Origin of the sequence: Massilia sp. DJPM01, from assembly GCF_030348125.1 — a bacterium.
Lineage (GTDB): Bacteria > Pseudomonadota > Gammaproteobacteria > Burkholderiales > Burkholderiaceae_D > Telluria_A > Telluria_A frigida.
This window is the reverse complement of the sequence record NZ_JAQOZV010000018.1, coordinates 1-53,874: the sequence shown is the minus strand read 5'-3', so window position 1 is coordinate 53,874 and position 53,874 is coordinate 1. Positions and strand designations below refer to the sequence as shown.

Genomic DNA, 53,874 nt, shown 5'->3' with positions numbered 1-53,874 from the left:
CAGCTCCAACCCGGCGCCGTGGTGCGCCTGTCCAAGGGCGACATCATCAACCGCCTGATCCGCCAGTGCGGCTTCAAGTCCTTTTTGGAGTACAACACGTTCGACGGCGTCAGCTTTTACGGCGACATCGTGTGCGACAGCAAGGCCATCGCTTACCAGCCGGAAAACCTGCACTTCGACGCCATGCGCGCGCGCCACCTGCTGCGGGTCACGGCCGGGGCCGACCTGGGCCAGCTGCTGCCCCTGGCAGCGCTGCTGGAGCGCCATGCCGGCCAGCGCTTCGACATCATCTTCTACGATCCGACCCACGAACGGCCCGAGGTCGACCTGAGCTTGCGCGCGCTGTGCGCGCTGCTCACTCCCGGCGGCGTGCTGGTGGTGCACGACTGCAATCCGGAACGCGAAGAACTGACCGTGGTCAAGCGCCGCCACGGCGCCTGGGTCGGCGAAACCTACAAGGCCTTCGCCCTGCTGCGCCAGCATAACCGCGCCAGCACGGTGACCGTGTCCGAGGATTACGGCGTCGGCCTGGTGTGGAACAAGGATCTGGTGCTCGATTACCCGATCGGGGCCGATATCAGCTATGCCCAGTTCGCGGCCCGGCGCGAAGCCTACAATGGCTTGATCAGTTACCAGCAATTCCTGGAACGCAGCGAGCGCGGCGATCTGCCCACCCTGTTCGCCCAGCCGGCGGCGGCGGCGCCGCTGCGCTTCCAGCCCAGGCCGGCGCCACCGGCCAGCCTTGAATGCCAGTTATTCTGGCGCAGGCCGGGCGCCGATTTTTCGGAGGATGACGCGCTCACCCTGGCCCTGCCCGCCGATGGCAGCGTGCAGGCGCTGCACTTCACCTTGCCGCCAGGCGCGGCGCCCGTCGAGCGCCTGCGCTTCGACATGGCCGACGCCGTCGTGGCGGTGCGCATCGAGGCCATCGAGCTGCGCAATCCGGCCGACGCGCTGATGTGGACCTGGGATCCGGCCGCGCATGCGGGCCAGGACTGGCGCAATGTGCGCTTCCACGACACGGGTGCCGAGGGCCTGTTCCAGCTCGCCACCAGCGCCGATCCGCAGTTTTATCCGGCCCTGCCGGCGACCATCCTGGGCCAGCTCGGGCCGGGCTGGCAAGTGCTGGTGGTGATGGCCGCGCAGCCGCCTCTGGTCAGCGCGCTGCTGGCGGCGCTGGCCGGCGCGCCGCCGCGCCAGCGCGATGCCACGCGGGCCTGCGCATGAAAGCCATCCTCGTCATCGGCCACAGCCACATGAATGCCCTGCGCGCCGTGCCGGAGGCGCAGCAGGCCTGCGACTTCATGTCCTTCACCGAGGCCGGGGGCGCCTACCAGCAGCGCGATCCGGCCGAGTTCAAGGCCCTGGCGGCGGGCCCGGCCGACACGGTGGTGTTCATGATGGGCGGCGAAGCCCATATCACCCTGGGCATGCTCAATCCGCCCGAACCCTTCGATTTCTATCTTCCCGAACACACCGGCCTGCCGATGAACCCGGCGGCGCGCCTGCTGCCGGTGGACCTGGTACGCCTGCTCCTGACGCGCCACCTGAAGCCGGACCTCGCCTATCTGGGCCAGCTGAGCGCCGTGTTCAAGGGCCGCCGCCAGCTGCACATCGAGTCGCCGCCGCCGCTGCCAAGCGCGTATATCGAGCGGCATCCGTCCGGATTCGCCGAGCGGGTGCGCGAACGCGGCGTGGCCCCGGTCGCCTTTCGCCACAAGTTCTGGCTCCTGCATTCGGCCATCCTGCGCGACCATTGCAGCGCGCTGGGGATCACTTTCGTCGCACGCCCGGCGGGCACCCAGGACGCCGATGGCTGCCTGGCCACGCCTTACCTGCGCGCAGACCCCACCCATGCGAACGAGGCCTATGGCGCCCTGCTGCTCGCGCAAATCCTCAGCCTGCGCGAAGGCGCGCCATCCCCATGAAAAACACGCCCTACCAAGCCCTGCCCGAGCACTGCTTCTGGCAACGCGCCGTGGCCGGCGTGGCGCGCGAGCAGGTCGATGCGCTGGTGACGGCGCCATTCATGATCGCGCCCGGCGAGCGCATCGTCACCGCCGGCAGCTGTTTCGCGCAACACATCGGACGCCACCTGCGCGCCGCCGGCCTGTCGGTCCTGCAAACCGAAGCGGCCCACGACTGGCTGCACGAAAGCGAGGCGGCCAGCTATGGCTACGGCATCTACAGCGCGCGCTACGGCAATATCTACACCGCGCGCCAGTTGCTGCAGCTATTCCAGCGCGCCCATGGACAGTTCCAGCCCGCCGAGCGGCTGTGGGAGCAAGGCGCGCGCTGCATCGATCCGTTCCGCCCGCGCATCCAGCCCGACGGCTTCGCCACGCGCGAGGAATTCGAGGCCGACCAGCGCCAGCACTTTGGCGCCGTGCGCAGCGCCTTCGCCCAGCTGGACGTGCTCATTTTCACCCTCGGCCTGACCCAGGCGTGGGAAGCGATCGACGACGGCGCCGTGTTCCCGCTCTGCCCCGGCGTGGCGGGCGGCAGCTTCGATGCGCTGCGCCACCGGACCCACAACTTCAGCGTGGCCGAGGTGACCGGCGACATGCTGGCCTTGATCGACCTGCTGCGCGCCGTCAATCCCGGCGCGCGCCTGATCCTGACGCTGTCGCCGGTGCCGCTGGCGGCCGGCGCCGCCGCGGACGAGCACGTGTTAACTGCCAACACCTGGTCGAAATCGGTCTTGCGGGTCGCTTGCGCCGAGATCGTGGCCAGGTGCGAGCGGGTCGCCTACATGCCGTCGTACGAACTGATCACCGGGGCGCATGCGCGCGGCGCCTATTTCGCGGACGATCTGCGCAGCGTGACTGAGGCCGGGGTCAGCCATGTCATGCGGGTGTTTTTCCGCCATTTTATCGGCACCGCCGGCGCACCCGTGGCGCCAGCCGCCCCGGCCGCAGCCGGCGACCTGGAACAGATGGCGCAACTGGTCGCGCTCAATTGCGACGAAGATGCACTCAAGCTGGGCCCTGCGGCGCCCTTGCTCGCGCCGCTGTGCAATCTGTGCGGCGGCGCGGCGTTCGGGCCGGGGCCGGGCGGGCGTCTCGGCAAAGACCAGCTCGGCCCGCACTGCCTGGCCTGCGGTTCGCTGGAGCGGCAGCGGGTCGCCGCGCAGGTGCTGCTTGAACTGGGCCGCGAGCAGCTGGCCGGGCGCCGCGCCCTGCTGGTGGGGACGGAACGGGGCGCCGATGCGCGCTGGTTCGGCCACTGCGATGTGGCGCAGGCGAGCGCGCCCGGGGTGCTGCCGGCGGCCCTGGCCGACTATGCCGACGCCAGCTACGACCTGATCGTGCTGGTGCACGTGCTGGAATACCTCGACGACGACCGCGCCGGCTTCGACCAGCTGCGGCGCCTGCTCTCGCCCACGGGCGTGATGCTGGTGTGCTTCGTCGATCCGCGCGGGCGTCCGTGGACCAGCCTGCATGTGGGCGTGGCCGGCAGCGCGCGCCGCTGGTACGGGCGCGATCTGGCCCAGCACTTTCGCTGCAAGCCGAAAAAACTCAGCGTGACCATGCACGAAGTCGCCGATCCCGGCACCGGCGCGGTGCTGCCGGTGCACCTGTTTGCCGCCGCCACGTCCCCGAAAGCGCCACCCCCATGCTGACACCGGAACAACTGGCCACCACCAAAGACTACATCCTGCGCCGGACCAAGGGTCTGGACCAGGCCCTGCTGCCGCTGGGCGACCCGGCCGGCAAGGACGTGCTGGTCTTTGGCTGCGGCCTGGGCAACGAAATCCTGTGGTGCGCGCGGCGCCAGGCGCGCTCGGCGCTCGGCATCGATCTTGGCAAACCCAGGCAGGAAGCGCTGAACGCCGTCATGGCCGACGAGGGGTATGCCGACTTCCCTTACGCCGTCCATGAGTGCAATGTGCACGACCTGGCGCTCGACCATCCGGGCCGCTACGACCTGATCGTCTCGAACGGCGTGTTCGAACATGTCTCGGACCTCAAGGGCGTGCTCAACGCCATGCGCACCCTGCTGCGCCCGGGCGGGCGGATCGCCATCTATGCCGACGGGCTGTGGTTCTCGGCGATCGGCGGGCATCTGGGCAAATACAACTGGGAGCATTTGTGGATGACGCCCCAGGCCATCAAGGAACAGTTCCCCGAGCGCTGGCACGCCTACATGAATAACCTGAACCGCATGACCGCAGTCGATTTCCTGCAGGCGCTGCGCGATGTCGGCGCCCTGGTGCTGCAATTGCATGCGCGCAGCGATCCCTATCTGCCCAAGCTGGCGCCGCTGATGGCGCTGATCCAGGCGCGCCAGCAAGTCTCGCCGACCGATCTGTCGATCACCTCGATCGGCTGCGAGCTGTGCTTCCTGGAGCATCTCTGAACGCCGGCTTGCGGTACCGGCGGCTTTTCCATCACATCGTGATGCCACTTCCACGCGCAACGGACACGCAATGATACTAGTCACCGGTGGGGCCGGATTTATCGGATCGAATTTCATTCTCGACTGGCTGGCGCACAGCGACGAGGCCATCGTCAATCTCGACCAGCTCACGTATGCGGGCAACCTGAACAACCTGGCCGCGCTCAGGGGCGATCCGCGCCACCTGTTCGTGCGCGGCGCTATCGGCGACCAGTCCCTGCTGGCAGCCTTGCTGGCCCGGCACCGCCCGCGCGCGCTGGTCCATTTTGCCGCCGAAAGCCATGTCGACCGCTCGATCGCGGCCCCTGGCCAGTTCATCGCCACCAATATCGGCGGCACCTTCGCGCTGCTGGAAGCGGCGCGCGCCTACTGGCACTGCCTGCCGGAACCGGAGCGCGCCGGGTTCCGCTTCCTGCATGTGTCCACCGATGAAGTGTATGGTTCGCTCGCGCCGGACGAGGCGGCATTCACCGAGCGTTCGGCGTATGCGCCGAACAGCCCGTATGCTGCCTCCAAGGCCGCTTCCGACCATCTGGTGCGGGCCAGCTTTCACACCTATGGCTTGCCGACCCTGACCAGCAATTGCTCGAACAATTACGGCCCGTACCAGTTCCCCGAAAAGCTGATCCCGCTGATGATCGCCACGGCGCTGGCCGGGCGCGCGCTGCCGGTGTACGGCGACGGCATGCAGGTACGCGACTGGCTGTACGTGGGCGACCATTGCGCGGCGCTGCGGCGCATCCTGGCGGCCGGTCGTCCTGGAGAGGTTTATAACGTGGGAGGAGAGAACGAAATGACCAATATCGACGTGGTGCGCACCCTGTGCGACTTGCTCGACGTGGCGGCGCCGGCGCGCGCCAGTTATCGCCAGCAGATTACCCATGTGGCCGACCGCGCCGGCCACGACCGCCGCTACGCGGTTGACGCCGGCAAGCTGCGGCGCGAACTGGGCTGGACGCCGGCCGAGCATTTCGCCAGCGGCATTGCGCGCACCGTGCACTGGTATCTGGCGCAGCGCGCCTGGGCCGACGAGATCGCCTCAGGCGCCTACCGCGACGCCCACTGGCCCGCCGGCGGTGCCGCATGATGGCCGCGCTGGCACGCAAGGGGATCATCCTGGCGGGCGGCTCCGGCTCGCGCCTGTATCCGGTCACCACCAGCACTTCCAAGCAATTGCTGCCGGTGTACGACAAGCCGATGATCTATTATCCGCTCACCACCCTGATGCTGGCGGGGATCCGCGATATCCTGATTATCTCGACCCCGCAGGACACCCCGCGTTTTCACGACTTGCTGGGCGATGGCAGTGCATGGGGCATCAACCTGCGCTACGCGGTGCAGCCGTCGCCGGATGGCCTGGCGCAAGCGTTCATTATCGGGCGCGCGTTTGTCGGCCAGCACCCGTCGGCGCTGATCCTGGGCGACAACATCTATTATGGCCACGAACTCGATGCCAAATTGGCCAAGGCGCATGCCCACGGCCACGGCGCCACCGTGTTCGCGTACCACGTGCTCGACCCGGAACGCTATGGCGTGGTCGAATTCGGCCCGGACCAGAACGCGCTGTCGATCGAGGAAAAGCCGGCCCGGCCGAAATCGCATTACGCCGTCACCGGCCTGTATTTTTACGACAAGCAGGTGTGCGATATCGCCGCCGCGATCACGCCATCGGCGCGCGGCGAGCTTGAAATCACCGACGTCAACCGCGCTTACCTGGCGGCCGGCCAGTTGCGCGTGGAAGTGATGGGACGCGGCATGGCATGGCTCGACACGGGTACCCATGAATCCTTGCTGGAAGCCTCGCAATTCATCGCCACCATCGAAAAACGCCAGGGCCTGAAGGTCGCGGTGCCGGAAGAAGTGGCCTATCGCAAGGGGTATATCGATGCCGATGCGCTCGCAGCACTGGCCCGGCCGATCAAGGACAATGCCTACGGCCGCTATTTGCTGCACGTCTTGCACGAACAGGTGTTCTGAGGGCGGCCAGGCATGCAGATCGTGCGCGCCGCTGCCCGGCCGGACCGGCGGGCGGCGCGCGCCAATCCGGGTTAGCATGAGGCCTTGCCAACTTGCCGCTCCCGCGATGCCCAAATTCTGCGCCAACCTCAGCCTGATGTTTACCGAAGTGAGCTTCCTCGACCGTTTCGGCGCCGCCCGCGCCAACGGCTTCGATGGCGTCGAGTTCCTGTTCCCGTATGCGTTCGACGCGCACCAGATCGGCGAGCGCCTGGCGCGCCACGGCCTGCAACTGGTGCTGCACAACCTGCCCGCGGGCGACTGGGAGGCCGGCGAGCGCGGCCTGGCCTGCGATCCGGGCCGCATCGGCCAGTTCCAGGACAGCGTGGCGCTGGCCCGCGATTACGCCATCGCGCTCGGCGTGGGCCGCCTGCACTGCCTGGCTGGCAAGCTGCCTCCCGCCGTTACCCGCGAACGCGCGCACGATACCTACATCGCCAACCTGCGCTTCGCCGCCGCCCAGCTGGCCGCGCACGGCATCGACCTCTTGATCGAACCGATCAACACGCTCGACATGCCCGGCTACTTCCTCACCGGGAGCGCCCAGGCCGCCGCCGTGATCGCGGAATGCGGCGCGCCGAATCTGTTCATGCAGTACGACATTTATCACATGCAGCGCATGGAAGGCGAGCTGGCCAATACCCTGCGCGCCCGCCTGCCCCTGATCCGCCACATCCAGGCAGCCGACAATCCCGGACGCCACGAACCGGGCACGGGCGAAATCAATTACCGCTACCTGTTCGCCCTGCTCGACGAACTCGGCTATGACGGCTGGGTCGGCTGCGAATACCATCCGCGCGGCGGCACCGTCGCCGGCCTGGATTGGCGTGGCGCATTATCCTAATCCATGGCAAAATAGACAAGATGATCAAATGCAAACTTCGCCTGTGGAAACATGAGCGCAGTTTGACTTTAAGCAAACTGTATTGACATCATCGGCGCAAGAATGGGCACTTCTGGCAAGCCCTTCCGTGCCCGCCTGAAAGGACTTTATGAACTCGCTTCGCACCTTGAGTACCTCCGCCCTCCTTGCCGCCAGCCTGTTGCTGGGCGGCTGCGTCAGCAACCGGGTCAACCTGGAAGAGGTGCGCGAATTCGCCAACGCCTCGGCCCGGCTGGGCGCCTACACCGAACTGTCCACGCACTACCGCGACACCTATCTGCGCGAGCAAGCCTACCTGCCGCCCGCGGCCGACAAGGTGGCCAGGGATAACGATACCAGGCGGCAAGCCGCCTACAACGATTTCGTGACCATCCAGAAAGCCGTGGTGCTGTACATGGAGACCCTGGCCGCGCTGGCCGGCCAGGCGCGCTACGACTTCACGCCCCAGCTCAGCACCATGGGCAGCGGCCTGTCCGGGCTGGCCAAGACCACCCTGGGCCAGAAGCAGGTGAGCGCTTACACCGGCCTGACGCGCCTGCTGACGCGCGCCGTCACCTCGCACTTGCAGAAAGAAAGCGTGGAAACCATGGTGCGCGAAGGCGACGCCGATGTGCGCGTGCTGCTCGACGCGATGATCAGCCTGACCGAGGTGTACGCGGCGGCCAACGAGAATGAAAAGAAAACCGTGCTCGGCTTTTTCGAAGTGGCCCTGCCGCTGGCCGACCGGCCCCAGGACCGCTTGCTGTACACCCTGGCGCGCGCCCATGTGCAGGGCAAGACCAGCGAGTACCGCCTGATCGACCGGCGCTTCGAGCTGGCGCGCGAGGGCTTGTCCAAGGTCGCGCTCGGTCACCAGAAGCTGCGCGAGAACCTCGCCACGATCTCCTCGTCCGAGATGCGCCATGCGCTGTACGAGTACGTGCGCGACCTGAACATGATCCGTGTCGGCCTGGCGGCCCACTAAACCGAACCGAGGTGTGCCATGAACACAAACAAGACAGATCACGACGGCCTGGCCAGCGTGGAAGACATCATGGCGCTGGCCGCGCACTTGTCGGCCTGCGCCGGCGCCATGCATGAGCGCGCGCTGGTCGCCATCCGCACCCCGCCCGACGCCCAACTGAGCCAGGAAGAACGCGACCATGCCTTCGCCCTGCTCGACGAGGAACTGGTGCTGCGCCAGCACGTCCATGCGCTCTACCTGGACGCCGCCCGCGCCACGGTCAAGGGCCTGGGCCAGCCGCAGGAACACGTGCTCAAGCTGACCGCCGACGCGGCCGAAAAAATCCGCAAGATCGCGGTCATCGCCAACGTCACCGGACTGGTGGCGGCGCTGGTCGGGCTGGCCGGCGCGGCGGCCAGCGGCGTGCCCGGCACGGTCTCGCTCGCGCTCAAGGATGTGCGCGAGCGCTTCAAGGCGATCAAGGCCCAGTAAACCCGTACGCGTTCGTGCGCGGCTATCCAGCGCCGCGCGAACGCGCTACACTCGGCATCAGCGCCTCCACCCGGAGTGACGCGGCCTTGCCAACATTTACTTTCCCGAGCGTCATCATGAACGGACTGGAAGCAGGACAGCTCGCGCTCCTCAAAGCCGTCCTCGAACAGCACCTGGCCGAGCTGGCGCGCCACGACGAGGCCGAGCTGCTGTCCGGTCCGCGCGACCTGGCGGTGCAAGAGGTCGAAACCTCGCCCGCCGACAAGGCCACCGTGCGCCTGCTCAACGACCTGGCGCTGGAAGCGGCCGGCCACCACGTGGCGCAACTGCGCACCTTGCGCCAGGCGCTGGCGCGCATCGACGAGGGCAGCTATGGCGAGTGCGAGGAATGCGGCAATCCGATCGGCTTTTCGCGCCTGCAGGCGCGCCCGGAAGCGCGGCTCTGCATTGCCTGCCAGACCCGCGCCGAGAAACGCTGACGCGCATTGAGCGCGCCGGCGCCTTCAGCTCATGTGCTGGCCGCCATTGATGGCGATGTTGGCGCCCGTCACGAAGGCGGCCTCGTCCGACGACAGATAGGCCACCAGGCCCGCCACTTCTTCCGGTTCGCCCAGCCTGCCGACAGGAATTTGCGGCAGGATGCGGCCCGTCATCACCTCGTCCGGCACCGCCATGACCATCCTGGTGCGCAGGTAGCCCGGCGAGACGGTGTTGACGGTCACGCCGTGGCGCGCCATTTCCAGCGCCAGCGCCTTGGTGAAACCGTGCATGGCGGCCTTGGCGGCGGCATAATTGGTCTGGCCGAACGCGCCCTTTTGCCCGTTGACCGAAGAAATATTGATGATCCGTCCGCCTCCCTGGGCGATCATCGGCTCGATCGCCTGCTTGGACAGGTTGAACACACTGTCGAGATTGGTGCGCATGACCTCGACCCAGTCGTCGTGCTGCATCTTGGCCAGGCTGCGGTCGCGCGTGATGCCGGCGTTATTGACCAGCACATCCAGGCGCCCCTGTTCGGACAAGAGCTTTTGCACCATCCATTCGCTGTCGGCAAAATCGCCCACATCGACCTTGTACGCCGTGAAGCGATAGCCTTCATCGCGCTGCGCCGCCAGCCAGCCCTCGGGCGAACTGTTGTGCGGCGAATAGGTCGCCGCCACGCGGAAGCCGGCGCGCTGCAAGCGCTGGCAAATCGCCGTCCCCAAACCTCCCATGCCCCCGGTTACAAGTGCTACTTTTTTGATTTCCATCATGCTTTCCTGTCATCGTGGTGAAGTCCGAAGCCAAGTCTAGGGTGCTTACCGTGCGCAACATTGAGCAATATCAAAGCTTGGGGAAAGATGGTTTAAGATGATGCATATCCCCTCCATCGAAACAGGAGCACGCATGGCTTATCAGACCGTCCTCGTCCACGTGGACGACAGTCCGTCCGCGTCCGCCCGCATCGGCGTGGCGATCGCGCTGGCCAGCAGTTGCGGCGGCCACCTGACGGGCGTGGCCCCGACCGGGGTCGCGCGCACCCTGCTGCCCACCCTGCCGCCCGGCCAGAGCGACCCCACCCTGTCGCTGCATCTTGGTTTCCTGCGCGAGCAGGCCCAGGCGGCGCTGGCCGGCTTCACGCGGCGCTGCGAAGCGGCCGCCCTGGCCTCGCACGAGGCGCATGTGATCGACGATGACGCCGGCGCCGGCCTGTGCCTGCATGGACGGGTGGCCGACGTGATCGTGCTCAGCCAGTCCGACCCGGACCACGGCGGCACGCGCCTGCTGGCCGACTTGCCGGCGTATGTGGTGCTGCACGCCGGCAAACCGGTGTTGATGGTGCCGTTCGCGGGCGAGCGCGCCAGCGTCGGGCAGCGCGTGCTGGTGTCGTGGGATGCCAGCCGCGAAGCCGCGTGCGCGCTGCAACTGGCGCTGCCGCTGCTGCGCCAGGCCGGCACGGTCGAGCTGGCGGTGTTCGATACCGGTCCGGGCAGCCAGACCGTGGCCGACGCGCGCGCGGCCGATCCGCGTCCCTGGCTGGCCCGGCATGGCATCGACGCCCAGTTCGCGCTGCACGCGCTGGCGCACAAGCGCCAGCCGGTGGGCGAGGCCTTGCTGGCGCTGGCGGCCCAAAAGAATGCCGACTTGCTGGTGATGGGCGCCTATGGCCACTCGCGCATGCGCGAAACCATGCTGGGCGGCGTCACGCGCACCTTGCTCGAATCGATGAGCATGCCGGTGCTGATGGCGCACTAAGCCAGGTCAGTGCCAGTCGAGTTCGCGGATGCGCGAGACCTGGCGGCGCGCCATGAGCGACCACAATTGCTGCGCCAGGTTCAGGTCGGCGCTCATGCTGCGCGGCGGCGCCAGCGCCAGTTCGCAATCGCGGTCGGACCATTCCTCGAAACGGATGGCGCCCCCGCGGCTCACTTCGATCACATACATCAAGCCATCGTCGTAGCCGAAGCGCAGGGCCGCGCTGGCCGCTTCGGGAGCGCTTGCCGGCGGACCTTTGCCCTTGGCTCCCGCCTTGGGCTTGCGCAGCGGCGCGTACAGTTCGGCCAGCGCGGCCGTCAACTGCGCCTCGGTGGGCGCGGCGATGTCGCGTCCGTCCATGCTCGTCAGGGTGAGCCAGGCTTGAGTCATGGTCGCGTCCTCCCGTCGGCACGCAGCCACCGGCGCGAATGCGCTGGCTGGACTGGTACATGGATGCACTATGTAAAGAGCATAATACCCAAAAACCAGGGCTTGGGAAGCGCTATCTGAACGCTGTTGCAAGCGCCATGAAACGGACGCGCGCCGCCGGGCACAAAGGCCGGGCGGCGCGTCCATGCCACGTCGATACCGGACACAGCGGGAACGACAATGCGGACGCCGCAAGCGGGAGCCGCAAGCGGGCGCCGCAAGCGGGAGCCGCAAGCGGGCGCCGCAAGCGGACGCCGCTTACTGCACCAGCACCAGCACCGGCAGGCTGAGCGGATCGAAATCGGTCCAGTCGCCCCCTTCGATGGTGCCCTGGGCGCGCTCGATATGGTGCGAACCGAGCCCGCGCAGCACCTCGATGGCGCGCGCTTCCTGGCCGGGCTGGTCGGCCGCCACGGCGATCAGCATGCCGGACTTGCGCGGTTCGTAGCGGTTGGCATTGCTGCCCTCTTCCTGTTCGCCGGCTTCCTTCATTTTCGATAGGCTGAACAGCGAACCGACGTGCGCGCCCACCAGGCCGCCCACGATCGGGCCGGCCGGACCGGTGACGAAGGCGGTCGCCGCGCCCACCGCCACGCCGACCGCGCCGCCGGCGGCCGCGCCTTCCAGCACGCCTTGCGGGGTTTCCTTGGCGCCCGGCGATTGCATATGGTCGCCGCCGATGGCGGTCTGGTCATGCTGGCCCGGCTGGTTCAGGAAAAACGCCGAAATGCGCTCGTCGGGAAACCCGGCGCGCACCAGTTCGCGGCGCGCGTGATCGATCTCGTCCTGGAGTTGAAAATGACCTGCAACGATGGTAGACATGCTGATTTCTCCTGCATTGATGATGGCGCCAGCATGCCCCGCCTGCCCCGTTTGCTCTGTACGCAAACGCACCTAAGGCCGCGCTGCAACAAAAAGAAATCTTTCCCTCCCGTGTAGTAAATATTTCTCCGTATAATATAAATTGACGGTAAGACGGCGCGCGCCGTCCGCCCGGCAAGGCCCAGCACGCTCGCTATCTTTATTGAAAGACGCTGATGGAATTGGACACCGCGCATCCCTTACGATCGAGTCCCGCCGCTGCCGCGGTGCTGTCCGCCTGCAGCAATGGCGTGCTGCTGGTCGATGCCGGCATCAGCACCTTTCCCATCCTCGACGTCAACCCCGCCTTTTGCGCGCTCACCGGCCGCACGCCGGAACAATTGATCGGCAGCAGCGCGATCCTGCTTGGCGACGCCACCTTCAGCGCGGCGCTGGCGGCGGTGGCCGGGGGCGAGGCCAGCGCCTCGCTGCTGCTGCGCGTGGGCGGCGCCGGCGGCAGCGCCCCCTGGTGCCAGTGGACCATCAGCGCGGTGCCGGGCGCGGACCAAGGCCAGGCTCCGCGCCAGCTGGTGTGCATCGCCGACAATGTCAACGAACTGCACGAACAGCAAGCCCTGCTCGCCCACCTGTCCACCCACGACGTGCTCACCGGCCTGGCCAACCGCAGCCTGTTCAACGAACGCCTGCAGCTGGCCATGGGGCGCGCCCGCCAGCGCGGGGATGGGCTGGCGGTCCTGTGCCTGGCGCTGGACGGCTTCAACCTGGTCAACGAAAGCCTGGGCTACGTGGCCGGCGACCAGCTGCTCATCAGCGTGGCCATGCGCATCCAGGCCTGCATGCGGCCCCAGGACAGCTTGTCGCGCCATGGCGGCAACGAATTCGTGCTGGTCCTCGGCGAAGTCGACAGTACCGCGCAGGTGCAGGCCGTGTGCGAGCACATCGTGCGCGTGATCGGCGCGCCCTTCCCCGTGATCGGCCAGAGCCTGCACGCCGGCTGCAGCATCGGCATCGCGCGCTATCCGCACGACGCGGACGATGGCGTGACCCTGCTGCGCTACGCCGACATGGCGCTGTCGCACGCGCGCAGCCTGGGCGGCAACCAGTTGCAGTTTTTCGCGCCCGAGATGAACCAGCGCACCGCCGAGCGGGCCCAGATGGAAGCGGCGCTGCGCATCGCCCTGATCGAAGGCCAGCTGCAACTGCAATACCAGCCGGTGGCCGACCTGCAGCACGGCACTATCTGCGCGCTGGAGGCGCTGGTGCGCTGGCAGCACCCGGTGATGGGCCTGATTCCCGCCGGGCGCTTCATCCCGCTGGCCGAGGCGGCCGGCCTGACCACCGCGCTCGGCTACTGGAGCCTGCGCCGCGCGGTCGAGGACATGGCGTCCTGGCGCGCGGCCGGCCTGGCGCCGGTGCGGGTGGCGATCAATATCTCGCCCAAGCAATTCCGCGACACCGCCCTGCCCCAGGTGGTGGCCGACGTACTGGCGCAGTCGGGCGTTGAACCGAGCCAGCTGTCGCTCGAAATCACCGAGACCGCCCTGATGCAGGACCCGGTCGCCAGCGACGCCACCCTGGCCCAGCTCAAGGCGCTGGGGATCGGCCTGACCCTGGACGACTTCGGCACCGGTTATTCCTCGCTCAACCACCTCAAGCGCTTCCCGCTCGACCTGGTCAAGATCGATTGCGGCCTGACCGGCAATATCGTCACCGGCACCGACGACGCCGCCCTGGTCAAGACCATCATCTCGATGGCGCACCACCTCGGCATCGAAGTGGCGGCCGAGGGGGTGGAAACGGAAGCCCAGTGCGACTTTCTGCGGCGCAATATGTGCGACCAGATCCAGGGCTATTTCCTGGCCAAGCCGTGCGACCGCGAGGAGGTGGCCGCGATGCTGGCCGCGCGCCATGCCCTCCCGTCCCACCTGCTGCGCATCCAGAAACAGGCGCGCACCCTGCTGCTGGTGGACGACGAGCAAAACATCGTCTCGGCCCTGAAGCGCCTGCTGCGGCGCGATGGCTACCAGATCCTGTCGGCCAACAGCGGCCAGGAAGGGCTAGCCGTGCTGGCCGCCAACGCGGTCGACGTGATCGTCTCGGACCAGCGCATGCCGGGCATGATCGGCGCCGACTTCCTGCGCGCGGCCAAGGGCTTGTATCCGGACACGATCCGCATCATGCTGTCCGGTTACACCGAACTGCAATCGGTGACCGACGCCGTCAACGAGGGCGCGATCTTCAAATTCCTCACCAAGCCCTGGGACGACGAGCAGTTGCGCACCCACATCGCGGAAGCGTTCCGGCTCAAGGAAATCGCCGACGACAATGAACGCCTGAACCTGCAGCTGCGCACCGCCAACCACGAACTGGCGGCGGCCAACCGGCGCATGGAAGACTTGTTGCGCCAGAAACAGCAGCAGATCACGCGCGATGAAATCAGCCTGAACGTGGCGCGCGAACTGCTGCAATTCGTGCCGCTGGCGGTGATCGGGCTGGACGACGATGGCATGGTGGCGTTCGTGAACGCCGCTGCCGAGCGCATGTTCCGCCAGAATGGTGCCATACTCGGCAATGAGGCGGAGATCGTCCTGCCCGAACTGTTTCCCGACGGCCTGGCCCCCAGCGGCAGCCACCAGGTCGATATCAATGGACGCTGCTACCAGGTGGTGGCGCACCCCATGGGCGCGAATTCGCAGTCGCGCGGCAGCCTGATCACGATTAGCATTTGCGAGGAAACCGAATGACCCCCGCCTGTGACACCATCGATATCGACAACGCCAGCGAAGGCATGGTACTGGCCCAGGATTTGCGCGACGCCGGCGGCGGCGTGCTGCTGCCGGCCGGCGCCACCCTCAGTGCCTCCTCGCTGGCCTCGCTGCGGCGGCGCGGCATCGAACGGGTGCAGGTGGTGGCCGCCGAAGCGCCGCTCGACGAGGCTGCCGTGCGCGCCGAACGCGAGCGCCGCTACGCGCGCCTGAAACACCTGTTCCGGCGCTGCCTGACCGGTTCGCCCGCCAACGCCAGCGCGGTGTTGTACGAGCGCCTGCTGGCTTACCGCGGGAGCTGCTGATGATTGCCTCGATCGACGACGTCGTCAAACGCATCCGCGACCTGCCCTCGCTTTCGACAGTGGTGGTGGAACTGCTCTCGACCATGGACCAGGAAGATATCGATGTGCACGTCCTGGGCGGCAAGATCGCGCTCGACCAGTCGCTCACGGCCAAGACCCTGCGCCTGGCGAACTCCTCGTTCTACGGCATGTCGTCCAAGGTCACCACCATCCACCAGGCCATTTCGGTGCTCGGTTTTCACAGCATCCGCACCCTGGTGACGGCGTGCGCGGTGACCGGCAGCTTTCCGCCCGACGCCAGCGGCGGGATCAATTTGCAGGCCTTCTGGCGCCACTCGGTGGCCACGGCGGTGTGCGCCAAGCTGCTGGCGGTACACCTGAAGCTCAATGCCGACACGGCGTTTACGGCCGGCCTGCTGCACGATATCGGCACCCTGGTGCTGGCCACCCGCTTTCCCGCCGAGTACAGCGCCATGCTGGCTTACCGCAAGGAGCACGATTGCTACATCATCGAGGCCGAGCGTGCCGTGATCGGGGTCGACCATGCGATGGCCGGCGCCGCCCTGGCCGCCTACTGGAAATTCCCGGCCGCGATGCAGGAATCGGTGGCCAGCCACCATCACCTCGACGCCGCCGGCACGCCCACCCTGCCGCTGCTGATCCACGCCGCCAATGTGTTTGCGCACGCGCTCGACCTGTCCGGCGAAGAAGACGACCTGGTGCCGCCGCTGTCCCAGGCGCTGTGGATGAGCCTGGCGCTGAGCGAAGCCGACTGTGCCAAACTGTTCCGCGATGCCGAGTCGACCTTTGTCGACATGTGCAAGATTCTCGTCAGCTAGCGCGACGCATGCCATGGAGGCCAACCGAATGCCGAACCGCGACTACCCGCACCAGACCAGCCTGCCCAGTGCCGATGACGGGAGCAGCGGCATCGTCCTGTCCGAGCTGCTCGACGGCCACCCGGTGGCCACCTTCGTGATCGACCATGAGCACACCATCACGCACTGGAACAAGGCGTGCGAACACTTGCTCGGCTGGAGCACCGAAGCGATTATAGGCACGCGCAACCACGGCGTGGCGTTTTACGCGCACGAGCGGCAAATGCTGTCGGACATGATCGTCTCGGGCGACGGCACCGGCCTGGCCGCGCACCGCCAGTCGGCCCTGATTCCCGGCGCCTACGAAACCGAAGGCTTTTTCGAAAACCTGGGGGTGGGCGGCCACTGGCTCCACTTCACCGCCGCGCCCTTGCGCGACGCCTCCGGCCAGGTGGTCGGCGCGATCGAAACCATGCGCGACGTGACCGAGCGGCGGGTCGCCGAAAACGCCCTGCGCCGGGCCCACGACAACCTCGAACACCTGATCGAGAAACGCACCGCCCAATTGGCCGAAGCGAACGAGCGGCTGGAGGACGACTTGCGCCAGCGCCAGATCGCCGACGCCGAACTGCGCGCCAAGCACCTGGCCCTGACCGAATTGAACGCCAAGCTGTCGATGGCCCAGGAACAGCTGGTGCAATCGGAAAAACTGGCCTCGATCGGGCAACTGGCGGCCGGCGTGGCGCACGAGATCAATAATCCGATCGGCTACATCTTTTCCAATTTCGGTACCCTGCAAAGCTACCTCGACCAGCTGTTCGACATGCTGCATGTGTACCAGGAGGCAGAAGCCGAAGCAAGCCCGGCGACGGCGGCACGGCTGGCGGCGATGCGCAAGACGCTCGACCTCGACTTTTTGCGCGAGGATATCCCGGTCCTGATGAGCGAATCGAAGGAAGGCATCGTGCGCGTGCGCCACATCGTGCAAGACCTCAAGGATTTCTCGCGGGTCGACACCAGCCAGGACTGGGTGTGGGCCAACCTGCATGGCGGCATCGATTCGACCCTGAACATCGTTTCCAACGAAGTCAAGTACAAGGCCGACGTGGTCAAGCAGTACGGCGCCATTCCCGACATCGAATGCCTGCCCTCGCAGGTCAACCAGGTGATCATGAACCTGGTGGTCAACGCGGCCCACGCGATGAGCGAGCGGCGCGGCACGATCACGGTGCGCACCGGCACCAGCCAGGGCGCCGGGGAAGGGGGCGAGGGCGAACAGGTGTGGATCGAGGTGGCCGACAATGGCGGCGGGATCGCGCGCGAAAACCTGTCGCGCATCTTCGATCCCTTCTTCACCACCAAGCCGGTGGGCAAGGGAACCGGCCTGGGCCTGTCCCTGGCCTACGGCATCATTCAAAAACACCGTGGCAGCATCGACGTCGACAGCGAGGTGGGGCGTGGCACCACCTTCCGCATCGTCTTGCCGGTGCACCAGACCACTGCAGCAAGCGAGGAGCCCAGCCCATGACAGACAGCCTGACCGACAATCTTGCCCCACCTCCGGCCACCGTGCTGTGCGTTGACGACGAACCGAACATCCTGTCGTCCCTGCGCCGCCTGTTCCGCCCGGAAGGCTACCGGGTGCTGGTGGCCGAGAGCGGCGCGGCCGGCCTGGCCATCCTGGAACAGGAAAAGGTGGACCTGGTCATTTCCGACATGCGCATGCCGGAAATGGACGGTGCCAAATTCCTCGAACATGTGCGCCAGCGCTGGCCCGACACCGTGCGCCTGCTGCTGACCGGCTACTCGGACGTCTCCTCGATCCTGGCGGCCATCAACCGCGGCGAGATCTACCGCTACATCACCAAGCCCTGGGACGACAACGATATCCTGCTGGTGGTGCGCCACGGGCTCGAACGCCACGCGCTGGAGCAGGAAAAGGCGCGCCTGGAAGCGCTGACCCTGCGCCAGAACGATGAACTCAAATCGCTCAACCAGAGCCTGGAAGCGAAAGTCGAGATCCGCACCGAAGAGCTGCGCAGTTCGCGCGACACCATCCTCGAGACCAATAAAAAGCTCAAGGGCAACTTCATCACCACCATCAAGATCCTGTCCAGCATGATCGAGATGCGGGGCGGCAATCTGGCGGGACATTCGCGCCGGGTCGCCGACCTGGCGCGGCGCATCGCCGTCAAGGTCGGGCTCGATGCGAACGCGACCCAGGAAGTCTTCATTGCCGCCCTGCTGCACGACATCGGCAAGATCGGTTTTCCGGACGACTTGCTGACGATGCCGGTGAACCTGCTGGCCGGCGACATGCTGGGCGTATTCCGCAAGCATCCGCTGCGCGCCGAACAACTCTTGATGCCGCTGGATGACTTGCGCGGGGTGGCGGCCTTGCTGCGCGCCCACATGGAGCGCTACGATGGCGGCGGTTTTCCGGACGGCATAGCCGGCCCCCTGATTCCGCTCGGCGCCCGCATCCTGGCGCTGGCGTCGGATTACGACAACCTGCAGATCGGCGCGCTGGTGCAGCGGCGCGTGCTCGCGCCCGACGCCAAGCAAATCATCTACGACGCCGTGGGCAAGCGCTACGACCCCAAGGTAGTGGCGGCGTTCCGCGCGCTGATGGATGGCGAGCCGGTGGAAAAGCTGCGCGACCAGGCCATGGTGGCCAAGTACCTGACGCCGGGCATGACGCTCTCGCGCGATCTGGTCACGCCGGACGGCGTCATGCTGCTCTCGGCCGACCACGTGCTCGACGAGCGCCTGATCCAGCAAGTCCAGGATTTTGAATCCAAGAACGAGGTCCGCCTGAATATCTGGGTGTGGCCGGCACCACCGAAAGGGGAGTGACATGCGACGCATTCTGTTGGTCGATGATGAAATCAACGTCTTGAACGCCCTGGTGCGGGCCATGCGCCAGCATCTGGACATCGAGGACTTGCACATTGAAACGTTTACCGATCCCTTCGACGCGCTGACCCGCTGCGCCGACGTCACCTTCGACCTGGTGATTTCGGATTTCCGGATGCCGCAGATGACGGGCGTGGAATTTTTGCACGCGATCAAGGAAGTGGCACCGGACACGGTGCGCATGATCTTGTCGGCCTCGACCGAGTTCGAGACGGTGACCAGCGCGATCAACGATGCCCAGGTGTTCCGTTTTATTCCCAAGCCGTGGCAAGTCGGGGATTTGCGGGAAAACATCCGCCTGGCGCTCGACTACCACGACTCGCTGCGCAAGGAGCACCAGCTGGCCGACCGCCAGCGCGTGCACGAGGGGACCTTGAGCCGCGAGGAACTGGCGCTGCGCAAGATGGAAGAGGAAGAGCCGGGCTTGCTGAAGGTGAAGTGGGGCCCGAACGGCGAGATCATCATGTAGGCCCGCGTGGGCGGCGCCATCGCGGCGGCGCCGGCACGAGCGCCCCTAGCCAGCGCCCGGCGGCACCACCGGCAGGCGCACCGTAAACGTGGTGCCCTCCCCCGGCACCGAGGCCACATCGATCCGTCCCCCGTGCTTGTTGACGATCCCGTACGAGAGCGACAAGCCCAGCCCGGTGCCGCTGCCGACCGGCTTGGTGGTGAAAAACGGCTCGAAAATCCGGTTCAGATGTTCCTGCGCGATCCCGCAACCGGTGTCGCTCACCGCTACCCACACCCAGCCATCGTCGGCGCCGGTGCGGATCGTGATCACGCCCTTTTCCTTGATCGCGTGCCCGGCGTTGACCAGCAGGTTCATGAACACCTGGTTGAGCTGGGAGGCCAGGCAAGTCACCTGCGGGATCTGCCCGTACTGCTTGTCCACCGTGGCCTTGTACTTGATCTCGTTGGAAACGATATTCAGTGTGCTGTCGAGTCCGTGATGGAGGTCGGCCACCTGCCATTCATTCTCGCCCACATGCGAGAAATCCTTGAGCGCCTGCACGATATCCTTGACCCGCTTGAGCCCATCCATGGACTCGCGCACGAGGTCGGTCACGTCATCCTGCAGGAAGGCCAGGTCGGCGCGCTTGCCGATCTGGGCGATGGCGCCGGTCAGCGCCGGCGGCGGACTGTGCGCGGCAATCGCGGCATCGTAGTCGCGCACCACACCGAACAGGGTCTCCACATATTTTTGCAAGGACCCCATGTTGGAATTGACGAAGCCGACCGGATTGTTGATCTCGTGCGCGATGCCGGCCGCCAGCTGGCCGATGGAGGCCATCTTTTCCGACTGCAGCAACTGGTTTTGCGCTTCCTGCAAACGGCCGATCAGCAATTGCTGTTCCTGGCCCTTGCTGTGGAGCGCCTCTTCCATGGTCTTGCGGATGGTGATGTCGGTGAGCGAGCCGATCACTTCGAGCGGCGCGCCCTGCTCGTCGCGGATCAGGCGCAGGGTGTCGTGCATCCACAGATAGGCCCCGTCGGCCGCACGGAAGCGGTATTCGTAGGCGCGCTGGCCTTCGACGAACACCAGCGCCAGGCTGGAAAAGATGGCCGGCGCGTCGTCCGGATGAATATGGTCGAACCAGAAGTTGGGATCGGCCACCATGTCCTCGGGCCGGTAACCCAGGACGTTATAGGCGTTGTTGCTGACGAAGGTCATCTTGAAGTCACCGCTGGGCACGGTGCAATAGATGATGGCCGGGGTGTTGTCGATCAGATATTGGAGCCGCACCAGGGGCGAGGCGGCGTCCGCGCCCGGCGCGCGCGCCGCGGGCGGCGTGTCGGACGCAAAGGATTCAAATTCCTCGAACTGCATCGCCATGATCGATCCCGTGGGAAAGTGCTTCAGGCAATTATGACCGAGTATTCAGGAGCGCGCCACTTTCATTGCCATTGTCCGTACACGGTGCCGTAGGACGGTGGCGGCGCCGCTTGGTGGCCGGGGTCCGGTTCCGGGGCCGGCGGCGCCAGCCAGGCGCGCGGGTCGACCCGGTAGTACTGCTGGAACTGGTCGAACAGCTCCGCATGGCGTTCGGCCATCTGCCAGGGCTTCTCGAAAAACGTTTCCGTGGCCACGGCGAAGAACTCGGCGGGACTGACCGCGCCGTAGTGGTCGAGTACGCTTTGACGGTGGAACATCGCTTCGTGGCGCAGGTTGTTGAAGTCGCGCGAGAGGACCGCCGACCAGTCGCGGTAACTGCCCGGGTGGCCAAGGAAAGGCGCGCCATTATTGCTGCCCGATTCGCTGTCGAGCTGGTGCGCAAATTCGTGCAAGACCACGTTCTGGCCATCGGTCCAGTCGCCGGCGCCGCGCTGGACGTGGTCCCACGACAACACCACGCGCCCGTCGCCCCACGATTCGCCGAGCAATTCCTGGCGCGCCGGATTGACGATGCCGGCGTCGTCGGCGTGGTTGCGCGGCACCAGGAAGGCGCTCGGGTAGACCAGGATGGTGTGCAGCTTGCGGTACACCCGGGTAAAGCGGTTGAGCAGCAGCAGGCAGGCCTGGCCGGCGATGGTGACGCGCATCTCGTCGTCGACTTCCAGCCCTTCGCAGCCGACGAATTTTTTCTGGAACAGGAATTGCTGCACCAGCCGCTGCAACTGTGCCTGCAGCTCGGGCTGCATGCGACTGTAAATCGGAATATTGTGTTCGAGTATATGCAACCACGCCGGCGGAAAGGGCTGGGCCAGCGCGCGCTTGAGGCGCCAGCCGGGATAGCTCATGCCGAGCGCAATTGCCACCACGATGGCGGTGGTCCAGAGCAGCGCTTCCATCTTGTTCCTTGTCGGGGTGCGAAAAAACGCGGGGCCGCGCGCGGCGCCCGGCTCCACGGCGCAGCGGGCGGGCTGCGCGGGAGCGGGCGGGGCGGCGGGCTCAGGCCGCCCTGGCGGCGCCGAAATGGGCGTCCAGCGCGTCGGCGTTGCCGATCAGCTTGCCGCCGATGAATACTTGCGGCCAGGTGGACTGGCCCGAGACCGCGCGCAGCACGCCGGCATTGATCTTCCGGTCCTGCACGATCTCGGTGAATTGCACGCCGTGCGCCTTGAGCGTGGCCTTGGCGCGCGCGCAGTGCGGGCAGCCGGGCTTGGAAAACACCACTACCGGTTCCGGGATCTGGACCTTCGGGTGAATGTAACGCAGCATGGTTTCGGCATCCGACACCTCGAACGGATCGCCTTCCTTGTCCGGCTCGATGAACACCTTCTCGATCATGCCATCCTTGACCAGCATGGAATAACGCCACGAACGCATGCCGAAACCCAGGTTGCGCTTGTCGACCAGCATGCCCATGCCCTGGCTGAAGTCGCCATTACCATCCGGGATGACGGTGATATTCTCCGCATCCTGGCCGACTTTCCACTCGTTCATCACGAACGCATCGTTGACCGAGATGCAAATGATTTCGTCGACGCCGTTTTGCCTGAACACGGGCGCCAGTTCGTTATAGCGCGGCAAATGGGTGGAAGAACAGGTGGGCGTGTAGGCGCCGGGCAGCGAGAACAAGACCACCGTCTTGCCCTTGAACAGCGCGTCGGTGCTGAGATCCTTCCACTGGTCGTTGGGCCTGGCCTTGAACGTCACATTCGGTACGGGCTTGCCTTCCAGCGATTCTGGCGTCGGTAACATGGGCGTTCCTTTGGATGAGTGGTGGGGACAGCAAAGCATCCCCGCACCGCCACAAGTGGGGCTGGTTCAGGGGTTTTCAATTGGCGGCGATGACAGAAAAACAGCAGACGTGGCTGTGCCCGCACGGCCGCGGAGGGGAAGCGCGAAGCTGGACACGCGAAGTTGACACGAAAAACGGGGGGCCGGACTGCGCCGGCCCTGCCTGGACGATACGATAGGTGAACGGACCCTGCCCTGCAAGCGAAGCGGACGGTCGAAGCGGGCGCGGCGGGACCGCTCAGCGCAGGGTCAAGCCTGTTCCTTGGCCGACGGTGCCGCGCCGAACAGGGCGGCCACGAGCGGGTCGCGCGCCACCGGACTGCGATTGACACGAATGGCATAGTGGGTGTCATCCGCCAGGATGTGGAAGTGACGGCCCGTGCCAGCCATGCTTTGCTCGCGCAAGCCCGGACGTTCCTTGCGCGGCGCGGCGCCTTCGCGTTTCGGCTGCACGATCGCGGCCAGGAAAGCCTTGACGCGTTCCGGATCGGGCGAGATCTGGTACACGGCCTTGCCCAGGTAGGTGGCGGTGCCTTCGATATAGCGCGCCAGTTCGATCACGCCCGCTTCGCGCAGGTCGCGGATATATTTACGCGCGCCGGACGGCGAAAACTTGAGGAACCAGGCGATTTCATCGGCCAGCATTTCGTGCGTCGACAGTTCGCCAATCAGTTTTTGCATGTTTTCGATGCGGCGCTGGGTGGCCGAGGTCGAACGCACGCGCTCGATCGGTGCCATCGAGATGGGAGCGCGCTCGGCTGGCTGGGGCGCGACGCGCTCGATCAGGGAGGAATTGGCGTTGGTGTGCAATGTGGTCATGTCGCCTTGGGCCGCATTGTGGTGCTGTGTCGTTGCATGCATGTTGAGTACTCCAAAGAGAAGAGATAGTCATGTCGTCCGGACCCGCTACATGTCGTTTGACAGCCTGACAATAATTCGGTTCCGTACATCTGAGTGCAAGATTGCCTGCGTGGACCTCGATGGTCTGTGCGCCATCGAACATTTCGCACAATTTACTTCCTATGATCATCTTTTCATCGTTGCAATCTTGATGACGGGCCTGGCTGTGTGCGTTGGCGTACAGATTCCATCAATACAAGGCCGTATTCTGGCCCCGTTCGCACAACATTGTGTGTGCAATGACTTCATTGACGTTCAGTCTGCCTGCCACCGGCACCAGACACTTAAAAAAGGAAACCACCATGAAAACGACACTTCTGGCTGCACTGCTGGCGATGGCCAGCCTGACCGCATGCGAAAAAACCACTGTCAACCCACCTGCCACGGTGGTCACCCCAACCGTTGAAGTTCCGGTGGCCGTTCCTGGCCCTGCCGGCGCAACTGGCGCTACCGGCGCCACCGGCGCTGCTGGCAACACCGGCAATACCGGCAACACGGGCAGCACCGGCGCCGAAGGTAGCGCTGGCACCCCAGGCGCGCCTGGCATGGATGGTGCCAAGGGCGACACCGGCAAGACCGGCGGCGACACCGTGATCGTGGTGCCGGAAAAACGCTAATAACTCCGGCTATTATTCGCGCGACAAGATCGCGCCGGACTGGGTTTGCGCCCGGTCCGGCGCGATTTTTCTTGGTACTCGCACAAATTGTTGTATTAAAAACACAAGTCCGATGTCACAGTGCGCTATCGAACGGTTGCATTGAACTCCGCCGCTTAATCTCAAGTCGAACCTCACACTGCCTCGCATCAGTGATGACATCCCTACCGACCCATCCAATAGGAGTTCCCTGTGAACAAAATCACAAAGACGGCCCTCGCGGCGGCACTGTTGTGCAGCGCCGGACTGGCCTTTGCGCAAGACATCAATCCCTCGTGGTATATCCAGCCCAGCGTCAACGCATTCAAGCCCGACCAGGATTTCGGCCTGAGCGAGCGCGATTACGGTGGCGGCCTCAAGTTCGGCAAGCCGGTGGCCGAGATGTGGGACGTGCAGATCGGCGCCACCCACGGGCGCGCCGCGGAAGGCCGCGCCAGCTATCGCCAGACCCTGCTGGGCGCCGACGCGCTGCTGATGCTGTCGCGCCAGAATTTCCGGCCTTTCCTGCTGCTCGGCGTCGGCGCCGAGCGCGACCGGGTCGACAATCCGCTGCGCCGTGTCAGCAAAACCTCGCCCTACGCGAGCGCCGGCATCGGCTTCCAGCTGGGGCTGACCGGCCAGTGGTCGATGCAGGCCGACCTGCGCAGCGTGCGCGGACGCTTGCGCGGCGACGAAGCCTTCGGCATCAGCCGCAGCAACAACAAATACCTGACGATCGGCTTGAACTACGCCTTCAACAAGCCAGCCCCGCCGCCAGCGCCCACGCCGCCGCCGGCCGTCACGCCGGCGCCGGAGCCGGCCGCACCGCCGCCGCCACCGCCGCCGCCGCCAGCCCGTTTCGAGAAAATCACGCTGAGCGCCACCGAGCTGTTCGCCTTCGACAGCGCCACGCTCAACGTGAGCCAGACCCGCCTGGACGAGATCGCCGCCGCGCTGCTGGCCGACCCCGGCATCACCGACGTCGACATCAGCGGTTACGCCGACCGCCTCGGCTCGGAAAAATACAACCTCAAGCTGTCGGAGCGGCGCGCCAATGCGGTGCGCGACTACCTGGTCGCCAAGGGCGTCGACGGCGCGCGCCTGAAAGCCTACGGCAAGGGCGAAGCCAATCCGGTGGTCACCTGCACCGACCAGAAGCGCGCCGACCTGATCAAATGCCTGGAACCGAACCGCCGCGTCGAAGTCGAACAGATCACCATCGAGCGCCGCGTGCAATAAGCAAGGGCTGCGGCCTGTTTTGCGGGGGGGCGCGTGCTCCCCGCGCACATGTAAGGAAGTCATATGATCGAAATCAAAGAATGGATGCCGTACTCGAAACAACTGGTGCGCGTGATGCGCTGCGCGGTCACCGAGTGGTTTGCCCACCGCGCCGCCAGCAAGGGCGCGGCATTGGCCTTCTACACCCTGTTTTCGATGGCGCCGATCCTGGTGCTGGTGATTGCCATTGCCGGCTTTTTCTACGGCGCCGAAGCGGCCCAGGGACAGTTGCTCAACGAGCTGCAGGGGCTGGTCGGCAAGCAGGGCGCGGAAGCGATCCAGCTCGTGCTGGCCGGCGCGCGCAACAAGGAAAGCGGCATCTGGGCCACCATCATCGCCACCGGCCTGCTGCTGTTCGGCGCGACCACCGTGTTTTCCGAGCTCAAGGATAGCCTGGACGAGATCTGGGCGGTGCCGGCCTCGACCGACGCCACCTGGTGGGATATCGTGCGCACGCGCCTGCTGTCCTTCGGGCTGATCCTGGTGCTGGGCTTCCTGCTGATGGTGTCGCTGGTGGTCAGCGCCGCCCTGGCCGTGCTGGACAAGTACATGAATGGTTTGTGGAACGATGCGGCGCTGCTGCTGTCGTGGGTATCGTGGGCGATCAGCTTCCTGGTGATTGCGACCTTGTTCGGCGTGATCTACAAAATGCTTCCGCGCATCAAGCTGTCATGGCGCGACGTGACCATCGGCGCGCTGGGAACGGCGGCCTTGTTCACCCTGGGGAAATTTGTCATCGGGCTGTATATCGGTAACAGCGGCGTGGCCAACAGTTTCGGCGCGGCCGGGTCGATGATCGCCGTGCTGCTGTGGGTATATTACTCGGCGCAGATTTTCTTCCTGGGGGCGGAGTTTGCGCGCCAGTATGCGCTGCAGCTGGGCAGTCTCAAGCACAAGCCGGATGAAGTGACCGGTGGCGGGCAGACAGCGGCGGCGAAAGTGACGCGGATTCGATGAGTGAACACATTGCCAGGCATGATGTTTTCGCCGCGACCCGATGATGCTCGACAGTTTCGGCGTCCGCAGGCTCAGGTGCCGTAACCCGGGGTGTCCCCAATCGGCTACGAATCTCCAGCAGTGGCATGGCCTTGAACAAACCTCATGATCTGTTCCTTCTCGCTGTATGAGTACACCGTTGCTCCGCTATCGCGCAGATTTCCGACGATGTCATCATATGCCCTATGTCGAGGTCCTTGTCCATCAGGACCTTCGACAGCGAAGAGAATTCTATTTGGCAAAAGGTGCTTGCGTTGCAGCGTATGAATCCGGAATAGCCATTGGCCGCCATGGTCAAGTATCTTGCTTGGTTGATCCTGCGCCAGGTTCAATGGCTTCACTGCTTGCACGACCCGCGTGCCGTCCTGTTCGACGAACGGAAAGGTCGCATGGTATTCGTCATTGCCGACCTCCATTTTGTCAAATTTACTTGCAATGCCGGCATCGAATATCCACCTGCGCATTGTTCGCTCCAGCACCGCCTCACGATACTCCTTGGTGACGAAGTCTCTTTCAACATAATATCCGTAAAGATCCTCCAACTTCGTCTCCGGATCGTCGGCCAGCACGCCCCGAACTTTGCTGAATTTAATCACGGCCTCGCGGGGTCGGACTATCTCCGCAAACAGGCTTTTCGAGAATTCAACATCGTTGAGTTTATACTTCTTGTCAATACCATGCGTACGCAACATCGCGGCAGCGCGTTCAAATTCCTCTCGAAGGTTTTGCATGGCGGTCTTGAAAACAGAACCGTCCAGTTGCTCGAAAAAGTTTGTGACCCGCGCATGGCGACGCGTTATTAACTTATAGGCAAAGAACCCATGTTCTGGAGCGATCATAATGATTCCAGCGTTCGCAAACTCTTCTGTCTCCAGGAAGGGACAAAAGCGCACAATAGCGTAAAGGCAAGGAATGCTCATGATGTCATATTCCAGAACGCGTCGCCGCGGCAGTTGAGTAGCTGCTGACGTAGCGTGTTTGGATCAAAGTCCGTTGGCAGAGTTCGCTCGTCATCGAGGTACCACCACTCATCAGGAATAGTATTGCAGATTCCATCCCAATTTGCCATGGCATCGTGGTAACGAGTGGCATAGTGTTCCTGGGCGACCCAGTCCTCGAACAATGATGGACACTCCCGTTTAAACACGTGCAGAGCAGCAAAATTTTGTGCCGAAAAATGGATGTCGAATGCTTGATTGTGGTCAAGAACCACCAATTGATCGGTTTTAACGTCCCAAAAAAGGTTCGGATTGCCGCCGGCATCGCTCAAGGTTCGATCGCCATTGCGAATCCACCAATCGAATGCAAGAACGTCGCGCCGCGAACTGATCGGCACCTTATCAATATGCGTGAAGGAAAGTTCCACAACCTGTCGTCGCAGTGATCCGAACGCTGGCCCGCTGCCAAGTTCGTTCAAATCAGCGCGGGATCTTAGTGAAATCAAGGCGCTCGGAACATCTACCACCGTGAAGGGGGCAATGGGAAGTCCGAGACTCAAGCCCAGATTTCCCGCAATCCATTCGCAAAGCAAACTCCTCCGGCCTGCACCGCGACCCTTGACAAAGTATATTTTCTCGTCATCGCCGCGACAAATAAATGGTTTAGTGATTCCCTGTTCGGATCGGTCTATTACCTCGATTATTTGCACTGGCATTTTTTAGCCCACATGAATTTGACCGAAGAAGCGCATCCGCCAAACCAGGTCCGCTACCACGGCTGCTTGTTGACGCCGCGCCTGTATCAACGGTCTTTCACCAATCTCCATCCCTACTCGTAGCGCAAGGACTCCGCCGGATTGATCCGCGCCGCACCATAGCTCGGATACAGGGTCGCCAGGAACGCCAGCGCCACCGAGACCCCGGCTATCATGGCCACATCCCGCCATTGCGGGTCCGATGGCACCGAGCTGAGGAAGTAGATCTCTTTCGACAGCAGCTTGCTGCCCAGCAGTTTCTCGACCACCGGCATGATCACATCGATATTGAGTGCGAACAGCACCCCCGCCGCCACCCCGGCCGCGGTCCCGATCACGCCCACCAGCGCGCCCTGCATCATGAACATTGCCATGATCGAGCGCGGCGACGCGCCCAGGGTGCGCAGGATCGCGATATCGGCCTGCTTGTCGTTCACCTTCATCACCAGGGTCGACACCAGATTGAACGCCGCCACCGCGATAATCAGCACCAGGATCAAGAACATCATGCGCTTCTGCGATTGCAGGGCCGCGAACCACACTTCGTTCTGGCGCGTCCAGTCGCGAAACATCAGGTGCGCCGGCATGCTGGCCATCAGTTCCTGCGCCACCCTCGGCGCCTGGTGCAGGTCATGCAAACCCAGGCGCAATCCGGACGGCAGCGCCAGGTGCTCGACCGCGCGCGCATCGTCGATATGCACCAGCGCCACGCCGGAATCGTAATCGTTGTGCCCCACATTGAACAATCCCGCCACCGTGAAGACTTGCCGGCGCGGCGTCCACGAACTCGCCGTGCCCCCCTGCGGCGCCACCAGCAGCGATAACTTATCGCCCGCCTTCACGCCCAGCTTGTTGGCCAGCTCGTAGCCGAGCACGATATTGAAGCGGCCCGGCTGCAAATCATCGAGTTTTCCATCCTTGATGCGCTTGGCGATGGGCGACACCGTTTTTTCCGCCTCCGGCAAGATGCCTTGCACCGCCACCGGCCGCATCGTTTCGTCGTACAGCAACATGCCCTGCAAGCTGACGAAGGGCGCGCCGCCGGACACGGCCGGATTGCTGCGCGCCTGCGCCAGGGTCTGCTCCCAATTGGCCAGGCCGCCGCGCTCGTCGACGACCTCGATGTGCGGAATCATCGACAGCATGCGCGCCGCTACTTCCTTCTGGAAACCGTTCATCACCGACAGCACGACAATCAGCGCGGCGACGCCCAGCGCAATGCCGCTCACCGAAATGAGGGAAATGACCGACAGCATGGGATTGCGTTCGCTGCGGCGTTGCGCGCTGGTGTAGCGCAGCGCGATCTGTAATTCGTAAGGTAAATTGGCGAACATGTAATCCTAGTATCCTTGTACTTTCAGGCTCTCGATATCGGCGTCGCCGTCGTCCTTCAGGCGGCGCCAGTGGTCCAGCGGCTCCAGCCCCAGGCTGCGCGCCATCGATAGCAGCAAACTCTGCCCCGCTACGGGGCTGTGCGGTGAAAATCGATACACCGGATCCTCGAACGCCTTGGCCGGCGACACGATGGTCCAGCCCATCTCCTTGAACATGCCGATCACGTCATCGAGGAACAGCGCATTGAGCAGGTTGTGATGCATCAGCATGACCTGGGCGATGTCGCGTCCCTGCAAGCGCTGCGACAAGTCGCGGTAAGCCAGGGCCCGCTGGCGCACATGCGCCAGATAGACTTTTTTCAAGGGCGCCAGGTCGGCCTTGCTGTTCCTGGCGAGCAGTTCGGTCAGATAATCGTCGAACCGCCAGTCGCTCGTATCGAGACTGACATACGCATTGCGGTAGCCCTGCGCGGCGAGAAAGGTCCGCATGCCGTCGCGCTTCTCGGGCGTGTTGCCTTCGCGCAGATAGGTGTAGCGGAACCATTTCTGGTAGCCGGGCAAGGTGGCGATGATCTTGTCGCAGTCCATCACTTCGCGCTGGTACTGCGCCAGGCTGAGCGTGGAACTGTCGAGGTCGGGATGGCTCATCGTATGGTTGCCGATGGCGTGGCCGGCCTCGCCCCAGGCGCGTGCCAGCGCGTAGCCGGCGGGCTTGTCGGCGCCATTGCCGGCGGTAACGAACAGCGCCGCCGTCACCTTGTGTTTGGCGAGCGCATCGAGCATGGCCTGGTTACGCTGCTGCGCCGACATGCGTGGCGTCTCGGCCAGCGCCGGTCCGTCATCGAAGCTGAAGGCCACCGATTGGGCAAGGGCGGCGCACGGCAGCAAGCCGGCGCACAGGACGGCGGCGGCGACGCGGGAGAGCTTCACCGCGAAATGTGTAAACTGGAGCATGAATGAGGCGCGCTTCTGAATTGACGATCTGCAAGCCTAACATACGGCGGCGCGGGCGCAAAGGCGCGCCGCCCCGCTGCGCCGCCGCCCTGCCCGGCCACCTTACTCGCCCAGCAGCTCGGCCAGCACTTCCATGCCTTCGACCCGTTCGGCCACGACCTTGATCATCACCACTACCGGCACACCCAGCAGCAAGCCCCACATGCCCCACAGCCAGCCCCAGAACAGCAGGCTGACGAACACGGCGGCCGGATTCATCTTGGCGATCTTGCCCGTCATCCAGGTGGCGATGACGGTGCCGACCAGGGTGGCGATCGCCAGCGAGGCACCACTAACCAGCAGCACCATTTCCAGCGATTCGAACTGCATGAAGGCGACCAAGCCGGTCAGCGCGGTGATCAGCAGCGGGCCGAAGTACGGCATGATGTGCATCAACCCGGCAAAAATAGCCCAGGCGCCGGCATTTTCCAGGCCGATCGCGCGCAGCGCGACCCACATCATCAGCGCCAGCAAGGTATTGGTGACGAGCAGCATGAACATATAGTTCTGGATCGAACTGTTGATATCGTCCAGGATGTGCACGGTGACCTTCTTGCGGCTCAAGGACGGCCCGGTCAGCTTGACCAGCTTGCGCTTGAAGGTATCCCCCGCCAGCAGCAGGAAGAACACCAGGAACACCACCATCGTGGCCTGGGTCACGAAACCGATGAAGCCCATCGAGCCGGCCAGCACCCAGTCCATGATCTTGAAGGTGCCCCCGGCGGCGGCGGCGGCCGGCATCGCCTTGCGCGCCGGCGAGCGCTGCCCGCCCACGCTGGAGGTGGCCTGTTCGATCTGGGAAGCGGCCGCCTGCATCTGCTGGATCGTGCTCGGCTGCCCGCCGCTGGCGTTGGTCAGCAGGCGCGTGACTTTCTGCGTGATCGTCGGCAATTCATCGATGATATTGAAAAACTCGCCCTGCACCCGGTTCAGCACCCCGGCCATCGAGGCCAGGATGGCGATCGTGACGATGGTCGCGCCAATGGCGCGCTTGATGCGCAGCCGCCGTTCGAGCCACAGGACCACGGGGTTGAGGGTGTAGGCGATGAAAATCCCGAGCAAGAGCGGGACCAGGAATTTTTGCGACCACTGCAGCGCATAGACAAAGGCAATCGTCGCGATGATGCCCAGCGCCAGCCCGCGCGCGTTGACATGGATCGGGATGCGCAAGGTGTGCGCGGCGCTCGCCACAAGGGGATCGTTTGGCTCCGCGCCGGGAGCGGCAAGGGGTGCCGTGACGGCGGCGCTCTCTACGGAAGGAGCGGGGTTTTCATTGGCGGGTGCCGGAATCGGATCTGCAAGCTGCATAAAATCTTCACATTATAGTGCCGGCGCCACAGGCCGGCCACTGCGGGCCGGCCTGGAGAGCTCAGCTTACTTCACACGGACGTCGTTCTTGACCGAGACGACACCCTTCACCCCGCGTGCCACGTCGGCCGCCTTGGTGGCATCGGCCGGATCGGCCACGAAGCCGGACAGCTGCACGTCGCCCTTGAAGGTTTCGACGTTGATTTCCGACGATTTCAGGGTTGGCTCGTTGAAGATCGAGGCCTTGACCTTGGCGGTGATCACGGTGTCATCGATAAACTCGCCGGTCCCTTCCTTGGTGGCAGTCGAAGCGCAACCGGCCATGGTGGCAACGAGGGTGGCGGCAAACAGCATGGACGACAGACGTTTTGCGATTTTCATGGTGGACTCCTTGGTGGGTGGTTCAAAAAGATGCTCAATGTGAGCTGTTGCAGGACGGCTCATTTGCCGTACTGCGATTTTGCGGCCGAGACACAACTGTCCTTGGCCGCACCGGCAAAAGCATCGCACTTTTCGCGCGCGACTTTGTACTCGGCCGTTCGTTTGTCGGCGCGCGCATCGGTGCGCGCTTCGATCGCTTTCTTGTCGGCCCTGGCGTCGGCCTGGGCCGCGATCAGGGTCGCTTTTGCCTGCTGGATGCAGACATCCTTGTCATTGCCCGTCAATGCCTTGCACTTGACCCGGTCCAGGTCGTAGGTGGCGCCGGCAATCTCCAGGCGCGACTGGGTGTAAGCCTTGAGCGTGCCCTTGTAGAGCGCGGTGGCGTCTTCCACGCTGCGCACGCGCGCCAGCTTGGCTTCTTCCACGCACACCTCTTTCGGGTTGCCGCTGATGGCATCGCAACGCGCACGGGCCGCCTTGTAGGCGCTGGTCGCCGCATCCCTGGCCTGGCTGTACGCCGCTGTCGCTTCCGGGGTGGCCGCGCTGGCGGCCAGCGCGGCCGAGATCAGGAGGGCGCCGCCCAGGGCGCGGATCACTGCTTGCTTCATCTTGCTTTTCTCCGGTGACAATACATCGCTCAATGACGTTGTACGGGATGTGGGACAGCACATCTGTACGCTGGCGAACACAACACGATTAGTGGCAAAAACCCAACAGTTTGATGCAAGCTCAAGCGCCGCGGACTGGGTGCGGCAGCGCACAGACCCCAGGCTTGTTGCTGATTATGCTGGCTCTACACTTTGTCAGGAGAACAACATGAAATCGACTCAGACTATCGCAGCACTGGTCGTCGCCGTTTCTGCAGTCATCAGCGGTTGCGCCAGCACCTCGAACCAGCCGGCCAACAATGGCAGCTACAGCAACCCGGTATCGGCCTCGGCCGGATACGGCACCATCGAATCGATCCAGGTCACCCGCAGCGAAGGCCAGACCAGCGGCACCGGCGCGGTGGTCGGCGGGATCGTGGGCGCGCTGGTCGGTAACCAGGTCGGCAGCGGCACTGGCCGCACCGCCGCCACCGTCGCCGGTGCCGTCGGCGGCGCCGTGGTCGGCAACAAGGTGGAAGCCAACCGGAATGCCGGCAATGGCCAGGACATGTATCAGATCAATGTGCGCCTGGAAAATGGCGAAACCCGCACGGTTGTGCAGGACAGCGTGTACGACCTGCGCGTGGGCAACCGCGTGCGTCTGGTCGATGGCCGCGTCTACCGTTACTAATTTTTTTGTATTACCCACCCGCCAACAATAAAACACGACCTGCCAGCCAGCTCGACCACTTTTAAGGAGCCCACCATGGGTACCATTCTTCTCGTTATTCTCATTCTTGCGCTGATCGGCGTTCTTCCAACCTGGAACCACAGCCGCAGTTGGGGATACGGTCCAACCGGCATCACCGGCATCATCGTGGTGGTGCTGATTGTGCTGCTCATCACCGGGCGCCTGTAAAAGTCGACAACCGGCGCCGCGTGCGTCGGTTTTTTTTGCCCCACCATCAGACAAGGAGCCGCCATGCGCGAGCCTGTACCGACCGTGATGCCAGGCGCATCCGCACCCACCACCCGTCCATTGTCGCGCGCGCTGCGCACCGCCATCCTCAGCGCCGGCTTGATGGGCATGAGCCTGGCGCAGGCCCAGCAAGCCCAAACCTCGACCGACCAGAACGTGCCGGCCGCCACCGCGCGCCAGCAAGCGGCCGAAATCGCCCGTGGCGACCCGGCGCGCTGGTCGCGCGAGGATGTCACCCCCGACGCCCGCCTGCGCACCCTGCGCAAGGAAATGGGCGCGGCCCTGCAGGAAGCCCGGGGCGCTTGCCGCGCCCTGGCGGCCGCCGAACGCGGCGCCTGCAACAAGGAAGCGCAAGCGAACTATCAGAAAGACATGGCCGGCGCGCGCGCCCAGGCAGCCGTCGGCGGCTGAGCCGGCAAGCCGCATCGTGATTACGCCGCCGCAGCGACCCAGTCGTCCTGCTCCGGCGGCAATTCATGCACCACCACGGCCGTTTCTTCGGCCACCATCACCAGCCAGCCGGCATGCTTGAGCGCCCGCAATGCATCGCGGTAACCCTGCTCCCAGCGCCACGCGATCGATCCCTTGGAAAAATTGACGTCTTTCGATGCCATATGCCAGTCGCGGCCCGCATAGGGAATCCGCACGATGTGCAAGGTGGCGTCGCAGCCGAGCGCTTCCAGCTCGCGCCGGTCGTCGTCGGTGCGCTCGGCTTGCGGCAGGCGCGCGTACAGCTGGCGCAGCTTGTGCTGCAGCGCATGGGTCGCGCTGTAATCTTCGATATGGCGCTTCGAGCGCGAGGCGTAGGTCACGTCCTTCTGGCGCGTGCTCACTTCATCCATCGTCACCGGCACTTCCCCTTCCGCGCTCCACAAATCGACCATGAAGCAGATGGTGTCGCCACCGGGCAATTCGCGCAGCACCGATTCGAGCGGGGTGTTCGAGTACAGGCCGCCATCCCAGTACAGTTCGCCGTCTATGCGCACCGGGGCGAAGGCGGGCGGCAGGCTGCCGCTGGCGCGCACATGGTCGGCGCCCAGTTGCCCGCTCTCGCTGTCGAAGTGAGCCAGTTCGCCGGTGCGCACATTGACCGCGTTCACGGTCAGGCGCATGCCGCCCTCGGCATTGAGGTAATCGAAGTCGACCAGTTCCCGCAGCGTGTCGCGCAGCGGCAAGGTGTCGTAGAACGAAGCTTCTTCCGGCGCCACCGTCATCCCGTACGCAAAGCCGCTGAACAGGCGCGGCGAGAAAAACCCGGGCACCCCGCGCATGACGGTGTCGAAGGTATTGAGCCAGATATTCGAACGGCGCTGGCGGTCGTCCACGCGCGTCATGTCCAGCGTATCCGGATGCGAGACCCGGTCCCAGAAGGCCTTGACCTTTTCCAGCCGCACCGATTGCTCGTTGCCGGCGATCAGGGCGGCATTGATGGCGCCGATCGAGGTGCCGACGATCCAGTCCGGCACCAGATCATGTTCGTGCAGCGCCTGGTACACGCCGGCCTGGTACGCGCCCAGGGCGCCGCCGCCTTGCAGGACGAGAACGATACGCAGCTTATCGGGATTGAGCTTGTTAATGTCTGTCATGGGAGCGCCGCAGTCTAAGGATCAATCGAGTATAGAGAAAATAGCGAGCCGAAGAAAAAGAGCCCCGAAAAAAGACGGCGTCGAATCCGAAGATTACGACGCCGCTCAAGCCCCACCATATTTTTCCGTTCTTGTTGCAAGGCCGGGTTCGCTTGCCCGGCATGCTCACCAACCAGTTCACACGCTCGGCGCCTCGCGCGTGCGGCGTTGCTGCAAGTACCAGACCAAGCCACCAAGCACCGCCGCCACCCCGATCGCCGGCTTGAGCAGCCGGCGCCGCGTGATGACACCGAGGATGGTCGCCACGTACGGCATGATCGCCGCCACGCTGATGCCGGTCGGATGCAGCACGCTGTCGATCCGCGCGCGCACCGCCCAGGTCGCATGGTCGAGTGCCGAGTGAAACAGCACGTCGGGCCGCGCATCGTGCTTGATCCGGGCCTTGGCATGGGCAATGCCGACGCGGTAAAAATCGCCCTGGCGCAGCAGGCGCGCCTTGCGCTCCGACACCGACTCGGCCGCGCCCTTGCCCGCTTTTTTGTCGAGCCCGATAATGTTATCCATCGTAATCCTCCGGTCTGAATGGCCGCTTACAGCAGCATGTCACGATCGTTCTTGAGTTCGTTCATGGTCTCGGGGAAAGCCAGCTTGCCCTCTTTGAGCATGGCCTTGGCCTTGACCGCGAGGCCGATCGTCACGGCGATGAACACGGCAAACATCAGCAGGAGGATTTTCCAGCCCATGCTTTCCCAGGCCAGCGCGACGATGGTCGCGGTGCCGTAGGCCAGCGCAAACATGGCGCACAGCACTGCCAGCGAAAACACCACCAGCAGTTCGAGCACATGATTGCGCACTTCGGACAACTCGAGTGCCGCCAGTTCCACGCGCGACACCACGAGTCCGAAGATATTTTTTGCCAGCCCTGTCAGGCCGCCCATCAGGCCGGGGCCATGCACTGCAGCAGTTGTTTTGTCCATGGCTTCTCCCGGCGTGGATTATTTACGGCCCAGGATCACGCCGACCAGCAAGCCGACGCTGGCTGCTGCAGCGATCGTGCGCCATGGGTTGTCCTTGACATAGACATCGGCGGTGTGCGCCAGTTCCTTACCTTTGACGATAGCTTGACCTTGCACTTGCGAGGCCTTGCCCAGCGCGACGTCCAGCATTTCCATGCCGCGCGCGCGCATGTCTTCGGCTTTCTCGCCAGTCAGTGCGGCCGCTGCGGAGAGCAGGGTCTGGGCATCCTTGACCAGGGTCTTGACATCGGTCTGGACTGCGTTCACATTGCCGTTCAGGTTGGAAGTGCCGTTGCTGCGGGTAGTGGTATCTAACATGATGAACTCCAGTGGTGGGTTGAAAAAAGTCTGAAAAATGTGTCCGTTTTTGCTCTTAGCGAGCCAGCAGATCGCGCATGTCGTCCGCGTGCTCTTCTTCGACCGCCATGATGCTGATCAACAGATGCTTGGTGGTCGGGTCTTTGTCGCCAATGGCGGCAATCATTTGCCGGTACGACTCGATCGCCACCCGTTCGGCGATCAGGTTCGAGCGGATCATGGCTTGTACATCATCCGACTCGTCGTACTCGGCGTGGCTGCGCGCGGTCAGGGTAGCCGGATTGAAATTCGGCGAACCGTTCAGCTGGACGATGCGTTCGGCCAGCGAATCGGCGTGTTCCTGCTCCTGCTGCGCGTGCTCGAGGAACTCGGCCTTGATCGGGCCGTTGCCCACACCGTTGACGGTGTAGTAGTGGCGCTTGTAGCGCAGCACGCACACCAGTTCGGTGGCGAGCGCGTCGTTCAGCATGTTGATGACCGCTTCACGGTCGGCGGCGTAACCGTCCGTCACGGCGCCGTCGTCCAGATTGGCCGCTGCCTGGCGGATGGCTTGCACGTCGAATCCGTGCGCCAGTGGCTTGGTGTTGTGTTCCATGATGATTCCTTAATATTCTGTTGCGGTGGTGTTCCTGTTAACGGCGCGGGGCGATCGGCGCGCCTTCGTTCGACAGCACGATTTCCACGCGGCGGTTCATCTGGCGGTTGCCGGCCGTATCGTTGGCGGCGACCGGGAAGGCTTCGCCGTAGGCGCGCATGGCGACGCGGTCACGCGCCACACCCATGTCAACCAGGGCGGCGCGCACGGACGTGGCGCGGCGCTCCGACAATTGCTGGTTATGCGCGCTGCTGCCAGTACTGTCGGTAAACCCTTCGACCAGCACCGTGCGGTTCGGGTTCTGTGCCAGGGCGTCGGCCAGCTTGCGCAGGGTGGCCTGGCCGTTCGGGGTCAGGTTGGCCTGGTTCACGCCGAACAGCACGTCGCCGATCGTGATGATCAGGCCGCGTTCGGTTTTCTTGGCTTGCAGGTCCGTCATCAGCGCTTCGAGCTGGGCGGCGCGGGCCTGGGCTTCGCGGGTCTGGGCTTCGGCGGCGGCGACCTGGCCTTGCGCGGCGGCAGCCTGGTTCTGGGCGGCGGCGGCGTCAGCGCTGGCGGCGGCGGCGGCGGCTTTCGAGGCGGCGGCATCCATCTTGGCGCGGTCCGCTTCGGCAGTACGCGCTTCGAGACGCACGGCATCGCGCTGCTTGCCGGAAGCAGCGATATCGGCTTCAGCCTGCTTCTGTTTTGCGACTTCCTGTGCGGTGGCGATCTTTTGCTTGGCCAGGTAGGCCAGCTTGTCGATCTGCTCCAGGCTATCCTTGCGGGCGGCGGCGGCGTTGGCTTGTTCCAGCGCTTCGCTGGCTTGCTTGAATTCCAGCGGGGCGAAGGTCGACACGCGCGAATTATTGTTGGCGGCGACGAAATCGCCACGGGCCTGGTCCAGCAATGGGGTGGTGGTCGGCACGCTGCTGCATGCGCCCAGCGCGAGGACGGAGGCGAGGATGGCGGACTTGATCAAAGTATGTTTCATGGAGGTATTTCCTTTTCTTGTCGTAGCGCACGGGGCGCGCTAATCAATGGTTTTCTTGTGCTCTGGGTGCTACCGTGCGCGGCCATTCGGCCTGCGCTGCCGCTGTGAGGGCGCGCGGCGTCAATCTGTTTTTATTGTTGTGGCTTGTTGGCACGGTCGACTTCTTCGCGCAGCACGCGCAAGTCATCCTGCAGTGCGTTGGCGGCGCTGGTGGCCTTGGCCGAATTGGCCTTGCTCTGGGCCAGCTTGGCATCGACCTGGGCCTGGGTCGCCAGTTCGCGCGCCAGTTTGTAATCCTTGGCGGCCAGGGCTGCGTTGGCGCGCATCATCTTGGCGCGCGCCGCATTGATTTCTTCAGGTGCCAGGTCGGCGGCGCCGGCGCTCACGGCATTTTCAACCGCGTTCTTGGACACGGCCACATCGGCCGTGGCCGGCGCTTTTTGCGAACTGGCGCAAGCGGCCAGTGTCATAACCAGTGCGGCGCAAAGAACTTTGCAGACTTGATTCTTGATTTGTGCATTCATCGGGTTTCTCCATGAGGTGTAATGATGTCGTGATAACGTTATAAGCTGATTTAATGGCAAGTTCGGTTCGCTGCCGCACATAGCAAATGTTTTGCGCGCAAGGGCCCGTACGACCGTGCGCTAACGTACACAAGCAAGCTACCCTGATCGCTTAAGCTGTTCTTACTTTCACAAGAGGGATAGTCATGAGTCAAGCCGCCCCGGTCCCGTCCGGCCGCACACCGCTCGCGCGCCGCACCAAGATCATTCTCGCCAGCCTCGCCGTGCTGGCCGCCATTGCCGCCATCGCGCTGGCCATCCTGCTCAGCTACGACTGGAACAAGGCCAGGCCCTGGCTGGGCGCCAAGGCCGGCGAAGCGCTCGACCGCCCCGTCGTCATCGCCGGCGACCTCAGGCTGAGCTGGGAAAAGCCGGCCTCCATCATGGCCGGGCACGACCGCACCTGGCGCGACCTGGTACCGTGGCCGCACCTGGTCGCCAACGATGTGCATGTCGGCCAGCCGCAGGGTCTCGGCGCGGGCGACATGGCCAGCGTCAAACAGTTTTCGTTTTCGCTGAATCCGTTCGCGCTGCTGCGCAAGACCATCGCCATTCCCGTGCTGCGCTTCGACGCGCCGGCGGTCGACCTGCGCCGCGACAAGGATGGCAAGAACAACTGGACCTTCCGCCAGGACGAGCAGCCGGCGCGCTGGAAGCTCGACCTTGAACGCGTGATCTTCACCAAGGGCGTGGTCAAGTTCAACGATGCGCTCGAACAGATCGACCTGACGGCCGACGTCGACACCATCAACGCCGACCCCGCCTACGGCGTCAGCTGGAAGCTGCGCGGCACCTACAATGGCGGTCCGGTCAGCGGCGGCGGCAAGGCCGGCGCGGTACTCTCGCTCAAGCAGCAAACCACGCCCTACCCGGTGCAGGCCGATCTGCACGTGGGCAAGACCCACATCGAAGTCGAAGGCACGCTCACCAAGCCGACCAGGCTGGCCGCGCTCGACCTGCGCCTCAAGCTGGCAGGGGCCAGCATGGCGCGCTTGTATACGCTGACCGGGGTGCTGCTGCCGGAAACGCCGGCGTTTCGCACCGAGGGTCGCCTGACGGGCGAACTGGGCGAGACCGGCAGCCGCTGGATCTACGACAAATTCACCGGCACGGTCGGTTCCAGCGATATCGCCGGCCACCTCGAATACCGAACCGGCAAGCCGCGCGGCAAACTCAGTGGCACTGTATCTTCCAAACTGCTGCAGTTCGCCGACCTGGGGCCGCTGGTGGGCGCCGACTCGAATGCCAGCAAGCAAGCGCGCGGGGTCGAGGCGGTGCAGCCGGCCGGCAAGGTGCTGCCGGTCGAATCGTTCCGCACCGAACGCTGGACCGCCATCGACGCCGACGTGCGCTATGAAGCCGAGCGCATCGTGCGCGAAAAGCAGCTGCCGATCAGCAAACTGAACACCCACCTGATCCTCAAGGATGGCGTGCTCAACCTGGCGCCGATGAACTTCCAGATGGCTGGCGGAAACATGAGCTCGACCATCAAGCTCGACGGCAGCGGCAAGGGCAAGCAAGCCATCAAGGCCACCGCCAAGGTCAGCGCGCGCCATATCCGCATCAAGGAACTGTTCCCGTCGATTCCCGAAATGAAAGCCACCGTCGGCCAGATCAATGGCGACGCCCAGCTATCGAGCACCGGCAATTCGGTCGCTTCCCTGCTGGGCGCGTCCAACGGCGAAATCAAGGCGCTGATCGATGAAGGCACGGTCAGCAAGATGCTGCTCGAACAGATGGGCCTGAATATCGGAAATATCGTGCTCACCAAGCTGTTCGGCGACAAGCAGGTCAAGCTCAATTGCATGGCCACCGATTTCCAGGTCACCAACGGGCTGATGCAGACGCGCACCTTCGTGGTCGATACCGAGGAAGCGGTCATCACGGCCGACGGCACCATCAACCTCGCCAACGAACAGATGGACCTGACCCTCAATCCCAAGACCAAGGGCTTGCGCATCTTTTCGCTGCGCTCGCCCCTGCACGTGCGCGGCAGCTTCTCCAAGCCCGACGTGAGCGTCGACAAGGGCGTGCTGGCCCTGAAAGCCGGCGGCGCCGTGGCGCTCGGACTGGCGGCACCGGCCGCCGCCCTGCTGCCGCTGGTAAACACCGGACCGAGCCAGGACAGCGGTTGCGCGCGCCTGCTGGCGCAGGCGCGCGCAAAGCCGCAAGCCCCGCCGCCGGGCAAGACCAGCCGCTGATGGTGGATAAATTGCGTTTTGTCACCTATGTGCGTTGGCGAACAGACCACGAGCTCGACAGGCACTATTCTGGCTACATCGGATCGGCGAAAGCACTGCCGAACGCATAACAACATAGACCACCACCATAGAGGAACACACCATGAAAAACCTGAAAATCGTCTCGACCCTGATCGCCGCCCTGATGCTGACCACCGTTGTCGGCTGCGCTTCGACCGACAAGAAAGAAAGCGTCGGCGAGTACGTTGACGACAGCGTGATCACCACCAGCGTCAAGGCTGCCATCGTCAACGAGCCGAGCCTGAAAGTTGCTGAAATCAACGTTGAAACCTTCAAAGGCGTTGTGCAACTGAGCGGCTTCGTTGCTGCCCATGACAGCATCGCTACCGCCGGCAAGGTCGCACGCGACGTCAAAGGTGTGAAGTCGGTGAAAAACGATATTCGCATGAAATAAGCAACAAGCAATTCAACGAGGTTCACGATGAAAACAATCAGGCAGGTGCTCATGAGCGCGACTTTGGTCACGCTGGCGCTCGGTTTGAGCGGCTGCGCCGGCATGTCGGGGCAGGATAAGAACACCGCCATTGGCGCCGGTGCCGGCGCAGTGGTCGGTGGCGTCCTGACCGGCGGCAGCGCGGGCGGCACCGTCGGCGGCGCAATCGTCGGCGGCGTGATCGGCAACCAGGTCAAGCCACCCAAATGACCGCTGTGCCTGATTGAGGAAAAACCCCGTACGCGGGGTTTTTTTACGCCCGGTGTTTTATCATGGCGGGAAAAACAAGGGGGGAGTCGATGAACTGGGATGTTTTCGTTTGCAAGTTTTCGCGCACGTACACCCATGTCGGCCAGATCGGCAACGACGAGTCATGCCTGCCGATGGGAAGCCGGGCGCAGATCCAGGCCGCGATTGCCGATCTGTTCGCGGACACCGGCTGGAGCGATCCGACGTGGGGTCGTTATCAGGGGCCGTTCGGCTCGGTCGGCTTCAATCTCTCGGACCACGATCCGGTCAACAGGATCATGCTGCACGTGCGCGCCGGCGCCGGGATTGCCGCGCCCATTGTGGAACTGTGCCGGCGCCATGGTTGGCAGGCGATGGATACCTCGGCCGGCACCTTCCTGGAGCAGATGCCGGTACCGGAACAGGGTCTGGAGCAATGGATGGCGTACCGCGCTCAGGTGCTCGGCCAGCGGCAAGCCCCGTAGGCCGCCGCTGCCCGCACGGGTTCAGACGAAGGCGGTGGACAGCGCGCAGGCGCCGGCTTCCTTGACGATCTCGTAGCACTTGCAGGAAGCTGCGGCCAGGCCGGGCACGTCGAGGATTTCGATATTGCCGCGGCTGTAGATGATCAGCCCCTGCTGCTGCAGGGCGCTGGCAGCCTTGGTCACGCCGACCCGGCGCACGCCCAGCGCATGCGCCAGGAATTCGTGGGTGAGATGGAATTTGTCGGACTTGAGGCGGTCGCGCGTGATCAGCAGCGAGCGCGCCAGGCGTGCTTCGAGCACGTGGAAGCGGCTGCACACGGCGATCTGGATCGCCTGCGCCAGCAAGGTATCGGTGTAACGGTACAGCACCCGCTGCAAGGCCGGATTGCGCGCGAACTCGGTGCGGAACTTGGCGCTGTCCATGCGGCTGGCGCAGCCGGCGCGCTGCACGATGGCGCGCGTCTGCGCCGTGTCATGTCCGAGCGCGACGGTCGCGCCCAGCATGCCTTCGCGCCCGACCAGCCCCACTTCGAGCGTCATGCGCCCTTCCGCCACGCCCAGCAGGGAAATCAGGCAATCGTGCGGAAAATAGATGTAGCGCACCGGCTCGGCCGGCTCGCACAGCACCTCGCCCACCTCCACCTGCACCGGTTCGAGCAAGGGCGACAGGCGCGCCAGGTCGGCATGCGGCAGGGCGGCGAGCAGCTGGTTGCCGTTCGGGTGGTCGAGCTCGACCGCGGAGACGTGCTTCATCGTTCCCTCCGGCAGGCAAAGCGTGTGGTCGACCATAAGTCAAAACGGATAGCGATCATTAGATAGGTCAGGCCAGGTAAATACGACGGATACATGTGCAAACAATGTCAATCAGGGTAACGGCAATAATAGGCGAAGTATGTACGGTGACGCACGGAAGAACGGCCCCGTCATCAGGAGAATGAGCCGCATCAACCCGACAGTGCGGCAGCGCCGTTCAATCCAAAGGAAACCATGAGTACACCTTTTTCTCCCGTGACCCAGGGCGCGCGCCATCCCCTGCTGATCGCGGCCGCCGTGGCGGTCATCGTGTTGTGCGGCACCGGCACGGCCGCCATCCTGGGCTGGCTTCCCGCGTCCATCGGCGCTGCGCCCGCCCCGGCCGAACTGAGCCAGATCGAGCGCGCCATGCTCGCCTCCAGACTGGAGGGCAGCACGCCGCCCGCGCTGGCCGCGCGCGATCAGCGCGGGCTCGGCCGGGAGCGCGACCGCGACCGCGACCGCGAACAGGATGGCGGGCGCCGGGCCGCGCGCGACCATGCGGCGCCGCCAAGCCAGCCGGCGGCGCGCGTGAGCGCGGCCGAACCGGACCAGGAACGCCGCTGGTGCGCGCACTGCGGCAATGTCGAATCGGTGCGTGAAGTGAGCCAGCGCGCCCAGGGCAGCGGCCTGGGTGCGGCCGGTGGCGCCATCCTCGGCGGCTTGCTGGGCAACCAGGTTGGCGGCGGCAACGGCCGCAAGCTGGCCACCGTGGCCGGCGCCGTCGGCGGCGCCGTGGCCGGCAACCAGATCGAAGGCAGCATGAAGGCCACCCGCAGCTATGAAATCCGGGTCCGCCTCGACGATGGCGGCGCCCGTACCTTCCATCAGCGGAGCGCGGCCGGCTGGCGTGCCGGCGACCGCGTCGAGATCGTCAACGGGACCTTGCGCCCGGCCGCCTGATCGCGCGCGCCAGTACAAAAAAACAACGCCCAGGCGCCGCGCTCCCCTGGCGCATTCTTTTCTTGTTTGCAATGTGTGTTAGCGAACTGATCTCCTGATGAGCTGGCGCGAGAATGGCTTCACGCCTGCAGCAAACGGCGCGGCAGTATCACCAGAAACGAAGGAATTATCATGAACCGCATGATTTGGATCGGCATTGTAGCTTGGGGCATTATCGTGACGCTGTTCGGTTTCAGCGCTGCGGGACCCGTCGCGGCGGGCAGCAGCCCTGCAATGCAGGCCCAGGACGTGGTGTTCCTGATTGCCGGCGGCCTGGTGGCTTGCCTGATTGGTTTGGTTGGCCTGGCTGGCGTATTGGGATGGTTGCCAGCCTTGCAAAACGAACAAAAAACTTATTCTTAATGTACGCCAGCGTACGGAGCGGCATGCAAGAGTTCTGCATACTGCAATCACGACATACCAGTCGTCTATAAAAACCCACCGAGGACAATATCATGCTCTATACAATCGCCGTCGTACTTCTGATCCTGTGGCTGCTCGGTCTGGTCACTTCCTATACAATTAATGGCTTCATCCACATTTTGCTGGTTGTCGCAGTCATCATGATTCTGGTTCGCCTGATCAGCGGCCGCGGTATCTAGCTGACGCACGATCTGGCCATCGACTGATGTCCGATCCGTTTCGCGGTCGCGCCTGACACAGCCTGGCGTGACAGCGAAACGGATTACTTACTTTTGGAGCCCTACTATGAAAATGAACCTGAGCAAATCCCTGATCGGCATCACTGTCGTCACCATGCTGGCCACCGGTTGCGCCGACATGTCCCCGACCCAGCGCGGCACCGCCACCGGCGCCGGCGTCGGTGCTGGCCTGGGCGCGATCATTGGCGCGACTGCCGGCCACGGCGGACACGCGGGCAAGGGGGCCATCATCGGTGGCGCCGCCGGCGCACTGATCGGCAATATCTGGTCGAACCGCATGGAGCAGCAGAAGCAAGCCATGGAGCAGGCCACGCGCGGTACCGGCATCCAGGTCAGCCAGACCCAGGATAACCGCCTGAAACTCGAGGTGCCTGCCGACGTCTCGTTCGACACCGGCCGCTCCGACATCAAATCGAATTTCCGTCCCGTGCTGGATCGCTTCGCCGCCACCCTGCAAGACAATCCGTCGACCACCGTGACCATCATCGGCCACACCGATAGCACCGGCAACGATGCGGTCAACCAGCCGCTGTCGGTCGACCGCGCCGCCCAGACCCGCGACTTCCTCGCCTCGCGCGGCGTCTCGCCCAACCGCATCATGATCGATGGCCGCGGCGAACGCGAACCGGTCGCTTCAAACGACGACCCTTCCGGCCGAGCGCGCAACCGCCGTGTCGAGATCTACGTCGCCGAGCCGAACCGCCAGGGTTAAGCCCGCAGCCTTCTCGCCGTACCCCGAACAGCCGGCATCGCGATGCCGGCTTTTTTACGCCCCGGCCACGTGTACCGTCACGCCCAGCGCGCGGTAGCGCGCCAGCAAGGCGTCGTCGGTGCCGCGCGCCACCACCAGCGCCCCGATCTGGTCCGCGCCGGCGATGCGGTAAGGCGAGGCGGTCGCCAGTTTTTCGGGCGAGGCCAGCACCACCGTGTGCGCGGCCGCCCGCCACATGGCGCGCTTGACGGCCGCCTCCTCGAAGTCGCCGGTGGACAGGCCGGCGTCCGGATCGATGCTGCTCACGCCCAGGAAACACAGGTCGGCGCGCACCTGGGCGATCGCCTCCAGCGTGGCCGCGCCCACCCCCACCAGCGAATGGCGGTACAGGCGCCCGCCCAGCATGATCACCTCCACCTGTTCATGTTCCAGCAGCGCCAGCGCCACCGAGGGACTGTGGGTGAGCACGGTGGCGCGCAGATCCAGCGGAAGATGGCGCACCAGGTGGCCCGAGGTGGTGCCGCCATCGAGCAGCACCACCTGCCCCGGCGCGACCAGGGCGGCGGCGGCGCGCCCGATGGCCGCCTTGGCATCGGCCGAGATCTGCGCGCGCGCAGTGAAATCGGCCAGCGCCGGCGAGGCGGGCAAGACCGGCAGCGCGCCGCCATGCACGCGCTGCAGCAAGCCTTCGCGCGCCAGTTCGCGCAAGTCGCGCCGGATGGTGTCTTCCGACAAGCCCAGTGCCTCGCTCACGGCCTTGGCCACCACTTGCCCGTCGCGCCGCAACAGGTCCATCAGATACTGCTTGCGCTGGGTTGTCAGCATGGCCGCTCCTGCATGTATTTTCTTGACATTGCACGATTTTGCACGATATTCTAAAAAACACCAAGCACAATCACAGGGACACATCATGCAAGCACCACGGGTACGCATCGACCAGGAAGAACTGCTGTCGGACAACTGGTACATCCTCAAGCGCCTGAGCTTTTCGCTGCGCCGGCGCGACGGCAGCTGGCAGAGCCAGACGCGCGAAGTCTACGACCGCGGCAACGGCGCCGTGATCTTGCTGTACAACCTGGGCCAGCGCACGGTGCTGCTCACGCGCCAGTTCCGCATTCCAGCCTACGTCAACGGGCACGACGGTTTCCTGATCGAAGCGGCCGCCGGCCTGCTCGACAATGCCAGCCCGGAGCAGCGCATCCGCGCCGAAGCCGAGGAAGAAACCGGCTACCGCATCGATGACGTGAAAAAGATCTACGACCTCTTCATGAGCCCCGGTTCGGTCACCGAACGCCTGCACTTTTTCATCGGCGCCTACGCACCGGAACACAAGGTGGGCGATGGCGGCGGCCTGGCCGCCGAGGGCGAAGATATCGACGTGCTCGAACTCGGTTTCGACGAAGCGCTGGCGATGATGGCCAGCGGCGCGATCATGGATGGCAAGACCGTCCTGCTGTTGCAATATCTCCAGTTGCACCTGATGTCGGCGCAAACCTAGCGCCAGATCAATACATCGGCGTGGGAGGCACGCGATAGTTGCACCTATGAATGCACATACCTCCCTCCCGCACTCGCCGGCCGCCGGCGCCGAACGGCGCGACACGCTGTGGAACCCGGACGCCGCCGCCTTCTGGAGCTTGCTGTTCACGCCCCTGTTCGGCGCCTTCCTGCTCATCCGCAACTGGGAAACGCTGGGCGAGTCCGGCCGCGCCGTGCGCGCCTGCTGGTGGTTCGCGCTCAGCCTGGTGATGGTCATTCTCAATTTCTATTATTCCCTGCTGTGCGGCGACGCCTCGCCCTGGCGCATGAGCAACGTGATTTTCCTGCTGGTCTGGTACATCGCCGAGGCCAGTCCCCAGGAGCGCTTCATCCGCGAGCGCCTGGGCACCGATTACGCGCGCCAGTCCTGGGCCATTGCCCTGCCCTGCGCGCTGGTGCTGTGCATGACGTACGGGTTCGGCTATGTCGGCATGCTCGCCTTGTTCACCCAGGTGCACTGACATGAACGCCATCCGCATCGGCGTGGCAGTTGCCAGTCCCCCTTTTTCGCAGGTTGACCACTCGCACAGGAGCACGGTATGAGCACGGAGCGTTTTGCCCATTTTTTGGATTCTCTGCAATCCTGGAGCGCGGAAGCGCCGCCCCCGGCCGCGGCGCCGGCCTCCTCCCCAGGCCAGACCAACGCCAACCAGAGCGCGCGGGTACGGCGCGTCAAGGGTTTGCTGGAAGCGGTCGGATCGGACCCGGCCTGGCGCGCGCGCGGCGACGCCCAGGCCGGCAACGACAGCGCGGCGCGCAGTGCCGGTCACGCCGGCGAGGATCTTGATGACGATCTCGACGACGATGACGAGGACTTCAACTGACTCGCCCGGCGCCGCACGGCGGGGGCGGCCCGCCGTGTGTCTTGCATATTCTATTAACAACATCCAGCGCGCGTTTCGCGATAAACTCGCGTATTCACACTGGAGCCACCATGATCCCACGTCTTCGCCTGACCGCCCTCGCCCTCGTTTCCGCCGCGACCCTGTCGCTCGCGCCCGCCAGCGCCGCCACCCAGACCATGAAGCCCGGTCTGTGGGAAAACACCAGCAAGACCACCTCGCAAAACGCGCAGATCGCCAATGCCATGGCGGAGATGCAAAAGCATATGAAGTCCATGACCCCGGAACAGCGCAAGGAAATGGAGAAAGCGATGGGCAAGTCGGGCCCGGCCAACTTCACCCTGCACGACGACGGCAGCGTCACCGTCAAGGTGTGCATCACCCAAAAAATGATCGACGATTCGAGCGGCGACCATCTTGGCCCGCAAGGCGGCAACTGCACCCACAAGAAGGGACCGATGGTCGGCGGCACGCAAAGTTTCTCCTATTCCTGCACCAACCCGCAGACATCCGGCGAGGGCAAGATTTCGTACCAGGCCGACTCCTACAGCTCGACCGTGAGCATGACCTCCAGCGCCGCCGGCGCCATGGGAAACATGACCATGGCATCGACTGGCAAATATTTGGGCGCCAATTGCGGCAACGTCAAGCCAGTCGACACCAAGCCGGCCCCCGCCAAGCCAGCCCCCGGCGTCAGGTAAGGCAGCCGGCGGCGCGGCCCGCAGCGCTTTACGCCGCGCCGGTAAACGCCAGGTAGCGCTCGCGCGCCAGGGTCGCCACCGGCCCGATGGCCAAGCTGCGCCCTTCGTAGCGGATGCAGGGCGTGACCTTGCCGTAGTTGCCGGTGTTGAAGATTTCGAGCGCCGTCAGCAGCTCGTCCGGGTGCACGCTGCGCTCTTCCACCGCCACGCCCGCCTCGGCCAACAGCCCGATCACCCGGGCGCGCGTGATGCCGGCCAGGAAAGTGCCATTCGGCACCGGCGTCACCACCTTGCCTTCCGGCGTGACCAGGAACAGGTTCGAGGTCGCGAACTCGGCCACGTTGCCATCGCTGTCGAGCACCACCGCATTATCGAAACCGCGCCCGCTCGCTTCGCGGATGGCACGGCTGGTGTTGGCGTACAGGGCCGAGGCCTTGGCGTCGGTCGGCGCCATGCTGGCGTCCGGCCGGCACAGGCGCGACAGGCAAGCCGAAAAGCCCGTGAACGGCGGCATCGGCGCATCGAACAGGGTCAGCGCGAAGCCGCTCTTTTCCGGCACCGGCACCAGGAAGCCCTCGGCGCCGAACACCAGCGGGCGCACATACAGCTCCGCATCGGCCGGGAACTTGCCCACGCCTTCGCGCACCAGCGCTTCCATCTCGTCCACCGTCAGCGGACATTGCAAACCGAGCCGCTCGGCCGAATCGATCACGCGCTGCAAATGCAGGCGCAGATCGGGCAGCTGGCCGCGCATGGCGCGCGCGCCATCGAAGACCGAGGAGCCCAGCCACACGCTGTGATCCATCGCGCCGTACAGCGGCACATTACCTTCGGCCCATTGCCCTTTGAAATAAGTCAGATACATAATTGCCTCGCAGTCATTGTTCTGCTCCCAGTTTAACCGAACTTGCCCATCCGGTCCGGTCGCCCCGCGATCCGGTTAGAGGCGGCGCTCCACTGCCGCCACGGCGATTACCCGGCTTGAACTGTTAGCATTGGGAATGTTGCAACGATACATTTAACTCAACGCGCTTTCCCCAGCCACCTCCATATTGATGAGCCATGTCCACTGACGTTCTGCTTCCCCGGCCCCGCGCGCGCTGGATCACGATCGGCCTCGTGGTCGGCCTGCATGCGGCCCTGTTGCTGGCGTGGCGCCATACGCGCGAGAAAGCCCCGCCGCGCGAAGACGAGAACGGTCCGCGCATCCAGTGGATCGACGCCATTGCCGCCCCACCGCTCCAGAAAACGCCGCCAACGCGCGCCACGCCCGCCCCCGCCACCAACCCCGCTCCCGTGCGCGTGGCGCGCCAGCACCCCACTACGCCCGCGCCGGCGGTCGCGGTGGCGGCTGCACCGCCCGCTGCCGAGGCCGAAGCCCCGTCGATGACCGTGGTGCCGCCCGATCCCTTCGCCGAACCCGCCACTGCCGCAACACCGAGCGGTGCCGACGCCATCCGCAAGCGCGCGCTGGCCGACCTGGGCAAGATCGACAAGGACTTGCGCAAGCAATCGCTCAACAAGTTCAGCGTGCCCGACGATTCGCCGCAAAAGCGCCTGATCGCCGGCATCCAGTCGGCCCGGCGCGGCCCCACCCTGTTCGAACAGGCCGAGGTCGAGGAAATCACCACCGGCAATGCCGATGGCGGCGGGCGCAAATACAAGATCAGGACGGCGCTGGGCACCTATTGCGTCACCTACCCGTCGGTGAATGACATTCACGGCAGCCGGGAAAAGAAATACACGCTCTGCCCCAATTAGGCACGGTGGGCCGCTGTGTTCGCTAGCGAACAAAGTTTCGGAACGTCCGCAACGTACACTACGTCTTTAGTATCTGTTGCTCCGGCTATATTTCATGCTTTCCACTTTAGAACGAATCGATCCCCACAGCGACCGCATCGAGATCCTGGTCGACCTGGTCGAACAACTGCGCCCGCAGCGGCGCGCCGACTTTGCCGGCAGCACCGAACGGGTGCGCACCCTGTGCCAGCTCCTCAAGGGCAACCCGGCCCATGCTTCCGCCCTGCGCAGCTACCTCACGCGCCTGCTCGAGAGCCGCCGCCACGCCAGCCTGTACACCGACATCGGCGTGCTCTCCAACGATGGCTTCTTCACTGAACTGAAACGCCGCGTTTCCTACCGTTTCCTGCCGCCCGCCCTGGGCGATGTCTACCTGAGCGACGCCATCGACCAGGTGCTGTACGTGAAAACCGACTACCGCTGGATCGCCACCGTGCCGGCCGCCGACTGGCTGGAATTGTTCGACGTGGTGTCGAACGCCGCGCCCGCGCCGCACACCAGCCCGGCCAACGCGCGCCGCACCACCGTGCTCGGCATGCTCGAAGCGATCCGCACCCTGTCCTGCCGCGTGTGCGCGCTCGGCTTCGAGCCGCGCCTGATCAGCAGCCACGCCGACATCGAAAACTTCGATTCGCCCTTCCTGATGCAAAACATCGAGGTCAATCACTACCTCGACGGCTACGCGCGCCTGCTGGCCGGCGAAGCGGCCAGCGTGGACGATGCGCGCCACCTGCTGGTCATGCTCGACCAGTGCGACAGCGTGGTCGCCAAGATCCGCAAGAATGCGCTCAGCCACGGCACCAGCGTCGCCCTCACCTATCTGCTGGTAGCCCTGACCCAGAGCATCGACCGCTTGCGCAAGCTGCTGTTCCTGGTCGACGTCAGCGGCCAATTGCCGGCCGCCCCCAGCGTCGACCTGGCAACCCTGGCCAACGACGCCACCCCCGACTACGCGCCGCCGACCAGCCTGCACCGCGCCGGTGCCATCGCCCTGGCCCAGGAACTGGTCGAAGCCCACAACAACAAATACACGGTGCGCGACCTGTTCGCCGACAATATCGACCTGCTGGCCCGCAACGTCACCGAAAACGCCAGCCGCACCGGCGAGCATTACATCGCCGACACGCGCGGCCAGCTGGGCGGCATGTTCCTGTCCTCGGCCGGCGCCGGCTTCATCGTCGGCTTCATGGCGCTGTTCAAGATTTTGCTGGGCACCCTGCGCGCCGCGCCGCTGGTCGAAGCGTTCCTGTTCAGCCTGAACTACTCGCTCGGCTTCATGCTGATCCACGTGCTGCATTTCACCGTGGCCACCAAGCAGCCGGCCATGACCGCGTCGCGCATCGCCGCCGGCCTGTCGAGCAAGGATGGGCGCAATATCGACCTCGACAGCATGGCGGAACTCATCAACAAGGTATTCCGCACCCAGTGCTTCGCGGTGCTGGGCAACCTGGCCACCGCCATTCCCACCGCCTGGCTGATCGCCATGGGCTATCGCTACGCCACCGGACACCACCTGGTCACGCCCGACAAGGCCGCGCACCTGTTGCACGACATCGATCCGATCCACAGCCCGGCCCTGTTCTACGCCGCCATTGCCGGCGTCTGCCTGTTCGTGGCCGGTCTCATTTCCGGCTACTTCGATAACAAGGCGCTGTACACGCGCATGGCACGGCGCGTGGTCCAGCTGCGCGGCCTGGGCCGCCTGCTGGGGCCGGAACGCCTGGGGCGCCTGTCGCTCTACATCGAAAACAACCTGGGCAGCCTGATGGGCAATCTGTATTTCGGCATTTTGCTCGGCACCATCGGCACCCTCGGCTTCCTGTTCGGCCTGCCGCTCGACATCCGCCACGTCACCTTCTCGTCCGCCAATTTCGCCACCGCGCTGGTGGCGCTCGATCACAGCATGAACTGGGAAGTGGCACTGACCTCGATCGGCGGATTTTTATCGATCGGTACGGTCAATCTCGTGGTAAGTTTCGGGTTAGCACTATTAGTTGCGCTTCGCGCGCGCAAGATTCACTTCGAACACGGTATCCTGTTGTTGAAAGCACTCGGACGGCGCTTCCTGGCCGCCCCCATCGATTTTTTCATCGGGCCCGGGGACATGCCGCCGGAGCCGCCCGAAGCCGTACCAACGAGGGGTTCAAAATGACAAAACCACGCGTCGCTGCCTGGCTGGCCGTACTGGCCCTGGCCGTCGGCCTGGCCTCCTGCGCCTCGCTGCCCTCGATGGATGGGCTGGTGGATGCGCCGGCGGCGCGTGCCAACCCGACCATCGCCACCGGCAAGGGCCGGATGGACAAGAAAAAGGCCGCCGACCTGCTGGCGCGGCGCTGGGCCAAGGCCACGCCCGACATGAAGGCGCTGGCGGTGCTGGAAGAAGCGGCCACCGGCGTGCCCCTGGTGGCCGGCAACAAGGTCACCCTGCTGTTCGATGGCCCGGCCACCATGAAGGAAATGATGGCCGCCGCCAGCAACGCCAAGACCTCGATCAACCTGGAAACGTATATTTTCGACCAGGATGACATCGGCCTGCAATTCGCCAACGTGCTGATCGAAAAGCAAAAACAGGGCGTCACCGTCAACGTGCTGTACGACAGCGTCGGCACCCTGGCCACGCCCAAGGAATTCTTCGAGCGCATGAAGCAGGCCGGCATTGCCATGGTCGCCTTCAACCCGGTCAATCCGGCGGCCCGGGTCGGCAAGTGGGAGCTGAACAACCGCGACCACCGCAAGCTGATGGTGGTCGACGGCAAGGTCGCGTTCACGGGCGGCATCAACATCAGCAGTACCTACGCCAACAGTTCCTTCTTCCGCTCCAAGCGCAAGCCGGACTCGACCGACAGCAAGAAAGTCGGCTGGCGCGATACGCACATCAAGATCGAAGGCCCGGCGGTCGCCTCGCTGCAGTTTCACTTCATCGAAGGCTGGGTCAACCAGGATGCGGGCGAATTGCCCGAGCGCGAATATTTCCCGCCGCTGGCGCCGGTGGGCGACAAGATCGTGCGCGTGCTGGCCACCGATCCCGAGCGCGAATCGGAGATCTACAAGGCCTTCATGCTGTCGATCCAGGAAGCGAAAAAGTCGGTGCACATCACCTCGGCCTATTTCGTGCCGGACCGCCAGTTTGTCGAAGCGCTCAGCGCGGCTGCCAAGCGCGGCGTGGACGTGCGCCTGGTGCTGCCCGGCGTGACCGATCACGGCCTGGTGTTCCATGCGGGACGCGCGTTCTACGATGAGCTGCTGCGCAACGGGGTCAAGATCCACCAGCTGCAAGTGGCGATCTTGCATGCCAAGACGGCGGTCATCGACGGTACCTGGTCGACCGTGGGTTCAGCCAATATCGACCGCCGCAGTTTCCTGCACAATTACGAACTCAACGTGGTGGTGCTCGACGCCGGCTTCGGCAACGACATGGAAAGCGCGTTCGCCGAGGATTTGCGCGACTCCAAGGAAATCACCCTCGCCCAGTGGCGCGACCGCCCGTGGGCCGACCGCCTCAAGGAATGGGCGGCACGGCTGACCGAATACTGGATCTAATTCTTCCATCGCAGCCAATCTGTTGTTCCCCAACGCGATTCCATCGTGTTTCGAGCGAAACATCATTTACACAAAAATAGTGTTTCGCTATATTCAAC

At 64.4% G+C, this 53,874-nt stretch carries 62 protein-coding genes (1 of these 62 only partly in view); 38 read left to right on the top strand and 24 right to left on the bottom strand.

Annotated features, from left to right (window positions below):
- The 10 genes from PO883_RS13805 to PO883_RS13760 form a co-directional block, all read left to right on the top strand.
- Positions 1-1,227, top strand: partial view of a hypothetical protein gene (locus PO883_RS13805; RefSeq protein WP_289310280.1) — the 3' portion only. Its footprint begins 807 nt before the window's first position; the window shows 1,227 of its 2,034 coding nt (coding positions 808-2,034); the start codon falls outside the window, past its left edge; it ends in the stop codon at positions 1,225-1,227.
- Entirely contained in the window at positions 1,224-1,928 is a 705-nt protein-coding gene (locus PO883_RS13800; RefSeq protein WP_289310279.1) for a hypothetical protein, read from the top strand. The genes PO883_RS13805 and PO883_RS13800 overlap by 4 nt, the downstream gene beginning before the upstream one ends.
- Positions 1,925-3,622 carry a GSCFA domain-containing protein gene (locus PO883_RS13795; RefSeq protein WP_289310278.1) on the top strand — a complete coding sequence of 566 codons (1,698 nt, stop codon included), beginning with the start codon at positions 1,925-1,927 and terminating at the stop codon, positions 3,620-3,622. The genes PO883_RS13800 and PO883_RS13795 overlap by 4 nt, the downstream gene beginning before the upstream one ends.
- Entirely contained in the window at positions 3,616-4,359 is a 744-nt protein-coding gene (locus PO883_RS13790; RefSeq protein ID WP_289310277.1) for a bifunctional 2-polyprenyl-6-hydroxyphenol methylase/3-demethylubiquinol 3-O-methyltransferase UbiG, read from the top strand. Before PO883_RS13795 ends, PO883_RS13790 begins: the two co-directional genes overlap by 7 nt.
- A gap of 70 nt (positions 4,360-4,429) precedes the next feature.
- Positions 4,430-5,485, top strand: coding sequence for a dTDP-glucose 4,6-dehydratase (gene rfbB, locus PO883_RS13785; protein WP_289310276.1), 1,056 nt, complete (start codon positions 4,430-4,432; stop codon positions 5,483-5,485).
- An 8-nt stretch (positions 5,486-5,493) separates the two neighbouring features.
- Entirely contained in the window at positions 5,494-6,375 is an 882-nt protein-coding gene (gene rfbA, locus PO883_RS13780) for a glucose-1-phosphate thymidylyltransferase RfbA (RefSeq protein ID WP_289310334.1), read from the top strand.
- Between the two features lie 106 nt (positions 6,376-6,481).
- Positions 6,482-7,258, top strand: coding sequence for a hydroxypyruvate isomerase (gene hyi, locus PO883_RS13775; protein WP_289310275.1), 777 nt, complete (start codon positions 6,482-6,484; stop codon positions 7,256-7,258).
- A 148-nt stretch (positions 7,259-7,406) separates the two neighbouring features.
- A complete protein-coding gene (locus tag PO883_RS13770) occupies positions 7,407-8,261 on the top strand; it encodes a hypothetical protein (protein WP_289310274.1) in 855 nt (284 codons plus the stop codon).
- 18 nt (positions 8,262-8,279) lie between these two features.
- Positions 8,280-8,732 carry a hypothetical protein gene (locus PO883_RS13765; RefSeq protein ID WP_289310273.1) on the top strand — a complete coding sequence of 151 codons (453 nt, stop codon included), beginning with the start codon at positions 8,280-8,282 and terminating at the stop codon, positions 8,730-8,732.
- Between the two features lie 116 nt (positions 8,733-8,848).
- The gene (locus PO883_RS13760) at positions 8,849-9,211 is read left to right on the top strand and encodes a TraR/DksA family transcriptional regulator (RefSeq protein WP_289310272.1); all 363 of its coding nucleotides are present in this window, start codon (positions 8,849-8,851) and stop codon (positions 9,209-9,211) included.
- A gap of 24 nt (positions 9,212-9,235) precedes the next feature.
- On the opposite strand, the gene phbB is transcribed toward PO883_RS13760, so the two are convergent.
- The gene (phbB, locus tag PO883_RS13755; RefSeq protein WP_289310333.1) at positions 9,236-9,982 is read right to left on the bottom strand and encodes an acetoacetyl-CoA reductase; all 747 of its coding nucleotides are present in this window, start codon (positions 9,980-9,982) and stop codon (positions 9,236-9,238) included.
- A 136-nt stretch (positions 9,983-10,118) separates the two neighbouring features.
- Here phbB and PO883_RS13750 point away from each other — a divergent pair, with 136 nt between their 5' ends.
- A complete protein-coding gene (locus tag PO883_RS13750; RefSeq protein WP_289310271.1) occupies positions 10,119-10,967 on the top strand; it encodes a universal stress protein in 849 nt (282 codons plus the stop codon).
- A gap of 6 nt (positions 10,968-10,973) precedes the next feature.
- On the opposite strand, the gene PO883_RS13745 is transcribed toward PO883_RS13750, so the two are convergent.
- Both PO883_RS13745 and PO883_RS13740 read right to left on the bottom strand, forming a co-directional pair.
- Positions 10,974-11,357, bottom strand: a complete 384-nt coding sequence (locus PO883_RS13745; protein ID WP_289310270.1) for a hypothetical protein — start codon at positions 11,355-11,357, stop codon at positions 10,974-10,976.
- 297 nt (positions 11,358-11,654) lie between these two features.
- The gene (locus PO883_RS13740) at positions 11,655-12,218 is read right to left on the bottom strand and encodes a hypothetical protein (RefSeq protein WP_289310269.1); all 564 of its coding nucleotides are present in this window, start codon (positions 12,216-12,218) and stop codon (positions 11,655-11,657) included.
- Between the two features lie 215 nt (positions 12,219-12,433).
- On the opposite strand from PO883_RS13740, the gene PO883_RS13735 reads away from it, so the two are divergent.
- Genes PO883_RS13735 through PO883_RS13710 form a run of 6 tightly spaced genes read left to right on the top strand, consistent with a single transcriptional unit; the run spans position 12,434 to position 19,491 of the window.
- On the top strand, positions 12,434-14,962 hold the full coding sequence (locus tag PO883_RS13735) for an EAL domain-containing protein (protein WP_289310268.1): 2,529 nt from the start codon (positions 12,434-12,436) through the stop codon (positions 14,960-14,962).
- On the top strand, positions 14,959-15,288 hold the full coding sequence (locus PO883_RS13730; protein WP_289310267.1) for a hypothetical protein: 330 nt from the start codon (positions 14,959-14,961) through the stop codon (positions 15,286-15,288). Before PO883_RS13735 ends, PO883_RS13730 begins: the two co-directional genes overlap by 4 nt.
- A complete protein-coding gene (locus PO883_RS13725; protein ID WP_289310266.1) occupies positions 15,288-16,127 on the top strand; it encodes an HDOD domain-containing protein in 840 nt (279 codons plus the stop codon). The genes PO883_RS13730 and PO883_RS13725 overlap by 1 nt, the downstream gene beginning before the upstream one ends.
- A gap of 28 nt (positions 16,128-16,155) precedes the next feature.
- Positions 16,156-17,634 carry an ATP-binding protein gene (locus PO883_RS13720; RefSeq protein WP_289310265.1) on the top strand — a complete coding sequence of 493 codons (1,479 nt, stop codon included), beginning with the start codon at positions 16,156-16,158 and terminating at the stop codon, positions 17,632-17,634.
- Entirely contained in the window at positions 17,631-18,962 is a 1,332-nt protein-coding gene (locus PO883_RS13715) for an HD domain-containing phosphohydrolase (RefSeq protein ID WP_289310264.1), read from the top strand. The genes PO883_RS13720 and PO883_RS13715 overlap by 4 nt, the downstream gene beginning before the upstream one ends.
- A 1-nt stretch (position 18,963) precedes the next feature.
- On the top strand, positions 18,964-19,491 hold the full coding sequence (locus PO883_RS13710) for a response regulator (protein ID WP_167088560.1): 528 nt from the start codon (positions 18,964-18,966) through the stop codon (positions 19,489-19,491).
- A 45-nt stretch (positions 19,492-19,536) separates the two neighbouring features.
- Here PO883_RS13710 and PO883_RS13705 read toward each other — a convergent pair whose 3' ends face one another.
- The 4 genes from PO883_RS13705 to PO883_RS13690 form a co-directional block, all read right to left on the bottom strand.
- Complete coding sequence (locus tag PO883_RS13705) at positions 19,537-20,850, bottom strand: ATP-binding protein (RefSeq protein ID WP_289310332.1); 1,314 nt, start codon at positions 20,848-20,850, stop codon at positions 19,537-19,539.
- A 68-nt stretch (positions 20,851-20,918) separates the two neighbouring features.
- Positions 20,919-21,812 (bottom strand): zinc-dependent peptidase, encoded by an 894-nt coding sequence (locus PO883_RS13700; protein ID WP_289310263.1) that lies wholly within the window; start codon positions 21,810-21,812, stop codon positions 20,919-20,921.
- 100 nt (positions 21,813-21,912) lie between these two features.
- Complete coding sequence (locus PO883_RS13695; RefSeq protein ID WP_289310262.1) at positions 21,913-22,665, bottom strand: glutathione peroxidase; 753 nt, start codon at positions 22,663-22,665, stop codon at positions 21,913-21,915.
- 288 nt (positions 22,666-22,953) lie between these two features.
- Positions 22,954-23,565, bottom strand: coding sequence for a winged helix-turn-helix domain-containing protein (locus PO883_RS13690; protein WP_289310261.1), 612 nt, complete (start codon positions 23,563-23,565; stop codon positions 22,954-22,956).
- Positions 23,566-23,906: 341 nt separating this feature from the next.
- Here PO883_RS13690 and PO883_RS13685 point away from each other — a divergent pair, with 341 nt between their 5' ends.
- The 3 genes from PO883_RS13685 (at position 23,907) to PO883_RS13675 (ending at position 26,474) form a co-directional block, all read left to right on the top strand.
- A complete protein-coding gene (locus PO883_RS13685) occupies positions 23,907-24,221 on the top strand; it encodes a collagen-like protein (protein ID WP_289310260.1) in 315 nt (104 codons plus the stop codon).
- A gap of 231 nt (positions 24,222-24,452) precedes the next feature.
- Complete coding sequence (locus tag PO883_RS13680; RefSeq protein WP_289310259.1) at positions 24,453-25,478, top strand: OmpA family protein; 1,026 nt, start codon at positions 24,453-24,455, stop codon at positions 25,476-25,478.
- Positions 25,479-25,541: 63 nt separating this feature from the next.
- Positions 25,542-26,474 carry a YihY/virulence factor BrkB family protein gene (locus PO883_RS13675; protein WP_289310258.1) on the top strand — a complete coding sequence of 311 codons (933 nt, stop codon included), beginning with the start codon at positions 25,542-25,544 and terminating at the stop codon, positions 26,472-26,474.
- Between the two features lie 104 nt (positions 26,475-26,578).
- Here PO883_RS13675 and PO883_RS13670 read toward each other — a convergent pair whose 3' ends face one another.
- The 7 genes from PO883_RS13670 to PO883_RS13640 all read right to left on the bottom strand — a co-directional run bounded on the left by PO883_RS13670 (position 26,579) and on the right by PO883_RS13640 (position 32,830).
- Complete coding sequence (locus tag PO883_RS13670; protein ID WP_289310257.1) at positions 26,579-27,433, bottom strand: DUF3037 domain-containing protein; 855 nt, start codon at positions 27,431-27,433, stop codon at positions 26,579-26,581.
- Positions 27,430-28,161 carry a HipA family kinase gene (locus PO883_RS13665; protein ID WP_289310256.1) on the bottom strand — a complete coding sequence of 244 codons (732 nt, stop codon included), beginning with the start codon at positions 28,159-28,161 and terminating at the stop codon, positions 27,430-27,432. Before PO883_RS13665 ends, PO883_RS13670 begins: the two co-directional genes overlap by 4 nt.
- 119 nt (positions 28,162-28,280) lie before the next feature.
- On the bottom strand, positions 28,281-29,540 hold the full coding sequence (locus PO883_RS13660) for a lipoprotein-releasing ABC transporter permease subunit (RefSeq protein ID WP_289310255.1): 1,260 nt from the start codon (positions 29,538-29,540) through the stop codon (positions 28,281-28,283).
- Between the two features lie 6 nt (positions 29,541-29,546).
- Positions 29,547-30,494, bottom strand: coding sequence for a polysaccharide deacetylase family protein (locus tag PO883_RS13655; protein ID WP_289310254.1), 948 nt, complete (start codon positions 30,492-30,494; stop codon positions 29,547-29,549).
- 102 nt (positions 30,495-30,596) lie between these two features.
- Complete coding sequence (locus tag PO883_RS13650) at positions 30,597-31,841, bottom strand: AI-2E family transporter (RefSeq protein WP_289310253.1); 1,245 nt, start codon at positions 31,839-31,841, stop codon at positions 30,597-30,599.
- 66 nt (positions 31,842-31,907) lie between these two features.
- Positions 31,908-32,222, bottom strand: coding sequence for a BON domain-containing protein (locus tag PO883_RS13645; RefSeq protein ID WP_167088571.1), 315 nt, complete (start codon positions 32,220-32,222; stop codon positions 31,908-31,910).
- 59 nt (positions 32,223-32,281) lie between these two features.
- Entirely contained in the window at positions 32,282-32,830 is a 549-nt protein-coding gene (locus PO883_RS13640; protein ID WP_289310252.1) for a hypothetical protein, read from the bottom strand.
- Positions 32,831-33,038: 208 nt separating this feature from the next.
- On the opposite strand from PO883_RS13640, the gene PO883_RS13635 reads away from it, so the two are divergent.
- The 3 genes from PO883_RS13635 to PO883_RS13625 all read left to right on the top strand — a co-directional run bounded on the left by PO883_RS13635 (position 33,039) and on the right by PO883_RS13625 (position 34,199).
- A complete protein-coding gene (locus PO883_RS13635; protein WP_289310251.1) occupies positions 33,039-33,500 on the top strand; it encodes a glycine zipper 2TM domain-containing protein in 462 nt (153 codons plus the stop codon).
- Positions 33,501-33,575: 75 nt separating this feature from the next.
- On the top strand, positions 33,576-33,728 hold the full coding sequence (locus PO883_RS13630) for a DUF3309 family protein (protein WP_167088574.1): 153 nt from the start codon (positions 33,576-33,578) through the stop codon (positions 33,726-33,728).
- 63 nt (positions 33,729-33,791) lie between these two features.
- Entirely contained in the window at positions 33,792-34,199 is a 408-nt protein-coding gene (locus PO883_RS13625; RefSeq protein ID WP_289310250.1) for a hypothetical protein, read from the top strand.
- 20 nt (positions 34,200-34,219) lie between these two features.
- Here the strand turns inward: PO883_RS13625 and PO883_RS13620 are convergent, their stop codons facing one another.
- From PO883_RS13620 to PO883_RS13590, 7 genes are all read right to left on the bottom strand, one after another.
- Complete coding sequence (locus PO883_RS13620) at positions 34,220-35,374, bottom strand: patatin-like phospholipase family protein (RefSeq protein WP_289310249.1); 1,155 nt, start codon at positions 35,372-35,374, stop codon at positions 34,220-34,222.
- A gap of 177 nt (positions 35,375-35,551) precedes the next feature.
- Positions 35,552-35,938: a hypothetical protein gene (locus PO883_RS13615; protein ID WP_289310248.1), complete on the bottom strand. Its 387-nt coding sequence runs from the start codon at positions 35,936-35,938 to the stop codon at positions 35,552-35,554.
- Between the two features lie 26 nt (positions 35,939-35,964).
- On the bottom strand, positions 35,965-36,351 hold the full coding sequence (locus PO883_RS13610) for a phage holin family protein (RefSeq protein WP_289310247.1): 387 nt from the start codon (positions 36,349-36,351) through the stop codon (positions 35,965-35,967).
- An 18-nt stretch (positions 36,352-36,369) separates the two neighbouring features.
- Entirely contained in the window at positions 36,370-36,708 is a 339-nt protein-coding gene (locus PO883_RS13605; RefSeq protein ID WP_167088576.1) for a YqjD family protein, read from the bottom strand.
- A 55-nt stretch (positions 36,709-36,763) separates the two neighbouring features.
- Positions 36,764-37,303, bottom strand: coding sequence for a ferritin-like domain-containing protein (locus PO883_RS13600; RefSeq protein WP_289310246.1), 540 nt, complete (start codon positions 37,301-37,303; stop codon positions 36,764-36,766).
- Between the two features lie 37 nt (positions 37,304-37,340).
- Positions 37,341-38,276 carry an OmpA family protein gene (locus PO883_RS13595; protein ID WP_289310245.1) on the bottom strand — a complete coding sequence of 312 codons (936 nt, stop codon included), beginning with the start codon at positions 38,274-38,276 and terminating at the stop codon, positions 37,341-37,343.
- A 131-nt stretch (positions 38,277-38,407) separates the two neighbouring features.
- Positions 38,408-38,800, bottom strand: coding sequence for a DUF4398 domain-containing protein (locus tag PO883_RS13590; protein ID WP_289310244.1), 393 nt, complete (start codon positions 38,798-38,800; stop codon positions 38,408-38,410).
- A gap of 185 nt (positions 38,801-38,985) precedes the next feature.
- Here PO883_RS13590 and PO883_RS13585 point away from each other — a divergent pair, with 185 nt between their 5' ends.
- From PO883_RS13585 to PO883_RS13570, 4 genes are all read left to right on the top strand, one after another.
- The gene (locus tag PO883_RS13585) at positions 38,986-41,040 is read left to right on the top strand and encodes an AsmA family protein (RefSeq protein WP_289310243.1); all 2,055 of its coding nucleotides are present in this window, start codon (positions 38,986-38,988) and stop codon (positions 41,038-41,040) included.
- A 142-nt stretch (positions 41,041-41,182) separates the two neighbouring features.
- Positions 41,183-41,494 carry a BON domain-containing protein gene (locus PO883_RS13580; RefSeq protein ID WP_167088581.1) on the top strand — a complete coding sequence of 104 codons (312 nt, stop codon included), beginning with the start codon at positions 41,183-41,185 and terminating at the stop codon, positions 41,492-41,494.
- 51 nt (positions 41,495-41,545) lie between these two features.
- Positions 41,546-41,743: a glycine zipper 2TM domain-containing protein gene (locus tag PO883_RS13575; protein WP_373890065.1), complete on the top strand. Its 198-nt coding sequence runs from the start codon at positions 41,546-41,548 to the stop codon at positions 41,741-41,743.
- Positions 41,744-41,832: 89 nt separating this feature from the next.
- The gene (locus PO883_RS13570) at positions 41,833-42,246 is read left to right on the top strand and encodes a hypothetical protein (protein WP_289310241.1); all 414 of its coding nucleotides are present in this window, start codon (positions 41,833-41,835) and stop codon (positions 42,244-42,246) included.
- 21 nt (positions 42,247-42,267) lie between these two features.
- Here PO883_RS13570 and PO883_RS13565 read toward each other — a convergent pair whose 3' ends face one another.
- Entirely contained in the window at positions 42,268-42,999 is a 732-nt protein-coding gene (locus PO883_RS13565; RefSeq protein WP_289310240.1) for a Crp/Fnr family transcriptional regulator, read from the bottom strand.
- Between the two features lie 234 nt (positions 43,000-43,233).
- On the opposite strand from PO883_RS13565, the gene PO883_RS13560 reads away from it, so the two are divergent.
- The 4 genes from PO883_RS13560 to PO883_RS13545 all read left to right on the top strand — a co-directional run bounded on the left by PO883_RS13560 (position 43,234) and on the right by PO883_RS13545 (position 45,354).
- Positions 43,234-43,941: a glycine zipper 2TM domain-containing protein gene (locus PO883_RS13560; protein WP_289310239.1), complete on the top strand. Its 708-nt coding sequence runs from the start codon at positions 43,234-43,236 to the stop codon at positions 43,939-43,941.
- 171 nt (positions 43,942-44,112) lie between these two features.
- Positions 44,113-44,343, top strand: a complete 231-nt coding sequence (locus PO883_RS13555; RefSeq protein WP_167088586.1) for a hypothetical protein — start codon at positions 44,113-44,115, stop codon at positions 44,341-44,343.
- A 92-nt stretch (positions 44,344-44,435) separates the two neighbouring features.
- The gene (locus PO883_RS13550; protein WP_167088587.1) at positions 44,436-44,582 is read left to right on the top strand and encodes a lmo0937 family membrane protein; all 147 of its coding nucleotides are present in this window, start codon (positions 44,436-44,438) and stop codon (positions 44,580-44,582) included.
- A 106-nt stretch (positions 44,583-44,688) separates the two neighbouring features.
- The gene (locus PO883_RS13545) at positions 44,689-45,354 is read left to right on the top strand and encodes an OmpA family protein (protein ID WP_289310238.1); all 666 of its coding nucleotides are present in this window, start codon (positions 44,689-44,691) and stop codon (positions 45,352-45,354) included.
- Between the two features lie 54 nt (positions 45,355-45,408).
- Here PO883_RS13545 and PO883_RS13540 read toward each other — a convergent pair whose 3' ends face one another.
- Positions 45,409-46,179 (bottom strand): DeoR/GlpR family DNA-binding transcription regulator, encoded by a 771-nt coding sequence (locus PO883_RS13540; protein ID WP_289310237.1) that lies wholly within the window; start codon positions 46,177-46,179, stop codon positions 45,409-45,411.
- Positions 46,180-46,264: 85 nt separating this feature from the next.
- On the opposite strand from PO883_RS13540, the gene PO883_RS13535 reads away from it, so the two are divergent.
- From PO883_RS13535 to PO883_RS13520, 4 genes are all read left to right on the top strand, one after another.
- Positions 46,265-46,852, top strand: coding sequence for an NUDIX domain-containing protein (locus tag PO883_RS13535; RefSeq protein ID WP_289310236.1), 588 nt, complete (start codon positions 46,265-46,267; stop codon positions 46,850-46,852).
- A 46-nt stretch (positions 46,853-46,898) separates the two neighbouring features.
- The gene (locus PO883_RS13530; protein ID WP_167088591.1) at positions 46,899-47,354 is read left to right on the top strand and encodes a hypothetical protein; all 456 of its coding nucleotides are present in this window, start codon (positions 46,899-46,901) and stop codon (positions 47,352-47,354) included.
- 78 nt (positions 47,355-47,432) lie between these two features.
- Positions 47,433-47,717, top strand: coding sequence for a hypothetical protein (locus PO883_RS13525; protein ID WP_289310235.1), 285 nt, complete (start codon positions 47,433-47,435; stop codon positions 47,715-47,717).
- A gap of 110 nt (positions 47,718-47,827) precedes the next feature.
- On the top strand, positions 47,828-48,436 hold the full coding sequence (locus PO883_RS13520) for a DUF3617 domain-containing protein (RefSeq protein WP_289310234.1): 609 nt from the start codon (positions 47,828-47,830) through the stop codon (positions 48,434-48,436).
- 28 nt (positions 48,437-48,464) lie between these two features.
- Here the strand turns inward: PO883_RS13520 and PO883_RS13515 are convergent, their stop codons facing one another.
- On the bottom strand, positions 48,465-49,301 hold the full coding sequence (locus tag PO883_RS13515) for a branched-chain amino acid aminotransferase (protein WP_289310233.1): 837 nt from the start codon (positions 49,299-49,301) through the stop codon (positions 48,465-48,467).
- Positions 49,302-49,498: 197 nt separating this feature from the next.
- Here PO883_RS13515 and PO883_RS13510 point away from each other — a divergent pair, with 197 nt between their 5' ends.
- The 3 genes from PO883_RS13510 to cls all read left to right on the top strand — a co-directional run bounded on the left by PO883_RS13510 (position 49,499) and on the right by cls (position 53,776).
- Positions 49,499-50,197: a hypothetical protein gene (locus PO883_RS13510; RefSeq protein ID WP_289310232.1), complete on the top strand. Its 699-nt coding sequence runs from the start codon at positions 49,499-49,501 to the stop codon at positions 50,195-50,197.
- 94 nt (positions 50,198-50,291) lie between these two features.
- Positions 50,292-52,388, top strand: coding sequence for a site-specific recombinase (locus PO883_RS13505; RefSeq protein WP_289310231.1), 2,097 nt, complete (start codon positions 50,292-50,294; stop codon positions 52,386-52,388).
- The gene (gene cls / locus PO883_RS13500) at positions 52,385-53,776 is read left to right on the top strand and encodes a cardiolipin synthase (protein WP_289310230.1); all 1,392 of its coding nucleotides are present in this window, start codon (positions 52,385-52,387) and stop codon (positions 53,774-53,776) included. Before PO883_RS13505 ends, cls begins: the two co-directional genes overlap by 4 nt.
- Positions 53,777-53,874: the final 98 nt, after the last annotated feature.

Excerpts from the sequence above, each read along its gene's own strand:
- PO883_RS13800 (WP_289310279.1), top strand. The coding sequence starts at position 1,224 with ATGAAAGCCATCCTCGTCATCGGCCACAGCCACATGAATGCCCTGCGC.
- PO883_RS13795 (WP_289310278.1), top strand. The coding sequence starts at position 1,925 with ATGAAAAACACGCCCTACCAAGCCCTGCCCGAGCACTGCTTCTGGCAA.
- PO883_RS13790 (WP_289310277.1), top strand. The coding sequence starts at position 3,616 with ATGCTGACACCGGAACAACTGGCCACCACCAAAGACTACATCCTGCGC.
- rfbB (WP_289310276.1), top strand. The coding sequence starts at position 4,430 with ATGATACTAGTCACCGGTGGGGCCGGATTTATCGGATCGAATTTCATT.
- hyi (WP_289310275.1), top strand. The coding sequence starts at position 6,482 with ATGCCCAAATTCTGCGCCAACCTCAGCCTGATGTTTACCGAAGTGAGC.
- PO883_RS13770 (WP_289310274.1), top strand. The coding sequence starts at position 7,407 with ATGAACTCGCTTCGCACCTTGAGTACCTCCGCCCTCCTTGCCGCCAGC.
- PO883_RS13765 (WP_289310273.1), top strand. The coding sequence starts at position 8,280 with ATGAACACAAACAAGACAGATCACGACGGCCTGGCCAGCGTGGAAGAC.
- PO883_RS13760 (WP_289310272.1), top strand. The coding sequence starts at position 8,849 with ATGAACGGACTGGAAGCAGGACAGCTCGCGCTCCTCAAAGCCGTCCTC.
- phbB (WP_289310333.1), bottom strand. The coding sequence starts at position 9,982 with ATGGAAATCAAAAAAGTAGCACTTGTAACCGGGGGCATGGGAGGTTTG.
- PO883_RS13750 (WP_289310271.1), top strand. The coding sequence starts at position 10,119 with ATGGCTTATCAGACCGTCCTCGTCCACGTGGACGACAGTCCGTCCGCG.
- PO883_RS13745 (WP_289310270.1), bottom strand. The coding sequence starts at position 11,357 with ATGACTCAAGCCTGGCTCACCCTGACGAGCATGGACGGACGCGACATC.
- PO883_RS13740 (WP_289310269.1), bottom strand. The coding sequence starts at position 12,218 with ATGTCTACCATCGTTGCAGGTCATTTTCAACTCCAGGACGAGATCGAT.
- PO883_RS13735 (WP_289310268.1), top strand. The coding sequence starts at position 12,434 with ATGGAATTGGACACCGCGCATCCCTTACGATCGAGTCCCGCCGCTGCC.
- PO883_RS13730 (WP_289310267.1), top strand. The coding sequence starts at position 14,959 with ATGACCCCCGCCTGTGACACCATCGATATCGACAACGCCAGCGAAGGC.
- PO883_RS13725 (WP_289310266.1), top strand. The coding sequence starts at position 15,288 with ATGATTGCCTCGATCGACGACGTCGTCAAACGCATCCGCGACCTGCCC.
- PO883_RS13720 (WP_289310265.1), top strand. The coding sequence starts at position 16,156 with ATGCCGAACCGCGACTACCCGCACCAGACCAGCCTGCCCAGTGCCGAT.
- PO883_RS13715 (WP_289310264.1), top strand. The coding sequence starts at position 17,631 with ATGACAGACAGCCTGACCGACAATCTTGCCCCACCTCCGGCCACCGTG.
- PO883_RS13710 (WP_167088560.1), top strand. The coding sequence starts at position 18,964 with ATGCGACGCATTCTGTTGGTCGATGATGAAATCAACGTCTTGAACGCC.
- PO883_RS13705 (WP_289310332.1), bottom strand. The coding sequence starts at position 20,850 with ATGCAGTTCGAGGAATTTGAATCCTTTGCGTCCGACACGCCGCCCGCG.
- PO883_RS13700 (WP_289310263.1), bottom strand. The coding sequence starts at position 21,812 with ATGGAAGCGCTGCTCTGGACCACCGCCATCGTGGTGGCAATTGCGCTC.
- PO883_RS13695 (WP_289310262.1), bottom strand. The coding sequence starts at position 22,665 with ATGTTACCGACGCCAGAATCGCTGGAAGGCAAGCCCGTACCGAATGTG.
- PO883_RS13690 (WP_289310261.1), bottom strand. The coding sequence starts at position 23,565 with ATGCATGCAACGACACAGCACCACAATGCGGCCCAAGGCGACATGACC.
- PO883_RS13685 (WP_289310260.1), top strand. The coding sequence starts at position 23,907 with ATGAAAACGACACTTCTGGCTGCACTGCTGGCGATGGCCAGCCTGACC.
- PO883_RS13675 (WP_289310258.1), top strand. The coding sequence starts at position 25,542 with ATGATCGAAATCAAAGAATGGATGCCGTACTCGAAACAACTGGTGCGC.
- PO883_RS13670 (WP_289310257.1), bottom strand. The coding sequence starts at position 27,433 with ATGAGCATTCCTTGCCTTTACGCTATTGTGCGCTTTTGTCCCTTCCTG.
- PO883_RS13660 (WP_289310255.1), bottom strand. The coding sequence starts at position 29,540 with ATGTTCGCCAATTTACCTTACGAATTACAGATCGCGCTGCGCTACACC.
- PO883_RS13655 (WP_289310254.1), bottom strand. The coding sequence starts at position 30,494 with ATGCTCCAGTTTACACATTTCGCGGTGAAGCTCTCCCGCGTCGCCGCC.
- PO883_RS13650 (WP_289310253.1), bottom strand. The coding sequence starts at position 31,841 with ATGCAGCTTGCAGATCCGATTCCGGCACCCGCCAATGAAAACCCCGCT.
- PO883_RS13645 (WP_167088571.1), bottom strand. The coding sequence starts at position 32,222 with ATGAAAATCGCAAAACGTCTGTCGTCCATGCTGTTTGCCGCCACCCTC.
- PO883_RS13640 (WP_289310252.1), bottom strand. The coding sequence starts at position 32,830 with ATGAAGCAAGCAGTGATCCGCGCCCTGGGCGGCGCCCTCCTGATCTCG.
- PO883_RS13635 (WP_289310251.1), top strand. The coding sequence starts at position 33,039 with ATGAAATCGACTCAGACTATCGCAGCACTGGTCGTCGCCGTTTCTGCA.
- PO883_RS13630 (WP_167088574.1), top strand. The coding sequence starts at position 33,576 with ATGGGTACCATTCTTCTCGTTATTCTCATTCTTGCGCTGATCGGCGTT.
- PO883_RS13625 (WP_289310250.1), top strand. The coding sequence starts at position 33,792 with ATGCGCGAGCCTGTACCGACCGTGATGCCAGGCGCATCCGCACCCACC.
- PO883_RS13620 (WP_289310249.1), bottom strand. The coding sequence starts at position 35,374 with ATGACAGACATTAACAAGCTCAATCCCGATAAGCTGCGTATCGTTCTC.
- PO883_RS13615 (WP_289310248.1), bottom strand. The coding sequence starts at position 35,938 with ATGGATAACATTATCGGGCTCGACAAAAAAGCGGGCAAGGGCGCGGCC.
- PO883_RS13610 (WP_289310247.1), bottom strand. The coding sequence starts at position 36,351 with ATGGACAAAACAACTGCTGCAGTGCATGGCCCCGGCCTGATGGGCGGC.
- PO883_RS13605 (WP_167088576.1), bottom strand. The coding sequence starts at position 36,708 with ATGTTAGATACCACTACCCGCAGCAACGGCACTTCCAACCTGAACGGC.
- PO883_RS13600 (WP_289310246.1), bottom strand. The coding sequence starts at position 37,303 with ATGGAACACAACACCAAGCCACTGGCGCACGGATTCGACGTGCAAGCC.
- PO883_RS13595 (WP_289310245.1), bottom strand. The coding sequence starts at position 38,276 with ATGAAACATACTTTGATCAAGTCCGCCATCCTCGCCTCCGTCCTCGCG.
- PO883_RS13590 (WP_289310244.1), bottom strand. The coding sequence starts at position 38,800 with ATGAATGCACAAATCAAGAATCAAGTCTGCAAAGTTCTTTGCGCCGCA.
- PO883_RS13585 (WP_289310243.1), top strand. The coding sequence starts at position 38,986 with ATGAGTCAAGCCGCCCCGGTCCCGTCCGGCCGCACACCGCTCGCGCGC.
- PO883_RS13580 (WP_167088581.1), top strand. The coding sequence starts at position 41,183 with ATGAAAAACCTGAAAATCGTCTCGACCCTGATCGCCGCCCTGATGCTG.
- PO883_RS13575 (WP_373890065.1), top strand. The coding sequence starts at position 41,546 with ATGAGCGCGACTTTGGTCACGCTGGCGCTCGGTTTGAGCGGCTGCGCC.
- PO883_RS13570 (WP_289310241.1), top strand. The coding sequence starts at position 41,833 with ATGAACTGGGATGTTTTCGTTTGCAAGTTTTCGCGCACGTACACCCAT.
- PO883_RS13565 (WP_289310240.1), bottom strand. The coding sequence starts at position 42,999 with ATGAAGCACGTCTCCGCGGTCGAGCTCGACCACCCGAACGGCAACCAG.
- PO883_RS13560 (WP_289310239.1), top strand. The coding sequence starts at position 43,234 with ATGAGTACACCTTTTTCTCCCGTGACCCAGGGCGCGCGCCATCCCCTG.
- PO883_RS13555 (WP_167088586.1), top strand. The coding sequence starts at position 44,113 with ATGAACCGCATGATTTGGATCGGCATTGTAGCTTGGGGCATTATCGTG.
- PO883_RS13550 (WP_167088587.1), top strand. The coding sequence starts at position 44,436 with ATGCTCTATACAATCGCCGTCGTACTTCTGATCCTGTGGCTGCTCGGT.
- PO883_RS13545 (WP_289310238.1), top strand. The coding sequence starts at position 44,689 with ATGAAAATGAACCTGAGCAAATCCCTGATCGGCATCACTGTCGTCACC.
- PO883_RS13540 (WP_289310237.1), bottom strand. The coding sequence starts at position 46,179 with ATGCTGACAACCCAGCGCAAGCAGTATCTGATGGACCTGTTGCGGCGC.
- PO883_RS13535 (WP_289310236.1), top strand. The coding sequence starts at position 46,265 with ATGCAAGCACCACGGGTACGCATCGACCAGGAAGAACTGCTGTCGGAC.
- PO883_RS13530 (WP_167088591.1), top strand. The coding sequence starts at position 46,899 with ATGAATGCACATACCTCCCTCCCGCACTCGCCGGCCGCCGGCGCCGAA.
- PO883_RS13525 (WP_289310235.1), top strand. The coding sequence starts at position 47,433 with ATGAGCACGGAGCGTTTTGCCCATTTTTTGGATTCTCTGCAATCCTGG.
- PO883_RS13520 (WP_289310234.1), top strand. The coding sequence starts at position 47,828 with ATGATCCCACGTCTTCGCCTGACCGCCCTCGCCCTCGTTTCCGCCGCG.
- PO883_RS13515 (WP_289310233.1), bottom strand. The coding sequence starts at position 49,301 with ATGTATCTGACTTATTTCAAAGGGCAATGGGCCGAAGGTAATGTGCCG.
- PO883_RS13510 (WP_289310232.1), top strand. The coding sequence starts at position 49,499 with ATGTCCACTGACGTTCTGCTTCCCCGGCCCCGCGCGCGCTGGATCACG.
- PO883_RS13505 (WP_289310231.1), top strand. The coding sequence starts at position 50,292 with ATGCTTTCCACTTTAGAACGAATCGATCCCCACAGCGACCGCATCGAG.
- cls (WP_289310230.1), top strand. The coding sequence starts at position 52,385 with ATGACAAAACCACGCGTCGCTGCCTGGCTGGCCGTACTGGCCCTGGCC.